This window comes from Stenotrophomonas sp. LMG 10879 (genome assembly GCF_002750935.1).
Taxonomy (GTDB): Bacteria; Pseudomonadota; Gammaproteobacteria; order Xanthomonadales; family Xanthomonadaceae; genus Stenotrophomonas; species Stenotrophomonas lactitubi_B.
Genome location: NZ_PEJT01000006.1, coordinates 115,344 through 168,674, shown reverse-complemented (window position 1 = coordinate 168,674; position 53,331 = coordinate 115,344). Strand labels below are relative to the sequence as shown.

The window sequence follows — 53,331 nt, the reverse complement described above, 5'->3', positions numbered from 1 at the left end:
TGCTTGGCCTGCTGCTGTCGCTGCCGATTCCGTTCACCAACTACCTGTTCGGTTTCCAGTTGCTGCTGTTCGCGCTGGCGCTGCTCGAGCGCGACGGTGCGCTGATGTTGTTCAACTGGGTGGCTGCAGTGGTGGCGATCGCGTTCTTTGGTTTCAGTTCCGGGCAACTGGTGGGTTACACCGTCGAACTGTTCCAGCGCTGGTTCTGAGCGCAGGCAATTACCGCGCGATTCCCATCCACGCATGGCGTGGATCTACTTCGAATCACCTGCATCCACGCATGGCGTGGATCTACTTTCGATCGCGCGCATCCACGACTGGCGCGGATCTACCTTGAACCCAGTAGATCCACGCCATGCGTGGATGCGGCACCTCAACGCAGGTCGATGAAGCCGTTGTCGCCCAACCGGGCCGGCTCATCCTGCACGGCCGACAACACGAAACTGAGGGCCGAGCCCAACAGCGTGCCCGGCCCGTCCCAGTACTCGGCGGTTTCTGCACGCACGTGGATCAGCCGCAGCTTCGGATCATCGGGGCCACCGGGAAAGAACAGCTTCATCGCCGGCGACCACAGCTCTTCGACCTTGGCACGGTCATCGACGATGCGCGCCACACCCGCCACCGAGACATACGTGTTCTTCGACGGTGAGGCATAGGCGACGTTGACCCGTGGGTCGAGCGCGATCTCCGCCACCTTGGGGCTGTCTGCAGCGGTGGCGAACCACAGGTCACCATCGAAGGCGACCTGCTGGGTGCCGAGCGGGCGGCTGTAGAGACGCCCGTCGACGCCGCGGGTGGTGAACATCGCCACCTCCACGTCCTTGATCAGTTCGGCCAGCTGGGCAATGTGTTCGGTGCGGGACTCGTCCATGGGGGACTCCAGAGAGGGGAACCCCATCAGACGCGTTCGCGCCGCAAATTGCCGTGACGCAATTGTTCAGCCCGCGTGGCGGGCGTGCCACGCGTGCATCGCCAGCTCGAACGAACGCAGGCGCGCGCGATGGTCGTACAGGTTGGCGGTAAGCATCAGTTCGTCGGGCTGGTGGCGTTCGACGAAGGCTGCGATGCCGTCGGCCACCTGCTGTGGATCACCCAGCACCGTGCACGCCAGCGCCCGCTCCACGCCCAGCTTCTCGTGCGGTTCCCAGAACGCTTCGATGTCGTCGATCGGCGCCGGGATCTTGCCCGGACGGCCACGACGCAGATTGACGAAGCTCTGCTGCTGGCTGGTGAACAGCCGGCGCGATTCGGCCTCGCTGTCACTGGCCACCACGTTCAATGCCAGCATCGCATGCGGTTGCTTGAGCGTGGCCGAAGGGCGGAATTCACGGCGGTACACCGCCAGCGCTTCATCCATGGAATCGGGCGCGAAGTGCGAGGCGAAGGCGTACGGCAGGCCCATAGAGGCGGCCATGCGCGCGCCGAACAGGCTGGAACCAAGGATCCAGGTCGGCACCCGCAGGCCGCCACCCGGTACCGCCTGCACCGCCTGGCCGGGCTGCACCGGTTCGAAGTAGTGCAGCAGTTCGCGCACGTCCTGCGGGAACTGGTCGGCGCTGTCGAAATAGCGGCGCAGGGCGCGCGCGGTCGGCTGGTCGGTACCCGGTGCGCGGCCCAGGCCCAGGTCGATACGGTCCGGGTACAGCGAGGCCAGCGTGCCGAACTGCTCAGCCACCTGCAGCGGTGCATGGTTGGGCAACATGATGCCGCCGGCGCCGACACGGATGCGTTGGGTGCCACCGGCCACATGGCCGATCAGCACCGCGGTGGCGGCACTGGCGATGCCAGGCATGTTGTGGTGTTCGGCCAGCCAGTAGCGGCGGTAGCCCAGCGCGTCAGCATGCTGGGCCAGTTCGAGCATGTTGGCGAAGGCAGCAGTGGTATCGCTGCCCTCGCAGACCGGGGCCAGGTCGAGGATCGACAACGGGATCATCAGGCGGTTTTCCGTTACAGGATCCCCTGTTGATGGGGTCGCCCTGCCCCCACGGCCAGTGCCGGTGGCGGGACGCTGATTCCTGTGGGACGGATTCAGCGCCACCGGCCTGTGTAGAGCCGAGCCCACGCTCGGCTGCATTTCCCCGGTGCACAGCAGCCGAGCGTGGGCTCGGCTCTACACAAGGCGGGTCAGAACGCGCTGGGGCGGGGTTCCGGCAACGGTTCGTCCACCAGCGGCTTCAGTTCGGCATCCAGCGCCACCCGTTCGTCGAACACGAAGCAGCGGCCTTCGTAGCCCTCGCCGCCCACGTCCTCGAAGTAACCGAGGATGCCGCCATCGAGCTGCAGCACGTTGTCCATGCCGTCGTTGAGCATCCACAGCGCCGCCTTCTCGCAGCGGATGCCGCCGGTGCAGAAACTGACCACGGTGCTGTCCTTCAGCGCTTCGCGATGGGGTGCCAGTGCTTCGGGCAGATCGGTGAACTTGTGGATGGGCAGTACCAGCGCGTCCTTGAAGGTGCCGTACTCGATTTCCTGCAGGTTGCGCGTATCGAGCATCACCACCGGCTTGCCGGCATCATCGTGCCCCTGCCGCAGCCAGCGCTGCACCGTGGCGGGATCGATCGCCGGCGCGCGCGGGTAGTCCAGCGGCTGGCCATCGTCCCGGCGGAAGCTGATGATCTCATCCTTGACCTTGGCCTTCAGCCGCGCGAACGGCTGGTGCTCGCTGAAGCTGGTCTTGACCCGCATGTCGGCGAAGCGCGCATCCGCACGCAGTTCCGCGTAGAAGCCATCGACAGCAGACGGTGCCCCCGCCAGGAACAGGTTCAGCCCCTCGCCCGCCACCAGGATCGTGCCCTGCAGGCCAGCCGCCTCGGCACGCGCCTGCAGCTGGTCGCACAGGGCCTGGGGAGCGTCGATGACGGCGAAATGATAGGCAGCGGTATTGGCGATCATCCCGCCATTTTACCGCCTGACCGCCCCCATCGACAGATTCACGGGTCGGAGCCCTCTGCGCAGCAGAGGGATCCGACCCCGCAGATCACGGGAACTGTCAGAGGCGGGGGCGGTGTGGGCAGGAGGGGGCGCAGAGCGCCATGGATGGCGCTCTACGAGGCACGCAGGAGCAGCTTTTGCCGTCCCCCGCCTGCCCACACCGCCCCGCCCTCCACGGAACGCCCGCTGTTGCTGTTGCTGTTGCCGTTGCTTCTGCGGGTGCCGGGTGCAACCCGGCCGAACCCCCTACCCCCGCAGCAGCATGAACGGCAGCAGCACCAGTGCCGCCGCCACCGCCATGCCCAGCAGCACCAGCACCACGAACGCAGGGCGGCGCCGGAACAGGCTGCCGAAGGTCTCGGCGGTGCCATCGCGCAGGGCCTGCTCGCGCTCGGCGCGCACCCGTACGCCGCGGGCCGCCTGGTACTCGGCCATCAGCGCCTTGGCTCGCGGCTGGTCGGCATCCTCGCGCAGCCACAGGCCGCCATTGGAGATGCCCCAGGGACTGGGTTCGGTGCGGTACCAGGCGATGCCGTGCTGGTCGAGCAGCGTGCAGACATCGGCATACTCGTCGTTGCCGACATTGCGCAGATTGAGCAGGAGTTTTGCCATGTGCCCATGATACCCGGCGCCGATGCGCTAACCTTGCCGCCCTTGACTCATCACCCACGGAGACGCCGATGCGCCGCCTGCTGCTTCCCCTGCTGCTGTCCCTCGCCGCCGTTGGTTGCTCGTCGGAGCCGCCTGGCCCGCCGCCGGGAGGCACCATCGCCGCTTTCGAGCGCATCGATACCCAGCCCGGCAGCGGCGCCGAGGCCGTGCCGGGCCAGAAGGTCAGCGTGCATTACACCGGCTGGATCTACGACGAGCGCGCCGACAACAAGCACGGCAAGACCTTCGACAGTTCGGTCGAACGCGGCGAGCCGTTCACCTTCACGCTGGGCGCCGGCCAGGTCATCCGTGGCTGGGATGAAGGCGTGGCCGGCATGAAGGTCGGCGGCAAGCGCACGCTGATGATTCCGCCGGAATTCGGCTATGGCGATCGCCAGGTCGGCCCGATCCCGGCAGGTTCGTCGCTGGTGTTCGATGTCGAGCTGCTCAATGTCCAACAGTGACGTACTCCCGCCGCGTCGCGTCGCCGTCATCGGCGGCGGCCCGGCGGGTCTGTTTGCCGCCGAACGGCTGCGCGCGGCCGGACTCGACGTTGATCTGTACGAGGCCAAGGGCTCGCCGGGCCGCAAGTTCCTGATTGCTGGCAAGGGTGGGCTCAACCTCACCCATTCCGACCCACGCCCGCTGTTCGACAGCCGCTACCGCGAGCAGGCCGCCAATGTTGGCCATTGGCTGGACGGCTTTGACGCACAGGCGCTGCGCGACTGGGCAGCGGGCTTGGGTGTGGAAACTTACGTCGGCAGTTCCGGCCGCGTGTTTCCGGTCGACCGCAAGGCCGCACCGCTGCTGCGCGGCTGGGTTCGCCGGCTGAAGGAACAGGGCGTGCGCCTGCACGTCAACCATCGCTGGCTGGGCTGGGGCGAAGACGGCGCACTGCGCTTTGCCACCGAAAACGGGGCATTGGACGTGCGCGCCGACGCGACCGTGTTGGCGCTGGGTGGCGGAAGCTGGCCGCAGCTCGGCAGCGACGGCGCATGGGTTCCGGCATTGCAGGCCCGCGCCGTGGATATCGCGCCGCTGCAATCGGCCAACTGCGGATTCGACGTTGCCTGGACACCGTTCTTCGCGCAGCGCCACGCGGGTGCACCACTGAAGCCGATCGTCGCGCATTGGCGTGACCTCGACGGTGAGCCCCGCTCGCTGCAGGGCGAATGCGTGGCCAGCGAGTACGGTATCGAAGGCAGCCTGATCTATGCCCTGTCGGCCGACCTGCGCGACACCATCAACCGCGACGGCCACGCCACGCTGTGGCTGGACCTGGTGCCGGGCCGCGACGAGGCGCGCCTGCAGGCAGATCTCTCGCAGCCGCGCAAGGGTCGCAGCTTCGGCGAACACCTGCGTCGCCAGGCGGGGCTGGACGCAGTAAAGACTGCACTGGTATTTGAAACACTGGGCAAGGATGCCGGCAATGATCTGGCCGCCGTGATCGCCACGCTGAAGCGCCTGCCGCTGCGCCTGCTGCGCCCGCGGCCGATGGCCGAGGTGATCAGCACGGCCGGTGGCGTGCGCCTGGGTGCGCTGGACGACGGCTTGATGCTGCGTGCCTTGCCGGGGGTGTTCTGCGCGGGAGAAATGCTGGACTGGGAAGCACCGACCGGTGGCTACCTGTTGACGGCGTGCTATGCCAGCGGACTGCGCGCGGCAGAGGGCGTGACGGCGTGGTTGGCCACGCGCTGATCCACCCGCAGTAGCGCCGGGGATATCAGGCCGGCCGGCGCATCTTCACCGACGCCAGCGCTACGCCACTCGGGTGCGGATACAGTTCCTCACGTTCGGCGACAAAGCCCTGCCGCTGGTAGAACGGCACGGCATTGAGCGAGGCCGACAACACCACCTCGCGTGTTGGATCGGCCATCGCCAGCAGCCGCTGCATCAGCGCCTGGCCAACCCCCTGCCCGCCCTGAGCCGGATCAACGAACAGCGCGTCGATCTCATTACCCTCGACATCGAGCACACCGAACCCCAGCACGTCGCCCCGATCATCCTCGGCGACGACACAGCCGCCCTGCCCCAGCAACCGCGAGTACTGCACCGGCGGTGGCGATGCCGACCACGGCGCGATCACCTCTGGCGGATAGTGGCTGCTGCACAGCTCGCGTACGCAACGCGTACGCAATGCCCACAGCGTGCTCACATCATCGTTGGTGCCGGTCCTGAACTGCATGCAATCTCCGTATGTTTCTGGCTTTCGTACAGCCGAGCACCGGCTCGGCTCTACTACGCGATCATCGCGATTTGCTGGCCCGCAGCGCCTGGATCTTCGGCGGCGGCTGGAAGGAATCACTGCGCGCATCGGCCCAGAACGAATGGAACACCGCGTGGTCGGGCACCTTGTGCAGCAGCTCGCCCGGCTCCAGGTAGCGGTACAACGAGGCCAGTGAACGGATCTCGACCGGCGACACCCGGCGCAGGATGTGTTCCGGGCCAAGCTCGGCCGGATCGTTCAAGCCCGCCGCACACAGCAGCTCCTTCAACGCATGCAGGGTGTGCTCGTGGAAGCTGTACACGCGCGTGGCCTTGTCCGGTGCATCCAGATGCTTCCAGCGCGCCGGATCCTGGGTAGCGATGCCGGTCGGGCACTTGTCGGTATGGCAGCTGAGCGACTGGATGCAGCCCAGCGCGAACATGAAACCGCGCCCGGCATTGCACCAGTCGGCGCCCATCGCAATGGTGCGGGCGATATCGAACGCGCTGGTGATCTTGCCGGCCGCGCCGATACGGATGTGCTCGCGCAGGTCCAGGCCCACCAGGGTGTTGTGCACCAGCAGCAACGCCTCGTGCATCGGCACACCCACGTGATCTACGAACTCGGCGGGTGCCGCACCGGTACCGCCTTCGGCGCCGTCGACGACGATGAAGTCAGGCAGCAGACCGGTCTCGTGCATCGCCTTGGCGATGCCGAACCATTCCCACGGGTGGCCGATGGCCAGCTTGAAGCCGACCGGCTTGCCACCGGACAGCTCGCGCAGGCGGGCGACGAACTGCAGCAGTTCAACCGGCGTGGAGAACGCCGAATGGCGCGAAGGTGACACACAGTCCACGCCCATCGGCACGCCACGGGTCACCGAGATCTCGGCCGTCACCTTCGGCGCCGGCAACACGCCGCCGTGGCCGGGCTTGGCACCCTGCGACAGCTTGATCTCGATCATCTTGACCTGATCGTGGTTGGCATTGGCAACGAAGCGTTCCTCGCTGAAGCCACCCTTGTCGTCGCGGCAGCCGAAGTAGCCCGAGCCGATCTCCCAGACCAGGTCGCCGCCCATCTCACGGTGATAGGGCGAAATCGAGCCTTCGCCGGTGTCGTGGTAGAAGCCACCCCGGCGCGCGCCTTCGTTCAATGCGCGGATCGCGTTGGCCGACAGCGAGCCGAAACTCATCGCCGAGATGTTGAACACGCTCGCCGAATAGGGTTTGGCACAGTTCGCACCGATCAGCACGCGGAAATCGTGCTTGGCGATGGTGGTCGGCGCCAGCGAATGGTTGATCCATTCGTAGTCCACCGCGTAGGTGCTGCGCAGGGTGCCGAAGGGCACCGTGTCCATCTGGTTCTTGGCACGCTGGTAGATCAGCGCGCGCTGCTGCCGCGAGAACGGCACATCTTCCAGATCGCTCTGCACGAAATACTGGCGGATCTCCGGACCGATGGATTCCAGGCCGTAGCGGAAGTGCGCCATCACCGGATAGTTGCGGCGCAGGGTGCTGCGCTTCTGCAGCAGGTCCCAGGTCCCCAGCGCCACCATCGCGGCTGTAAGGCCGACGCCCCAATACCAGGCCGGCCAGATCGTGGCCAGCCACAGGCAGATCGGAAACATCAGGATGGCGAGCAGGTAGACGATATACCGGTGCATGGCGTTCCTCGGTTGCAACTGCCCCCGAGTCTACCGCGCAAGCACCTACAGGCGATCGTCGACCACGCTGCGCGGCCAGGCAGACTTCACGTCGTAGACCAGTCCAGCGGGTGCCAGCAGACTGCGGATGTGGGCAATGTCCATCGCCTTGAAGCGCTCATGCGCCACCGCCAGCACCACCGCGTCGTAGCTGCCGGCCACCGGCTCGGCCAACCAGTTCACACCTTCGTCCGCCAGTGCGGCCGGCCCCACCCAGGGATCGCTGACGTCCACCTGCGCGCCACTGTCGGTCAGCCGTTGCGCCAGTTCCAGCGCGCGGCTGTTGCGCAGGTCCGGGCAATCCTCCTTGAAGGTCACGCCCAGCACCAGGATGCGCGATTGCGCCGGCGCACGACCTCGCTCGGCCAGCATCGCCAACACACGGGTAGCCACATGTTCGCCCACCCGGTTGTTGACCTGCCGCGCGGTATGGATCAGGTCAGGGTGGTAGCCCATGCTTTCGGACTTGTGCAGCAGGTAGTACGGGTCCACGCCGATGCAGTGGCCTCCCACCAGCCCCGGACGGAACGGCAGGAAATTCCATTTGCTGCCTGCGGCGTCGAGCACATCCTGGGTATCGATGCCGAGACGATCGAAGATCAGGGCCAGCTCGTTGACCAGCGCGATGTTGACGTCGCGCTGGATGTTCTCCACCACCTTGGCCGCTTCGGCGACCCGCATCGACGGCACCGGGAACGTACCGGCGGTGATGATCCGCTGGTACAGGCCATCGACCACCACCGCCACTTCCGGCGTTGAACCGGACGTGATCTTGCGGATGTCGGCCAGGCGCCGTTGGCGGTCGCCGGGGCTGACCCGCTCGGGACTGTAGCCGCAGTAGAAATCCTCGTTGAAGCGCAGGCCCGAGCCCTGCTCCAGCAACGGCACACAGACTTCTTCGGTGGTACCCGGGTAGACGGTGGATTCGTAGATCACCAGGTCACCGGCGCGAAGATGGCTGGCGATCAGTCGCGTCGCCGAGCGCAAGGGTTCCAGATCGGGCTGCTCGTAGGCATCGATCGGCGTGGGCACGGTGACGATGTAGATGTTGCAGGCGTCCAGCTGTGCCGGATCGCTGCTGTAGCGCAGCAGCGACGCGCTGGCCAGTTCGTCCGGCTCCATCTCCAGCGTGTGGTCCTGCCCGCCGGCCAGTTCGGCGATGCGTGCGGCATCGATGTCGTACCCCAGGGTGGGCAGTTGGCGGCCGAAGGCCACCGCCAACGGCAGCCCGACGTACCCCAGGCCGATGATGGCCGGAGACGGCATCTGGGCTGCGCCGATGGGCGCGCTCATGCGCGGCGTCCGGCAGCTGGCGACGGGGTCCACTGGGTCATGCGAGGGTCCGGGTGCAGGCAATCATGCCGACAAGGTTAACCGCGGCGGCGGCGGCAGACCACGCCCCGGATCAGGATCCGAGGCTGACGGCAGCCGGCTCGAGCTCGCCGTGGCCCCCGGTCCAGGCCCGCAGCAACAGGCAGAAACCGTGGTCCAGATGGTTCTGTTCCAGGCTGAAACCGTGCCACGGGGCCGCTACGATGCTGGCCAGCGTCGCCGGATCCACATGCCGGTTGGCCATCGTCCAGCGCGGGAACCAGCGGGTCGCGATCGGGCCTGCGGCAAGCTGGACGACGCTGCCGTGGCGCCGCGCGTTGCTGATGCGCGCGTGCACCGAGGCCAGACCATCCCGCGGACCTTCGATGTACTGCAGGAAACGGCTGCCATCGAACATCAGCACCCCGGTGACTCCGGCCATGCGATTGAAGGCGGTCGCATCGGCCAGCAGCGCATCGAGCTCGGGCACGTCCAGTCCCTCCCTGGCCGTGCTGACATAGGCATACGCATGCAACGGCATGTCCATCACTCCCCTCCTGAGTGCAGAGGAATATGACAGGAAGCACGAGGACTTCAAGCGTTGGTTATTCCGGCGGCGCCTCTACCTGGTAGCCGCGCTGCACCAGCGCGTCCAGATAGCCTTCGCCCAGCAGCAGGCTGACCGGCACCGTCGCGAAGGTGCCCGCATGATGGGCCAACGCCGCATCCACGCCCTGCAGCCAGCGCGTGCGCACCTGCTGCGGCATGTCGCTCCAGCCGCGCCTGCGCACGAAGGCCGAATCCTGCAGCAGTTCGCGGCAGGTCTGCGCCATCGCCGAAGCCGACAGCCGACGCAGTGCAGCGACATCGCCGAGTGCCCAGGCATTGGCCCGCTCACGCAACACCGGTGCCTGGAATTCCACGGTGTCGAGCGTGCGTTCGAAGCATGCGCGGTCATCGACTTCGGTGGCCTGCAGTTCCTTCAACGTGCCACGGATGTCGTCGACCTTCAGCTTCACCTGCACGTCTTCCGGCTTCAGGTCGCGGGCCTTGTAGGCGCGCCCGAGCGCTTCCTTCACCTGCTTGCCGTCGCGCAGGCCGTTGCGCTTGAGGAACGCCTGGTACAGGCGACCGGAGGCCACCAGCGGACGGTCCTTTTCCACGCCACGGTCATTGCCCAGGTAGGTCTGTTTCAGCCCCAGCCAGCGTGCGTACGTTGCCGCCGGCAGGATCTGATCCAGCGTGCGCCCCTGCGGATCGCGCGCGGTCTTCATCGCCAGCGGCAGCAGGGTCAGGCCCTTGAACACACCGATCTTCGCATCCAGGCTGAAACCGGGATCGCCCAGCACATGGTCGACACCGGCGATGGTCCGTTCGACTTCATCCGAGCGCCATTGCACGCCGCTTGGCAACGGCGAGACCGTCCCCAGGATCCACAGCACATGCCCCTGTGGAGCGGTGACCTTCCAGAGGCCGGGGCCGGGTTGTTCACCGGTGACCTGCACCGTGTCCATGTCCACCACCGGGCCCGTGGGCGCTGGTACCTGCTGCGCGGCGGCAGAGCCTATCGCCAGCATCAGCCCCAGCATGGCACTGCATCCGATCCATCGCCTGCCACCACGTGCACGCATATCGCCATTCCCGGAAACGTTGGCGGACTGTACCCAGCCCCGCGCCCGACTGCGTAAAAGCAGCGTTAGCCGGCGGCAGCGGCGGCGATTCCGTTACAATCGGCGCGCGCTGCAGGCCCGGATGGCGAAACTGGTAGACGCATCGGACTTAAAATCCGCCGGGGGCAACCCCATGCCGGTTCGATCCCGGCTCCGGGCACCACCCAATCACGCATCGATGCCCCCGCACCAGGCCCGCGCATCGCTGTTTTTACAGCAGCCCACCGAAAGGGATGCGACCATTCGGCTGCCGTCGCTGCGTTCGAGACGGCTTCAGGCCGGCATGGCAGAATCGGACGCGCCGCCCCGGCCGCCGAACGACGCATAAGGAGATCCCCCATGAAGTGGATATGGCTCGCATCATCGCTGGCGCTGGTCACGCTGCTCGCGCAGGCCACCGCGCCCGCATCGGCACAGAGCCGTTCGGACAGCCACCGCAACCTCGACGGAAGTCGGGATATCCGCAACAGCGACGGATCGTCCAGCCGCATCAAGCGCGATCTGTCCGGCCGCGAGATCGCCGAGCACAGCAACGGCAGCCGCTCGACCACCACCACCGATCTGAGTGGCCGCAAGCGCACCACCCACAGCGATGGCAGCTACTCCAACAGCAGCACCGACCTGAGCGGCAACATCCGCACCGAGTACAGCAACGGCGCCTACTCCGTCAGCAAGCGTGACCTGAGCGGCAGGTGGCGCACCGAATACAGCGATGGCTCCTACTCGACCAGCGTGCGCGATCTCAGCGGCAACTGGACCACCACCTCCAGCGGCGGCATGGCCGCGCGCCACCCCGAACGCGGCGTCGGCAAGCGCTGAGGCCTGCGCTCAGATCGCCCGCGAGTAGCGCGGCTGCTCCTGGGCGACACGCAGATAGGGATCGAAGCACATCGCCAGCAGGCGCAGCAGCGGCCGCCCCGGCTCGCTGGTGCGCACCACCCCATCGCGGTACTCGGCCAGGCCATCCTGCTGCAGGCGCTGCACGGCCTGCAGGTCTTCGGCGAAATAGGTTTCGAAGTCGACGCCATGGCGCTGGGCCAGTGACGTGCCATCCACTTCACCCTGGCACATCAACTGCTGTATCAACTCGGCGCGCAGCTCGTCGTCGGCACTGAGCGCGACGCCGCGCCAGACCGGCAACTGTCCCTGGTCCACCGCGTTTTCCCACGATGGCAGGTCGCGCGGATTCTGGCTGTAGGTGGCACCGATGTGGCTGATCGCACTTACGCCGAGGCCAAGCAGATCGGTGTCGGCGTGGGTGGTATAGCCCATGAAGTTGCGATGCAGCTGGCCGGCGCGCTGGGCACGCGACAGATCTTCTTCCGGCAATGCGAAGTGGTCCATGCCGATGTACTGGTAGCCGGCCGCGGACAGGCGCTCCACCGCCAGGCCGAGCAGCGCCAGCTTGTCTTCCGGCGACGGCATGCGGCTTTCGTCGATCTGCCGCTGCGCGCGGAACAGGTGTGGCAGGTGCGCGTAGCCGTACACCGCCAGTCGATCCGGGCGCAGCGCCAGCACCAGTTCCAGGGTGCGGCCGAAGCCCTCCAGGCTCTGGCCGGGCAGGCCGTAGATCAGATCGACATTGACCGAACGCATGCCGCTGTCGCGGCACGCGCGCAGGATGTCCAGCGTCTGCCGCACGCCCTGCACGCGATTGATCGATTCCTGCACCTGCGGATCGAAATCCTGCACACCCAGGCTGGCGCGGTTGAAGCCGAGCCGGGCCAGCATCGCCACGTCGCTGGTGTCGATGAAACGCGGGTCCAGTTCAATGGAAAAATCACGCTGCGAGGAATCGCTGAAATCGAAGCGCCGGCGCAGGCCTTCGACCAGCGCCGTCATCGCATCGGCATCCAGGAAATTCGGCGTGCCGCCGCCGAGGTGCAGCTGGATCACTTCACGGCCGTCGGCGAACTGCGGTGCCAGCAGGTCCGCCTCGGCCAGCACGCGTGACACGTAGCTGTGGCCACGTCCGCGGTCGCGGGTGATCACCCGGTTGCAGCCACAGTAGAAGCAGGGGCTGGAGCAGAACGGCACATGGACGTACAACGACAGCGCGCGCGCCAGCGGGTTGCTGTCGGCGATCGCCTGGCGCAGCGCCGGCGCATCGAAGCCGTCATGGAAGTGCGGCGCGGTGGGATAGGAGGTGTAGCGCGGGCCGGGCCGGTCATGCCGGCGCAGCAGATCGGGATCGAAGGTCCAGGCCAGGCCACCGGCAGCGGGAGAGAACGTGTCCATGGCGCCAGCATCGCGCCAAGCCAGGCGGTGCGCCTTGACCCAGATCAATCCTTGGCGGGGACGCCCAGCACCGGCAGCATGACCTGCGGCCAGCGCAGCATCTGGTAGCGGCGCCAGAAGGTCTCGGCGATGCGGGCGGCCACATCGTCGGCCAGCGCCTGCATCGGCGGGTTGTTGCATTCGGCGGTGGTGATGTGGAACAGCACCAGCCAGCGATCAAACAGATCCTTTTCCAGATCGATTGCCATGTGCTTGGACATCGGCGAGCCCTTGAACCTGCGCGTCCCGCGCAGCATCGCCGACCAGAAATCCACGAGCTGGGCGAGGTGTTCGGGCCAGTCTTTGACGTGGCCTTCGAACACCGGCCCCAGACGCTCCTCGTCACGCACGCGCGCGTAGAAATCGTGAACCAGCCGGGTCACTTCCTCCTCGCTGCACAGCTCTGGTGAAGCAACGGGAATATCGGTCTTGGGCGTTGCGTTCATCAGGGCACCAAATGCGGATCGGCAGTGTGCCGCAGGCCGCCACCACTACTGTTGATCCAGATCAATGTCAGCGCACTGCGGCGCACCTAGGCTGACACGCCTGCAGGAAGCATGCCCTGCGGATGCTGCGCCAACCACGGCGAAGTATACGCGCCGCCCTCTTCTTCGACCCGAACCCGCATGAACACACCGTCTTCCAGCCGCCAGCGGCTGATCCAGCATTGGGGCGCAGTCCTGTGGCCCAGCTTCATCGCCGCCGGCCTGGCCTGCGTGGTGTTCTTTGCGTTCGTCGATCCACTGCGGCTGCAGGCGATCAGCTTCCCGGGTACGGCCATCAGCCGTGAGCTGGGCTACACCGCAGGGTTCTTCATGTTCTGGGCCGTCACCGCACTTTCCAGCGCGGTGACCGGCTACCTGCTGCGGCCGATGCCGAACGACGAGGACGAGGAGATGCCGCTGGGATGAGCATCATCGCTTCGCCGCCACCGCGCCCGTGGCATTGGCGCCGCACCCTGGGCCTTGCGCTGCTGGTCCTGTTCCATGCGCTGCCGTGGCTGCAGTGGGATGGCCGGCAGGCCCTGCTGCTGGACCTCGACGCACGCCGCTTCGACCTGTTCGCGTGGACCCTGTGGCCGGATGACGTCGGCGTGCTGCTGGGCCTGCTGGCGGTGATGGCGGTGGGCCTGGCCCTGCTCACCCATCTGGCCGGCCGCGTGTGGTGCGGACATGCCTGCCCGCAGACGCTGTGGACACGGGCCTTCGACGGGATCGCGCAGGCACTGTCCCGCGCCCTGCCAGCGCAGCTGGCGCGACCGGCCACCCAGCTGGCCTGGCTGCTGCTGTCGCTGTGGACCGGGATCACCTTCGTGGGATTCTTCAGCCCGATCCGCGAACTGGTCGCCGGCGCGTTCGATGGCGGCTGGAGCGGCTGGGAGACCTTCTGGGTGCTGTTCTATGCCGCCGCCACCTGGGGCAACGCCGGGTTCCTGCGCGAACAGGTGTGCCGATCGCTCTGTCCATTCGCGCGCATGCAGCCGTTGCTGACCGACCCGCACACCCCGCGCATGCTGTATGACCCGCGCCGTGGTGAACCGCGCGGTGCGCGCCCGCCGGCATTGGGCGGCGTGCTCGGCCGCGGTCGTGGGCTGCTCGACCCGACCACCGCGCAGGACTACGTTTTCCGTGCCGCACATCCACTGCTGGCCGGACCGATGCCGACCTTCAGTGCAGATCGCCTGGGCGACTGCATCGATTGCATGGCCTGCGTAAGCGCCTGCCCGATGCAGCTGGACATCCGCCATGGCCCACAGGCCGACTGCCTGGCCTGTGGCGCCTGTCTGCAAGCATGCACCCGGCAACAGCAGCAGGCGGGCTTCGGGCCCGGCCTGATCAGCTATTGCAGCCCGCAGGTGATGGCCGGCCAGCCACGTAGGTGGTGGCGCCCCCGCACCACCGCCTTGGCATCGATGCTGCTGGCCCTGCTGGCCTGTGGCGCCTGGCGCCTGCTCTGAGTCAGCCCGGGTCGCCCGGGCGCGGCGGTACCAGCTGGGCACGACGGACGATGCCCAGTTGCTCGATGATCAGCGCCATTTCGTTGGTGACATCGGTCCGCCCGGTCCCCTGCGGAACCAGACGGTCAAGCACCTGCTGGTAGGTATCCCAGAACGCCGGACCGCATCCGTGTTTGTGATAACTGGCTTCCAGTTCGCGGCGTACCCGTTCAGCCAAGCCATGCATGCCGTATTCCATACGACCTCCGTTGGACTTGTTCTGCATCGTTGACGGTCGACCGATTCACTTGCGAGCTACTGAAAGACTCCCGGCCTTCACAACCGGTTGATGCCAATTAGTCATAGATTTCACGACACGTCAATTACAAGACGCGACTTTCGCGATTGAAATTATTAATCGTTCATGAAGGACGGTCACGAAGGAGATCGGGAATCTCCGTGCCGATGTCGACACCGCCCGCCAGCGAAGCCGGGTACCCATCACAGATCAGGCCGTCGCTGCGAGCGTGGCGATCGATTCTGCCTATCTTGCTAAGCATGCTTAGCACATTGATCTTAGCGGTCTGTCTGCGACAGGCCTAGACGCATCTCATGCCGTTTCATCGCTTGGCCCCTGATCCATCGGGAACAACGCAGGGTAACGCTGTTGCAGGATGTAGCGCCTCAGCGGCGGGATGGGAAAGCCTCTGGGCCATTGCGAGACAGCGGATCTGCTGATTCCAAAGAGCTTGGCGAGCTCTGCGTCGGTGGAAAAGCCCAGCCGCATGCGGACCTGCCGCTTGCTCCAGAATTCGTCCATTTTCGATCCCTTTCATCATCAAACTTATTCTTGCGCCAAGGCCTCTTTCGATTCCACGCGTTAAGCTGGCTTGCATAGATGAATACTCTTGGACAACGACTCGCGGTCGCCATGAAGGACGCCGGGCATGCACGCCCGGCCGACCTGGCGCGTGCCGCCGAAACGACGACGGCAACGGTCAGCAACTGGCTCAACGACCACGTCAAAGCCAACCACGTGAAAGCCGAACAGCTGTTCCGCATCGCCGATGCGGTGAAGCTGGACCCGCGCGAGCTGCTGTTCGGCCCGCTGGGACGGGGCGTCGGCGAACGCGGCACGGCCTACATGCACATGCCCAGCGAAGCCCATCTGGATGTCTGGCAAGCGGCCTATGAGCTGGTCGCCCACATCCTTGCCGAGCGAGGCCTGGAAGTCGGCTACCGCCGCGAGGCCACGCTGGGGCTGATGGCCCATGACCTGCTGATGGAGGGCGTCAGCCGCGGCAAGGTCGCACGCGTGGTGATGACGGCCCTGCCCTGACCCATCGCGGGCTGGTAGCATGGCCGTCGATGGGGATGGGGCTCCCCCGATAACCGCCTGAGATGGCTGATGGCTCCTGCTGCGACGAACCCGGCGTTCGTCGATGGCAGGTATTGCCCGCCATTGCGTACGCCGTCGAACCTGCGAACACGCACGCGAGGCAAGCAATGCAGACATTGAACAACTATGTGCTGGTATTCCTGGGCGGCGGTGTCGGCGCCTGCCTGCGCCACGCCTGCAACCTGATCGGCACCCGCGTCGCCGTCGGCAGTTCGTGGCCCTGGTCGACCTTTCTGGTCAACATCAGCGGCGCCTTGCTGATGGGTGTAGTGGTGGAGGCATTTGCCCTGCGCAACGGCGCCTCGCCACAACTGCGCCTGCTGCTGGCCACCGGCATTCTTGGCGGCTACACCACCTTCTCCACCTTCTCGCTGGAAACCGGCCTGCTGCTGCAGCGGGGCCAGCATGGGCTGGCCGCTCTCTACGCGGGGGGCTCGGTCGCCCTTGGCCTGGCCGGGCTGTTCGCCGGCATGAAGCTGACCCGGCTCGCGCTGGGGTGACACTCAGCTCGCGGCAACGCGCGCCTGCCCGCGCCACTGCCGTGGCGATTGCCCGGTGTGCGCCTTGAACGCGCGCGACAACGCCGCCTCGCTGCCATAGCCGACCTCGTCGGCGATCCGTTTCAACGGTCGCCCCTGGCGCAGCGCCTGCTGCGCCAGGCCTACCCGCCACCCCTGCAGGTAATGCCCGGGGGTGGTTCCCATGGCCTCGCGGAAACTGGCGGCGAACACGCTGCGCGACATGCCAGCAACGTCGGCCAGATCTTCCAGTGTCCACGCCTGCGCCGGTGCCTCATGCATCGCCACCAGCGCCAACCGCAGCCGCGGATGGCCAAGCCCGGCGAACAGGCCGCCGCGCATCTCGCCGCCCTCCATCAACTGCCGCAGCACCTGGATCATCACCACCTCGAACAGGCGGTTGACCATCACCGTGCGACCGCAGCGCTGCTCGAATGCCTCTTCGAACAGCAGCTCCAGCGCGGCATGGCCACCGTACAGTTCGGCCAACGGCAGGCAGATGAAGTCGGGCAGCGCCGCACTGATCGGGTTGAGCCTGCCGCCCTCGAAGTGGAGGTTGGCACAGGCCATGTCGGCGCCGAGCTGGGGATCGGTGTGGAAGCGATGCGGCAGCGGGCGCGGATACAGCAGCAGGCTGGGAACGTCGACCTGCATCGTCTGCGCCCCATGACTGACCTGCAACGGACCGCGCCGCACCAGATGCAACTGGCCGGCCTCGCCCTCTCCTTCGAGGCTGTTGATGCCACACAGCGCGCCGGCATGGAACACCGAGGCGGTGACCGCGAAGCGTTCGAGCAGGATGGCGAGACGATCGGCCATGGCGGGACTCCAGGTCAAACGAAGGGAGGCAGATACGCCAGATCGTATCGGATTCGACCTTGCTGCGCGCGGCACTGGCCGGCGTGCGGGAGCGACGCTATACAAGCGACACCTCCTGCCTATCGAGGCTGCAATGTCGCTCCGTCCCGCCTTGAGCCTGCTGCCGCTGCTATGCGTAGCGGCAAGCACATATGCTGCCGAGCTGCCGCAGCCGATCGAGCACCTGGCCTGGTTGGCCGGTTGCTGGCAGATTGACGGGCGGCCCGCTGGCGCCGGCGAACAGTGGTCCAGCCTGGCCGGCGGAACGATGTTGGGCAGCAGCCGCAGCCTGCGTGATGGGCGTACCGTCGGATTTGAATTCATGCAGCTGCGGCAGCATGACGATGGTCGTCTGGTGTTCACCGCCCTGCCCTCGGGCCGTGATGCAACCGACTTCACCACCACGCACATTGATGGCAACGAAGCCGTATTTGAAAACCGCCGCAATGATTTCCCGCAGCGGATCCGCTATCGCCGCGTCGATAGCCAGCGCCTGCACGCACGCATTTCGATCGCGCGGGACAACCCTGCCCAAGCGACGGATTTCCCGATGCATCGCATCCCCTGCGGTGCGACGGCGTCCAGGAAATGACACCACTACGCCATCACCGCGCGTGCCGCCTGCGGTTGGCGAGGGCCATTGTGGCTTTACCGATTCACAGGTAGTCGAGGCGCTCAAGGCAGCAGCGGTTGCCCGCTGAATGCCCAACCGGATCAGTGACCCAGCGTACCCATGGTGAAGGTATAGCCGGAGCGCATGAGGAAGTCGCGCATGCGCAGCTCTGCGCGGCGGGGCGACGGAAGATCCGGCGGACCGTACAGCGCATAGACCACGCCTGCGCCCTCGATGCGCTCGCGGCGCACGTCGCAATGACGGCTCTCCGAGGCGAGGACCCAGCCGTCCTTCAGTTGATCGGGGCCGATGGACTGCCCGTTCTTCAGCCGGAATGTAAGCCAGCGCACATCTGCGGTGGATCTGCTCATTGCCCGCCAGCTGCATCATGCATGCAGCCCCTCATGTCCTTGCCTGCCATTGCTGCTCCCGAAGACCAGAACTCGACCATACCCCGTCGCCATGTCGTGGCCGGCTGAGACTGACAGGGGCGCGTGGCGGGTCTCAGGCGCCCACGTCGAACAAGCTGCGGAACGCCGCCTGCCCGGCTGGCGTGATCCGCAGTTCGCGCCGCCCCTCGAGGCGGTGCAGCCAGCGGTTCAGCAGGAAACTCTGCAGCATGGCTTCGCCGACCATGCCGGCCATGTGCGGACGACGCTCGGTACAGTCCAGGCAGCCGCGGCAGTAGCGCTCGGGCCTCACCCGCGGTGATCGCGCGATCAGCTCTGCCAGCGGCTCGCCCACGGCGCGCAGGACGTCGGCGCCATGAGCCGTCAGCTGCCAGTGGTCTGCTGATGCGGTGATCGCCCCGGTACCCAGCAGATGGTCAGAGATGGCGACGGCGTATTCACCTGCCAGGTGCTGATAGCAGCTGCGTGCCCGACGGAAGCCGGCATCGACCCGGACGGCTCGCGGAGAGCGCTGTGGCAGTTGATCGCTGAAACGCAGGATGCCTTCCAGCATGTCGGCGACTTCGGTCGAGGCCAGACGGTGATAACGGTGACGTCCCTGCACAGCTACGGCCAGGATGCCGCCATCGAGCAACCGCCGTAGATGACTGCTTGCCGTCTGTGGCGAGATGCCGGCCACGCCAGCCAGCTCGGATGCCGTGTGTGCGCGGCCATCCATCAACGTCGACAGCATGGCCGCGCGTGCGTGGTCACCGACCAAGGTGCCGACATTGATGAAAGAGCGGGAGGTCTGGACCATGACCACAGTGTGGCATGCCGCCTGCTACTCATTGTTCGACCTGGATCGAAGCGTCCGCGCCCTTGCACAGGGCACAGTGATCGCCCGCAACCCACGAGTTCAAGCATGCCACCGGAAGAGATCCGACGTCGTTGCATCACCCCCTCCGTGCTCTATCCGGGAACGCCGGTGGTGCTGATGACCACGCTGAATGAAGACGGCAGTGCGAACATCAGCCCGCTTTCTTCATTCTGGGCGTTGGGCGACCGCGTGGTGCTCGGCATCGGCGAACAGGGCCAGGGTTGCAGCAATCTTCTGGCACGCGGCGAATGCGTGCTGAACTTCGCAGATGCCACGCAGGCGGCGCAGGTTGAAGCCATTGCCCGCGCCACCGCGCGCACTCCCGTGCCGGATTCGAAGCGTGATATGGGCTACGTGCATGTGCGTGACAAGTTCGCACTGGGCGGCTTCAGCCGCGTCGACTCGGTGCTGGTGGCACCGCCGGCGATCGCCGAATGCCCGCTGCAGGTGGAGGTGGTACTGCTTGCCTCACATCGGCCCAGCGGAACGCAGGATCAGGGCTTCATGATCGTCGAAGGACGGATCTGCCAAGTGCATGCACACGAGGCGATCACCGTTGCAGGTACCCAGCACATCGACGTGCAGCGCTGGGCACCGTTGATCTACCTGTTCCGCCACTATGTGGGCACGACGACGCCGGTGTCGCGCAACTTCCGCGCCGACGATCCGGCGCCAGCGGCGGCTTGAACATCTGGCCGCAGACTGCCAGCGCTTGCTGCAGGAAGCGCTTGGCTCAACCGCGGAATCGACGCGGCTCCAGCGCCGCGAGGGTGTACCAGCCGAACGCCGGCAGCAGCGCAAGGCGCTGGGTGAGGCCGCGATAGGGCTCCGGGTCGAAGCCGGACATCATCAGCCACAGATAGGCCATGCCCAGCAGCGAGCTGGCGCGCGAGAACCATGCCATCCGCGTTGACGCCTGCGGGCCCAGCTCTGCCAGGAACAGCAGCGGGGTGAGGATCGAGAAGATGCCGATGGCATGGAGGCCATGCATCGGGCTGCCGATGGTGAAGAGGCCGTTGCTGAGCATGGCCGCCCCGAACAGCGCGGAGGTGAGCGCAGTGAGCGCGAAACGGCGACTCTGCGCCAGCAACGCGAGGCTGAAGAGGAGGATGGCCGAGCCACTGACCATCGGGCCGACCTGCACCGCCTTGGCTGGCAGCCCCGGCATCAGGCCCATCTCGCTGAGGTGCTGCGAGACCGGGTGGTAGCCGGGCACGGTGAATGCAAAAGCGATCAGCGCCAGCATTGTGCCGAGGGGAACATACACGGCCTGCTGGATCGCCAGGTTTCGCACTGCGGTCACCACTGCTGAAGAGGAGTGCGGCGACGTTAGCAGCCGGCCCCGCCGGGTCGCATGTGCATTTTGGTACAGCCTTCCGACGCCGGACTGCGCGCAAAGAAAAAGCCCTGACCGTAGTCAGGGCTTTTAAATTGGAGGCCTCAAGCGGAATCGAACCGCTGTAAACGGATTTGCAATCCGGTGCATAGCCACTCTGCCATGAGGCCAACGTACTGCGATCAGGAACGACGCCCCTGACATGACAAAACCCCGCGATGGGGCCTGTCGGAACATGGAGCGGGAAACGAGACTCGAACTCGCGACCTCAACCTTGGCAAGGTTGCGCTCTACCAACTGAGCTATTCCCGCATAAGCCGTCATGATACCGGAAGCCCGGGTCACACACCAGCCATTTCACAACTGTTTTCACTTTTCTGACTGCGCGCAAAGCCTTGTGGCTCAACGTGCCCCGCCTTGCCGTGGCGGGAGAAAAACAAGGCCCCAACCGGGGCCCTGTGCAATCTGGAGCGGGAAACGAGACTCGAACTCGCGACCTCAACCTTGGCAAGGTTGCGCTCTACCAACTGAGCTATTCCCGCAGATTCTCCGACCTGCGTCGAAGGAGCGCTATTGTGTCGAAATTCCTTCACGCCGTCAACAGCCCGCCTACCCGATGAACCCGCCCACGAGACCTCGCTACGCTCGCCTGTTCTGGATCCTTGTCGCCCTCACCTGGTTGGCGGTGATCGCCGCATTGGTCAATGCCGGCTTCACGCCGGACTACTGGATGTTGCGGCACTTCGAAGGCGGAACCCTGCCCTACCCGACCAGCAGCGTTGTCGTGTTCGCGCTGTTGAGTACGGTCGAGCTGGTGATCGCTGCGCTGATCGTGCGCCCCTGGAAGTTCGGTCGCTTGTGGTTGCGACTGTTGATCGCCTGCGTGTTGCTGCTGGCGTGGACCTTCCCGTGGCTGGCATCGATGATGCACCAGCCACCGGTACAGGGAATGCACCTGCTGTGGCTGCTGCTTCTGGACGTGGGATTGCTGATGGCGCTGTGCGTGGTGTCGCTGGTCAGTGCGTGGCGAGCGTACGGGAGGCCAACAGCCAGCAAGCACGGAGGTTCGCGCTGAGTTGATGAGCGAAACGCTCCGATCGAGAAGGCGAACCGGTCATGGCAGTTTTTTCAGAATAGTTGCATGGCCCTATGGCGAATGAATAACGGACAGTATGCGACCCGAGCATCTGGCGTCGGCCATGTTCCTGTTGACCATGCCGCGCCCTGATCTCTTTCCGATCCAGGACCGTCCATGCAGCAGTCGAACAACCATGTCGCATCGATCTTACTCAACTGCGCGGAGATCGAAGCGCTTGATGAGGTACTGCCGACCACTCTCCGGAGCTTGCTGATCCGGCGTGGGCGATCCATCTTCAGAAATGGACGAATCCAGCTATGCCATCCCCAGGATCTCGCGATGGTGATGGACCAGATCCTCGCGCATGACGTTGATCTTGCTCCTTCCGACACGCATGCCTATGCGTACTCCGCGTTCGGTACCATCTACTTCGTCCATGGGCTGCACGGCGCAGGTCAGATCGACCTCTTGAACGGTACGATCCTTTGCAAACAGTTGACTGAGGGGCCATCCTCATCATGCGATACCGGACAAGGCGCGACCTCTCCGTTCCGACTCCCCGACGACATGCTGGACCTCATCAGCCATGACGGCCAGCCATTGTTCGACGCTGCCACTCTGAAGCATGGGCCCTTGGGCGTCGGGCAGTGCTTTGGTTTCTTTCCTGCACTGGGAATGGGCGGCATTGCGCACCTTGACTCTCTGCAGGCGGTGAACGCGCCGGTTCATTTTTCAATACTTGCCCAACTCGCCGACTTCCAACTCGTCCGCGAAGACCCGAATGGGGAACTCTCCCCGGTAACACGACGATCATCGGTACCGACTCCGCATCAGATCGCCACGCGGCTTTCTCCGGAATGCCCATTCCAGATTGTTCGCTACGCGGACATTGCTGATGAAATACCTGAGGACTCGAATTACCGCTGCGGGCGGCAACCTGCCGAGAAGCAGGATGAAGTGGTCCTCTTCGCCGATGGCGACCTGATACTCGACACGTTGGACCTGGACGACCCGCTGGCTCCATGGCGGAATGAAAACATTGGCGAGCATGTATGGTTCATCTTCGTTCGCGGCAACATGACGATAGCCCGACACGTTCATAGCCTGGAGACCGACGGCGCATGTGGACTGATTGTCTCGGGTGACCTGACGACCACCAATGCCATCGTCGGCGGACAGGAAATCCGAGTCGGCAGAAATCTCCGTGTCCATGAATTGTTCTGGGGCGACTACAACCACGGACGCCTGCATGTTGTAGGAAGTACCGAGGCCGCGCTATTCATCCAAACCGATTATTCCGTGGAGCTTGATGGCCCGATTCAGTTCCTGCGCAGGATCGACGATGTCGAAGCCATGGATGGCGATGAACTGGCGCAGCTCATCGAGGCGGACTGTCTGTTCAGAGAGGATCCTCATCCAGACAGTCGTTGGTCGCTGAGTGCGGAAGCGATACTCGAAAGGCTGGAATCAGGGAAAGGCGTCATCCGGAGGGAGGGCCTGTCAGTGGCAGATCCCCTGCTGTGCACACTCAACTTGTTCGGTGATGCCAATGTCAGCCCAGAGAACTTCCTGAGAGTGTGTGGCGAAGACATGCTGCCGATGGACACTCGTGACTATCAGTTCATTCGCAGCGGCATTTCACTTTACGTGCAGGCGGACACCGGGCATCCGGAAGCTGCTGCCTACATCGTGCAGATGGAGGATCTGCCACAGAGAATTGGCGCCCGCTTCGTAATGGAGCGCGTTGAGACCGACGTCGGAGTGATTGATCGCCTCATGGGCCGCCGACCTCGGGAGACCTGGGGCCTCTGGAAATACGTCTGCAACGATACGAGTCAGAACAAGGCGGAATGGAGGCAAGTCGAAGCGAATGAAATCCAACCATCCCATGTTGCGCTGATCCTCGAGGGCTGGCGATTCCTCCAGGAAGGAACGTCCAGTCGCCATTGGACAACGCAGATCATTTCGCCGGAGGAAATCCGCAATCTTCTCGCGCTGGCGATCTGCCGACCCTACGATGACTACGACGATGAGGATCGGTGCGGGTTCTGGGTCGGCCGCTGTCATGCTGCGTTTCGCCAGCAGAAGACTGCTCCAGTCATTGAAGAGCCGATACTTCGCCTGTCCCAGGAAATGCATCAGCCCAACGGGTCCCGCGTTTTCGAAAGCTATTACTACGACATTGAGACGTGCATGGACGGCAAGGAACGCGTCCGTATCCGCCACAAGGCCGACCAGGACGCGGATGAGGCGCCGGCCCAGATCGATCCTGTTGGCGGGCCTGGCTTGGCCGCCGCTTTGCGACTGTTCAAGCTAGGCGCTCGGGAAATGCGTCGCACCAACGCTACCCTGCTCGACGGTGAAGCGCCCTGCTTTGCGGATGAAGATGCCTTCGCGATGGACTATTGGACGCAACAGGGTTACCTGACCAGATAGATGAAGCCCTCTCTCCGCCAGCCCGCCCCGTACCGAACCTTCTGGCTGCTCGCATTTCTTGTGTGGCTGCTGCTCTTCTGCACGCTCATCCACGCCGGTTTCCAGCCAGACCACTGGCGGCTGCGTCACATCGAGTCCGGCACTCTGCCCTACCCCACAGCGTCAGTCATCACGTTCGCTCTGATCGTCCTTGTGGAGATCGCAGTGTTTGGGCTGATCGCAAAGCCATGGCGGTTCCACCGCCTGTGGCTGCGGATGCTGATCGGCGTCTTTCCGTGGTTGGGATGGACCGCTCTGTGGGGCATGGCCGCCATGCATCAATCCCCCGTGCGCGACGTGCACCTCAACTGGCTGCTGGCCGTTGCCGCCATTCACCTGCTGGCGCTGCTCGTGATTGTCCCGGCCTCGGTCTGGCCGCGCCTGCGAAGCTGGCTCAGCGGCTGAGCCGGCAGCCCTACTTCCGGAACTCCACCCGCACGTGCTGGCCGACGCGCGCCTTTGCCGCGCTCTCGAATTCCAGCACGCACTCCACCACCTTGGCCACGCCCCGCCCTGCGTCTTCGGGCAGCCGCGCCGGCGCGAACACCGGGCTGATGCGGACCACGCGTGCCACCGGCAGCGGCTTGCCCTCGGTGCCATCGCTATCGATCACCACCGTCGCGCGCATGCCCACCTGCACTGCATCGACATAGGCCGCGCTCAGTTCGGCGCGCACCTGCAGGGGCCGCGCCGGCAGCAATGACATCGCCGGCTTGCCGGCCTGCACGAACGCACCCACGCCCGGCACCTGGCCGATCACGGTGCCGGCATCCGGCGCAGTCAGCGACATCTGCCGCAGCTTGAGCCTGGCGTGCTCCAGTTTGTGCTGGGCCATCTCGACCTGCGCGCCCGCCACATCGACATCAGCGCGAACGCCAGCCAGCTGCTGCCTGGCCGCGTCGGCCTGCTGGTTGGAAGACACGCCCTCGCTGGCGCCAGTGGCCAAGCGGGTAGCGTTGCGCTCCAACTCGCGCAGTTGCGCCTGAGTGCCCTTCAGCCGGTCGGTAGCCAGCGCGAGATCGGCGTTGGCCATGCCCACTTCCTGTTCAAGCAGCGCGCCGTCCAAGGTGAGCAGGACATCACCCTTGCGGACCGCCGCCCCTTCCTTCACCGGCGCGGTGCTGACCGAACCATCCATCGCTGGAACCAGTGCAATCAGCCCGCCTTCCACATCGATGATGCCGCGGGCGACGGCTACCTTGTCCGCCGTAGCGGGCGTGGTCGCCGCCGGCCGCACGGGCGCAGGTGCGTCCCTGCTGCAGGCGCCCAGCAGCAATGCCGCGCCCAAGGAGATGCTGAGGGAAAACAACGGCGGCAATCTGGTCATCGGCTGGGCTCTACGGTTTCGTTCTGGCGGCGGTCATCGCGGACCGTGCCGTCTTCCATGGCGATCACGCGGTCCGCATGGCGGATCAGGCGTGGATCGTGGCTTACGCACAGCACCGTGGCCTGATGTGCGCGTGCATAACGGTGCAGGATGTCGATCACGCGCTGGCCGTTCTCGGCATCCAATGCGCTGGTGGGCTCATCGGCGAAGATCAGCGTGGGTGACTTGGCGAACGCACGGGCAACCGCTACGCGCTGCTTCTCACCGCCAGACAACTGCGCCGGGCGCATGTGGCTGCGGTGCGAGAGGCCGACCTCGTCCAGCGCCTGCCGTGCCAAAGGCTCGCTGTCACGGTTGCGCATGCCGCGATAGCCCAACGGCAGCTGCACCTGCTCCAACGCGGTCAGCGCCGGAAACAGGTTGAAGCCCTGGAACACGAAACCGACGTGATGCAGGCGGAAGCGCTCCACCTCGCTTCGCGTCATGTGGCTGACGTCCTGTCCCAGCGCATGCACGCGGCCACCATCCGGTGTCGACAGGCCGGACATCAGCGACAGCAGCGTGCTCTTGCCGCAGCCGGAGGGACCCGACACCAGGGTCAGTTCGCCGGGATAGATGTCCAGTGACAGGCCACGCAGCACGGGAACGTGCACATCGCCGGACACGAAGCCCTTTTCCAGTGCGTCGGCACGCAGCGTCGGGGAAGTGATGGAGGTGTTCGTCATCGGTCGCCCTTCAACGCAACAGCAACGATGGGTCGGAGCGGACGACGCTGCGCACCGCCATGATGCTCGACAGCATGGCCATCACCGCGACCAGCGCCACGCAGCCGAGGACCACCATCGGCGTGAGCTGTACCGGCACGCGCTGGGTCTGCGCCGCCAGCAGCACCACCGTGCTGAAGGCGGCGGCCAGCAGCATGCCGACGCCGCCGATCAGCACGGCCTGTTCGAACACCACCCGGGCCAGCGCATAGCGGCCTGCGCCGAGCGCATTGAGGGTGGCGTACTCGCGGACGGACCCGGCCACCACCGCGGCAAACGATTGGTTGGTGATCACCGCACCGACGAAGCAGACGATGACCGCCATGAACAGCACCGCGATACCGGCACCGGTGTCGAACAGCCAGTACTGCTGCGAGCGGCTGGCGAACTCCGGTGCTGTCCAGAATTCGACAGTCGTGGCGCGGCCTGTCGAAGCACTGAGGCGATCGCGCACGCGACCGGCCAGCTCCGGTGATCGCGTGCCCGCCACGAAATAGGTACTGCCTTCATGCGGGTCGGTTCCGGCGATGGCACGCGCGGTATCCAGTGATGCCAGCACGTTGACGCCACCTAGACCACGCAGGCCGGGTTGTGCGGCGACCACACGCACCGCCTTGCCGTTGATCCACGCCCGGTTGCTGCGCAGATCAACGCCCAGCGTGTCCAGGTCGGCGCTGTCGACGATCACCGCGCCGGGCTCACGCAACTGCGCACGCAACTCAGGCGGCAGGATGCGCGAGAACATCATCGCGTCATTCGCCGTGGAGATGCCGGACAGATACACCGACACGTTGCCGGTGCCCTGCGCGCTGGAGCGCCACTCGCCATCGACCCATTCGTAGGGCTCGACGCGGGTGACATCCGGGTCCATGCGCAGCCGGCTCTCGACATCCGCGCTGATCGCATGGCCGTAGTTCACGCTCTGCGTGCCGGCAAAGCCAGCCCAGACATCGGCGGTCGATGCCTTCACGTAGATCGCAGCGGTGCCGAAGATGCCCAGCACCAGTGCTGCCTGCACGATCAGCAGGACACCGGCGAAACACATGGCCAGCACCACCGGCAGGAATCGACGCCACTCGTAAACCAGCGTCTTGCGGGCAAGCGCGATCATTGCGCGTCGCCTTCAGGCTCGACCGGCAAGGGTGCGCCGCCCACTGCCCGGTAGAGCGATGCGAAGGCGAGCACGCGAGCGCCCTGCGCGCCGATCAGATCGGCGTGCGCGGACAACGCCGCACGCTGGCTTTCCAGCCCGTCGAACTCACTGGAGAGGCCAAGCTGCACCTGCCGGGCCTGTCGCGCGACCTGCTGCCGGGCAGCGTCGTCGGCCACCTGCAGCGACTGGATGCTGCTGTCCTGGCGGGCCAGGCTGCCCAATGCGCCTTCCACTTCAGCCACGCCTTGCAGCACGGCCTTGCGATAGCCCAGCAATGCCGAATCCAGTTGCTTGTCGTCGGACTGGTAGCGCGCGCGCCGCTGGCCCCAATCCCACAGCGGAATGTCGATGTAGGGACCGATCGACGGGCTGGAATCGGAGTTGGAGCGTGCGTTCTGGGTGAGGTTGTAGGCGTACAGGATGGAACCGCCCAGGCTCAGTTTCGGGAACATCGCCGCGCGTGCGCTGCCCTTTTCGGCGGTGGCCTGCAGTACATCGGCCTCGGCCAGCAGGATCTGCGGGCGATGGCGTAGCAGATCGGCCGGGACCTGCTGCAGGGTGAAGGCGCTCAACTGCGGCGGCGTGCGGTAGGCATTCCAGGCCGGATCCGGCCCATCGCGCCCCAACAGCAGCGCCAGCGCACGCGCGGCGTTGCCTGCATTTTCATCCGCCTGTGCAATGGCAGCGCGTGTGGCCGCCTGCCGCGCACGCAGGCGATCCAGTTCGCCAGGCTCGTCCAGATGCAGGCGCTGCCGCACCAGCCCCAGTTGCTCGCCGCGTGCGTCAACGGCCTGTTGCTTGCGCAACAGATCCGCCTGCGCCTGCGCGACGGAAAGATCCAGATAGCTGCGCACCACGTCAGCGATGACCGCCACCTGCGCGGCATCGCGCAGTGCTTCAGCATTTTCGTTGGCCGCCTGCGCGCTCAGCCGGGCACTTTCCGCTGCGCCAAACAGGCCAAGATCCCAGATCGCTTCCACACCGGCGTGGAAGTAGGTGTCGACCGCGGCGGCGTCCTGTACCTGCTTGGCACTGGCCGTTATCTCCGGACGGAAGCGCGCATCGGCGGTGCCAGACACAAGCCGTACCGCCTGCAGCCGCAGGGTGGCCTGCTGCAGGTCCAGATTGCCGGCGATGGCCTCTTCCACCAGTGCGTTCAAGCGCGCATCGGCCAACACCTTCCACCACTGCCGCGCATCGACCGCCACGCCCTGCCCAGGGGCCGGTTGATTCCAGACCGTTGGAGTGCGATCGGGCAGATCCGGAACCGGCACCGACATACAGCCTGCCAGCATCACGCTGACCAGCAGCACCCCGCTACCCAGCACGATGCGCGGCACGGCGACATGCCTTTGAGCGGACACTGCAGGGGAAGTGAAACGATTGGCCACCCGCCCACCTTCGTGGAGAGAGAAGCCGGGGAGGCTACGCCGCGATTGTGGAGTGGACATGGAGAATCAGTCGGAGCTGCGTTACAGCGCGTATGCGGTGCCTGCATTGCGAACCCTCGGCCTTTCCCCAGCCTTTCATGAGCGCCGCCAAGCTGAACGCTGGACTGTTCGCGGGCGCTGCGGCACATTGGCCTGAACGCTCCCACCGGCAGGCAATACGCTTGAAATCCAGCTCCCGCCGCGCGCTCGGCATCTTCATGGCCGTGCTTACCGTGGGCGCGATGGCGATCTGCCTGGCCACGCCGCTGGCATCGAACGCGGCCATGCTGCTGATGGACCGCAGCAACTTCATTCCCGCGCAGTCGTCGATCTTTTCTTTCGAGCCCTACGTGATCAACAACGGCTCGTCGAACTACTGGCTGTATGGCCAGGACCGGACCTACTACTACCACTTCACCTACCAGGTCGACGCGCCTTACCTGTACATCCCGCGCAAGAACGCCTGCGTCGGCTTCGACCGTGCGGACGTGCGTACCTGGTGCAGCGCTAACCGGGGCATTCCGCGCTAGCAGGCTGCACCTGCAGCGCGGCGCGCAAACGAAAAACGCCCCCTTGCGGGAGCGTTCTTCTTGAATCTGGAGCGGGAAACGAGACTCGAACTCGCGACCTCAACCTTGGCAAGGTTGCGCTCTACCAACTGAGCTATTCCCGCAGATTCCGTTCGACCTGCGTCGAAGGAGCGCTATTGTGTCGATATTGCTGCACGGCGTCAACAGGATTCTGCAGCCCTTTTACCGGCCAGCGTTCAGCTTCCGGATCACGCCCGAACGCCCCGTCGGTGGAAGTAGATCTGTTCGGCCAGCCGGCGCACCGGGCCGGTGCGCAGCAGGGCGTCGACCGGCCAGTCCCGCTGCAGGTGGTCCATGGCCCAGCGCAGCACGCGCTTGCGGTGAAAAGTGGGCGCCGCCTGCCGTGCCACCTGCTCGGCGGCGGGTCCCTTCCCACGCCGGTGCAGGCCGATGGCATCGCCGACCGCCCAGCCGTGCCGCCATGACGAGTGGATGCCGCCGGCCGACAGCGGCGAAACGACACCCGCCGCATCACCGGTAAGGATCACGCCGGGCGCGGTGATCGGGCCATCCGGAAACCCGCACGGCACCAGCCCCGCGCGGGTGCCGGCAGCCTCGGCCGCGCGCGGAAGACCCACCACGTCGCGCACATGTTCAAGGAAACCCTCGATATCCGGCGGGCGGGCATGGGCGGGATCGTGGCGCAGGGCCAGCCCCACCTGCACACCGGTGGGATTCTGCGCGGCCCAGCCGATGTAGCCGGGTGCGAAGCGGCGGCTGACAAAGCAGTGCAAGGCGTCGCCTTCCGGCAGCTGCACGCCGGCAAACTCGCGCTCGACGCCGTACAGGTTGTCGCGCACCTGGCCCAGGCCGGTGCGCAGCGCGACGCGTGAACGCGCGCCGTCAGCGCCGACCAGATAGCCGGTGCGCCCCACCCCTTCAACCTGCCATGCGTCGCCGTCGCGGCAGGCCCCGGTGAACGACTGCTGCAGCCGCAGGTCCACGCCACTGGCACGCAGCTCGCTGGCCAGCCAGCGCATCAGGTTCGGTGTATCGGTGGTGAGGAAGTAGTAGCCCGGTGCGGCCAACAACACGTTGCGCAGGTTCGGTGCGTACAGGCGCACGCGCGCCACGCGCTGCACCAGCTGCTCGGGCATGCGACCAAGCCAGGTCTGTTCCATCGCTTCCTTCACCACGATGCCGGTGGTATGCAGGCGCTCGCCGGGGTCGGCCTTGCGTTCGAGCACGCAGACGCGAAGGCCGTACTGGGCGGCGGCGAGTGCACAGGCAGCACCTGCAAAACTGGCGCCGACGATGATCACGTCGTAGTCGTTGGCGGTGGGAGTGTGAGGCATCGCGGCATCACCACTTGAGAAGGGAGATGCAGCATCGAGCTTCCGCGTGGTGAGGCGATGGAGTGGCGGTGAAGTGGAAATGAAGCGCTCGCTCACCCGATCGGCTTCATTTCGGAATACTTGTATGGACTGCCCCCGGACGACGATCAATAGTTCTTGGTCCAGTGCCATCACCAATGCAGTAGCGACAATCGCCAACCGCTCCGACACCCTGCGTCGGGATCACGTTGAGAACGGCGCCCCGCAGTTGAGCATGTACAAGAGCGCGAGTCTCGGCATTCGTTGGCAGTGGACTAATCAATCCGAGCAACAGTCGCTCTCAATGAACACCACAACACGGCCAGGCTCCCAGACCACCACATTCGAGAATCGATATGGATCACTTCGCCCACCTTGGCTACCACTACGGCGAGCGAGAAATTGAGTCGTTGCTGAAAGAGCTTGGCATCGTCGACGTTCCCGCCTTGGAGCGGCATTGGACTGATGCTTACTTGTCCAACGCATCACTCGGCGTCGAACTGACCTTTTCAGATTCTGAGTCCTTGGCTTCTCCTAGCCGCGACTATCCGGCTGGCGCGCTCGTGCTATCCAATTTCCGCTACTACGGACGGGAAATTGGCGACTTCTCCGTTTACCGAGGTGCCCTGCCCCACGGACTCACTTTCGGCCAAGGCAGGAACGACGTCGTGTCAATGTTTGGTGAACCGGAATGGAAGAATCCAGAAAGCAACCGCATGCGATGGATATCCGGCAGCTCCAGAATACATGTGACATTCGACAAGAGCGGAAAGCTGGCGATTGTCTCCGGAGGGTTGCCTATCTAAAAGCACAACTCTGCGCACCGTTCTGTTGGCACTCAAGTCATGATGCCTGCCGACATCGAGCCATTCCCAGACCACACCGTCGAGATCGCCCTACCTCGCGAAAGCTCATAACGAAAAACGCCCCCTTGCGGGAGCGTTCTTCTTGAATCTGGAGCGGGAAACGAGACTCGAACTCGCGACCTCAACCTTGGCAAGGTTGCGCTCTACCAACTGAGCTATTCCCGCTTGGGAGGCGAAATTCTACCTGTTCTGGAAATGGCGTCAAGCGCTTTTTTCGGGGTCAGCGAGGCGCCTTGGACCGCGTATCCACGCATGGCGTGGATCTACTCCAACACCCCCACAAAACGGTAGATCTGCGCGTGGATGGACGCTTCAGTAGATCCACGCCATGCGTGGATGCGGGCGGCTATGGGGTCAGAGCCCTTTCCTGCGGAAAGGGATCCGACCCCGGTGCTCAGTTACCCAGCTTCTTCTGCCGCGCACGCTCGCGCGCAGCGCGCTCGTCGTCACGCAGGCTGGGCCAGGCGGCGTGCAGGTACTGCAGGCCCGACCACAGGGTCAGCACGGCGGCGATGGCCAGGGTCCAGTCGCCGATATGGAACACCGGCGGGCCCATCCAGATGTCGTTGACCGGCACGTTGGGCGCCACCGAGTACAGCAGGCACAGCAGCGCGACCATCTGCGCGGTGGTCTTGACCTTGCCGATCATCGCCACGCGTACCTTGGCACGCTGGCCGAGTTCGGCCATCCACTCGCGCAGTGCCGACACCGCGATCTCGCGGCCGACGATCACCGCCGCCCAGAACGCCATCCACGGTGTCGGATGACCCTGCACGATCAGGAACAACGCCACCGCCACCATCAGTTTGTCCGCGACCGGGTCGAGGAAGGCGCCGAACGCCGATTCCAGGCCGTAGCGACGCGCGATCCAGCCATCAAGCCAGTCGGTGATCGCGGCCAGGCCGAAGATCGCCGCCGATGCGAAGTTGGTCCAGGTGTAGGGCAGGTAGAACACCAGCACCAGCACCGGGATCATCACGATCCGCAACAGGGTCAGCCAGGTGGGCAGGGTCAACGTCATGCTGCTTTATTCTCTCTCTACTCGGCCGGATCAGGCGCGGCCAACCCGTGCAGGTTAGCGTAGATGCGCGCTGCGAGGGCGTCATTGATGCCTTCCACCTTGGCGATTTCCGCTTCTCCGGCCGCCTTCAGGCCAACCAGGCCGCCGAAATGCTTCAGCAGGCTGGCGCGCCGGCGCGGCCCGATGCCGGGAATATCTTCCAGTTTGCTGGTCATCCGCGCCTTCTGCCGGCGTCCGCGATGGCCGGTGATGGCAAAGCGGTGCGCTTCATCGCGCACCTGCTGGATGAACTGCAGGGCGGGATCGGCCGCACCCGGGCGCAGTTCGCGGCCATCGGGCATCACCAGGGCTTCGTGGCCGGCACGGCGTTCCACGCCCTTGGCCACACCCACCAGCAGCACGCCTTCCACGCCCAGATCGGCCAGCGCCGCCTGTGCCTGTGCCAGCTGGCCGGCGCCACCGTCGATCAGCAGCACGTCAGGCAGCACGCCCTGCTCTTCCACCGCGCGGCGGAAGCGGCGGTCGATGGCCTGGCGCATCGCCGCGTAATCATCGCCCGGCTCGATGCCACTGATGTTGAAACGGCGGTACTGCGCGCGCACCGGGCCGGCAGCATCGAACACCACGCACGAGGCCACGGTGGCTTCGCCCATGGTGTGGCTGATGTCGAAGCACTCCACCCGCTTCACCGGCTCGGCCAGCCCCAGCATCACCCGCAGCGCCTCGCTGCGCGCGTGCTGCGCGGTGCGGCTGTTGATCTCGGTCGCCAGGGTCAACTGCGCGTTGCGGCTGGCGAGTTCCAGGTAGCCGGCGCGCTCGCCACGGACGTTCCACTTCAGCTGCACCTTGCGCTCGGCCGAGGCCGACAGCGCCGAACCGATCAGATCGGCATCGGGAATTTCGCGGTCGAGCAGGATCTCGCGCGGTGGCTCGAATTCGATGTAGTATTGCGAGACAAAGGCCGCCAGCACTTCGTCCGCGCTTTCCTCGCCGTTGGTGCGGGGAAAGAACGGTCGCGTGCCCAGGTTGCGGCCGTCACGGAAGGCCAGCAGCATCACGCAGGCCTGCGAGCCCTGCATGGCCACCGCCAGCACGTCCAGGTCGGCCGCGCGGCCGTCCACGTACTGGCGGGTCTGCATGCTGCGCAACGAGGTGATCAGATCGCGCAGGCGCGCGGCCTGCTCGAATTCCAGCGCCTCGCTGGCGGCCTGCATCTGCTGACCCAGCTCGCGGGTCAGCTCATCGCTCTTGCCTTCCAGGAACATCGCCGCGCGGCGCACCGACTCGGCGTAGTCCCCCGCTGGCACCAGCTCCACGCACGGCGCGCTGCAGCGCCCGATCTGATACTGCAGGCAGGGCCGCGAGCGGTTGCGGAACACGCTGTCTTCGCAGCTGCGCAGCTTGAACAGCTTGTGCATCAGGTTCAGCGTTTCGCGCACCGCGGTGACGCCGGGATACGGCCCGAAATAGCGTCCAGGAATGGCGCGCGGGCCACGATGCAGGGCGATGCGCGGCCAGTCCTCGCGGGTCAGCAGCACATGCGGATAGGTCTTGTCGTCGCGCAGGGACACGTTGTAGCGCGGCGACAGTGATTTGATCAGCTGGTTTTCCAGCAGCAGCGCTTCGGCTTCCGAGCGCGTCACGGTCACGTCCATGCGCACGATCTGCGAGAGCATCGACATGATGCGCGCGTTCTTCGGACTGCCGTTGAAGTAACTGCCCACGCGGTTGCGCAGCGCACGGGCCTTGCCGACGTACAACAGCGTGTCGTCGGCCGCATACATCCGGTACACGCCCGGGGCGGTACTCAGCTGGGCCGCGAATGCCTTGCCATCGAAGGACGGGACGGGAACAACGGTCATTCGCTGATCGGCACTTCGCTGAGTACGCCGCTGTCAGGGTCCAGACGCAGTACGGTGTGGGAATCTGTCTCGGCGATCCATACGGCACCGGCACCGACGGCCAGGCCGGCCGGGCCGTGCAGGCGCCGCGGCAACGGCTGGGTGGCCAGTTCGCCGCCGCCCAGGCGCAGCGTGCGCAGGCGGCCATTGCCGGTATCGGCGATCCACAGCAACGGCGCATCCGGGCTCAGCGCGATCGCCTGCGGGAACTGCAGGCTGGCCTGCGCGCGCGGGCCATCGTCTTCGCCAAAGCGCCATGTGCCCTGCCCGACCAGGGTCTGCACCAGATCGCCGCGCAGCTGCAGCGAACGGATCGATGAACCCAGGGCGTCGGCGACGTACAGCACCTGCTGGACCACGGCCACGGCGGTGGGCTGGGCAAACGCGGCCAGGTGGCCACTGCCGTCGCGCTCGTCGATGGCGCCGCTGCCGGCGCGCCACTGCAGGCTGCGCTGGCCGAGGTGGTAGCTCCAGATGCGGTTGTCGCCGGCCATGGCGATGTGCAGCTGGTTTTCGGCGATGGCCAGGCCGACCGGATGATCCAGCGACACCTGTCGTGGCTGCGCCACCGGCCCTTCCTCGGGAGCGCCCGGACGACCGTTGCCGCACAGCGTGTCGACCAGGCCGGTCAGCAGGTTGATGCGGCGCACGGCGTGGTTGCCGGTGTCGGCCACGTACAGCGACTCGCGCTCCAGCGCCAGCGCCTGCGGCCGGTGGAAAGCAGCTTCGGCGAGGTTGCCGTCCATGAAGTCGGCGGTGCCCAGGCCGAACTGGCGCAGCACGCGGCCGCCGTGACTGCATTCCAGGATGCGGTGATGGCCGCTGTCGGCGATGTACAGCCGTTCCTGGTTCACTGCCAGACCCATGGGGAATCGCAGCGACTGGCGCGGCTCGGGGTGCAGTTCGCTACCGCCACGCGAAGGGGCCGACGGCGCACCCTCGCACAGGGCATTCAGGGCCCGCTCCAGCTCGCCGGGCACGCCTTGGCCGATCAAGCGCTGCTGTTCGCGACCCTGCGCATCCAGCAACACCATGGTCGGCCACGCGGTGACGCCGAAGCGGCGCCAGCCATCCCAATCGGCATCGAGCAGCACCGGCATGGTCAAGCCCTGGCGGCGCAGCAGCTTCAATGCAGCCGTGGCATCACGCTCGAAATCGAAACGCGGTACCTGCAGCACCAGGGGTTGCAGCTTACCGGGGTGGCGTGACAGCCACTGGCTGAACTCGGCCAGCCGTTGCGCGCTCCACGCGGAAGCCGCGTTGACGAACAACAGCGCGACCGGCCGGCCACGCAGTTCGGTCAGGGTGCAGGGCGCGGCGTTGAGCCAGGCGGCGAACTCGGGCAGGTCCGGGACGGGCTGGATGTTCATGGCCCGATTATGCCGGAGTCGGCGTGATGCAACAGGCGTGCCACGGTACGTTCGGCAGCAGCGTCGACCAGCGACCAGACCTGTTCGAAATGATCGCTGCCACCGGTATAGGGATCGGGAATCGCGCGTTCGCCCTGCCCGCCCGACCACGGCAGGTACAGCGCCAGGCGCTCGCGCTGGTCGGCGGTGGCAAGGCGCGCGGCATCACGCAGATTGGCCTCGTCGGCGCACAGTATCCAGTCGAAGGTGTCGAAGTCCTGCGGCCGCAGCTGCCGCGCGCGCAGGCTGCCCAGGTCCACGCCATGCCCGGCCGCGCACGCAATGGCTCGCCGGTCGGGTGGCTGGCCCACATGCCAGTCGCCGGTACCGGCCGAGTCGACCTGCACCCGTCCCGCCAGCGCCGAGGCATCCAGGCGGGCGCGCAGCGCGCCTTCGGCCATCGGCGAGCGGCAGATGTTGCCGAGGCAGACGACCAGCAGCTTCATCGCGCGGCCATCGCCTGCAGCAGCGTTTCGGCGCGCTGCAGGTCTTCAGGGGTGTCGATGCCCGGCGGGAAAGGTTCGGGCGAGATCGCCACGGTGATCGGATAGCCCGCTTCCAGCACGCGCAGCTGCTCCAGCGATTCCACCTGTTCCAACGTGCCCGGGGGCATCGAGGCGAACTGCTGCAGGAAGCCGGCACGGTAGCCATAGATGCCGATGTGGCGCAGCCACTGGTGGTCCTCGGGCAAGATCTCGCGACTGCGGGCGAAGCCGTCGCGATGCCAGGCGATCGGCGCACGGCTGAAGTACATGGCCTCGTTGCGCACGTTGCGCACCAGCTTGACCACGTTGGGGTCAAACAGCGTGTGTGCATCCTCGACCGGCGTGGCCAGGGTCGACATCGGCGCGCTGCCTTCCACCAGTGCCGCGGCGACGGCGCGGATGCCGGCAGCCGGTGCGAACGGTTCATCGCCCTGCAGGTTGACCACCACGGTGTCATCCGCCCAGCCAGCGATGCGCGCGCATTCGGCCAGTCGATCGGTGCCGGAGGCATGCGACGCCGCGGTCATCGCCACCTTCACTTCCTCCAGGCCGGACAAGGCGTCGGCAATGCGCTGGTCGTCAGTGGCGACCCAGACCTCACCCGCGCCGGCCTGCAGCGCGCGGCGGGCCACATGCAGCACCATGGGCTCTCCGCCCAGCAGGCGCAGCGGCTTGCCCGGCAGCCGCGAAGCGGCATAGCGGGCCGGGATGGCAACAACGAAGTCGGTCATGCGGGCGGTACTCGGCAGGCGCGATACAGCAGGAATGCGGCCGGCGGCGTGCATTTGCAAGCGCCGCACGGCCCCTCAGTTCGGTCGCAGCTTGTCCAGGCGATCGGTCAGCGCGATCCAGAATGCAGCGGGCAGCTCGGCGCGCAGCGGCACGGCGTACTGCCAGTCGTTGGCGAACGCACGGCACTTCACGGCATCCTTTTCGGTCATCAGCACCGGCAACTGGCTGCCAAAGGACAGATCCTGCGGCTGGTAGGCGTGATGGTCGGCGAAGGCGTGCGGCACCACGCCGATCGCACGCGCGCGCAGCATGTCGAAGAAGCGTTGCGGATGGGCGATGCCGGCCACGGCATGCACGCGTTGGCCCGCGAAGTACGAGAGCGGACGCGCCCGTCCACCGGCCAGTGGTTGTGCACTGTCGATGTGCAGGGCCATCGGCCATTGGCCGAAGCCGCAGGCCTGGGCAGCCGTCGCTGCATCCGCCTGGCCCAGGTTGACCACACGGAAATCGCATTCGGCGGCGCGGCTGACCGGCTCGCGCAGCGGGCCGGCGGGGATCATCCGGCCATTGCCATAGCGACGCTGGGCATCGACCACCTCGATCTCGATGTCGCGCGCCAGCCGGTAGTGCTGCAGGCCGTCATCGCAGACGATCACGTCGCAGCCGGCGGCGATCAACGCCTTGCCCGCTGCCACGCGATCACTGTCCACGCGTACCGGCACGCCGGTTTTCCAGGCGATCAGCACCGGCTCGTCGCCACCGAGGGCGGTCGGTGTATCGGCTTCCACCCAACGTGCCTTGTCCGCTTGCTCCCGGCCGTAGCCGCGGCTGGCGACGCCGGGCTTCCAGCCCGCTGCGCGCAGGCGCTCGACCAGGGCGATGGTCAGCGGCGTCTTGCCGGTGCCGCCAGCGGTGATGTTGCCGACCACGATGACCGGCACCGCCAGCGCATGGCGCTTGCGCCAGCCACGGCGGTACAGGCGCCGGCGCAGCGCGGTGACGCCCGCGTACAGCGGTGCCAGCAATCGCATCGGCCACGGCACCGGGCTGCCGTCATACCAGTACGGCGGGGTCTGGGTACCTTTGCCCGCCATCAGTCCTGCCTTTCGCGGAACTGCATGTTGTGCAGGTGCTGGTACAGGCCACCCATCGACAGCAGTTCCTGGTGGGTGCCGCGCTCAACGATGCGGCCATGGTCCATCACCAGCACCTGGTCGGCATGCTCGATGGTCGACAGGCGGTGCGCGATCACCAGCGTGGTGCGCTCGGGCATCAGGCGCTGCAGCGCGTCCTGCACCAGGCGCTCGGATTCGTTGTCCAGCGCCGCGGTGGCCTCGTCCAGGATCAGGATCGGCGCATCGCGCAGGATCGCGCGGGCGATCGCCAGGCGCTGGCGCTGGCCGCCGGACAGCAGCGCGCCATTCTCCCCCACCGGCGTCTGCAGCTGCTGCGGCATGCGTGCGATGAACTCCCAGGCATTGGCCGCTTCGGCCGCCGCGCGGATCTGCTCGTCGGTTGCATCCATGCCGTAGGCGATGTTGGCCGCGATGGTGTCGTCGAACAGCATGACCTTCTGGCCGACGATGGCCACCTGCCTGCGCAGATCGGCCAACGGGTAGTCATCCAGGGCAACGCCGTCGAGCAGGATGCGGCCGCCGTTGGGTTCGTAGAAGCGCGGCACCAGCCGGATCAGGCTGGTCTTGCCGCTGCCGGAACGACCGACGATGGCGGTGACCGTACCCGGCCTGGCAACGAAGCTGATGTCGTCCAGGGCGATGCCACTGTCTTCGCGGTAACGCAGCATGACGTGTTCGAAGGCCAGTTCGCCGCGAACGCGCTGCACCGTGTGCTTGCCCTCGTCGCGCTCGACCGGCATGTCGATGATGCCGAACAGGCGCTCGGCAGCGGCCACGCCGCGCGAGATCGAGGTCTGCACGCTGGTCAGCCGGCGCAGCGACGGAATGATGGCCATCATCGAGGTCATCAGGCCCATGAACTGGCCCGCATTGAGCTTGCCGGCCAGCGCTTCGCGGGTGGACACCCATACGATCACCGCCAGCGCCAGCGCCGCCAGGAACTGGACCACGCTGGAGGCCGCCGCGCGGGTCACTTCCACCTTCATGTTCAGCGCCAGCATGCGGTTGGCCAGGCGCGAGTAGCGCGAGATCTCGTGCTGCTGGGTGCCGTGCACCTTCACTTCCTGCTGCGCGGCCAGCGACTGCTCGGCGGTCTGCGCCATGGTGCCCATGCCGTCCTGGATGCCGCGGCTGATGCGCCGGTAGCGCTTGCCCACGTAGGAGACGATCACGCCGATCAGCGGCACCACCACCAGCATCGCCAAGGTCACTTTGACGCTCATCTGCAGCATCACCGCCAGCATGGCGATGATGGTCAGGGTGTCGGCCACCACGGTCTTGAGCGCATCGGCGCTGGCCTGGGTGACCTGTTCGGTATCGAAGTTCAGGCGGCTGACCATCACCGGCGTCGCTTCGGCGTCGAAGTGCGAGGACGGCAGGTGCAGGTACTTCTGCAGCACCTGTTCGCGCAGGTCGCGGACCACGCTGCGGCCGGTCTTGGCCAGCGTGTAGTCGCTGACCCAGGTGGCCACGCTGCGCATCAGGAACAGGCCAAGGATGGTCAGCGGCAGGATCACCGCCATGCGCGGCTCAGGGTTGACGAAGCCGCGGTTGACCAGCGGTTCCATCAGCTTGGTGAAGTGATAGCCGGCCAGGGCTTCGACCACCATCGCGATGACCGCGCCGATCATGAACACCCAGTAGGTGCGGGTATAGCCCAGCAGACGTTTGTAGATCGGCCACACTGGCGCGTGATGGGAACTCATGGACGCACCTCTGGCGCTGTTGCAATGGCGATACGACGGAAGCCGAGCTGGCCCAGCGCATCCTGCGCGGTGACCACGGCCTGGTAGGGAGTGCGCGCGTCGGCACGCAGCAGCACGGTCTGTTCACGGTCGCTGCCGGCGACGGCGGCGATCGTCTGCTTGACCGATTCGACGTCGCTGCGCAGCACTTCCTGATCGTTGACGAAGTAGCGGCCGTCCGCGTTGATCAACACGCTGAGCGAGCGCGGCGGCTCGTTGGTCTGCTGCTGGCTGGCGGTCGGCAGCTGCACCTGCAGGGTCGAACGCGCATCGAAGGTGGTGGTGACCACGAAGAAAATGATCAGCACCAGGATGACGTCGATCAGCGGCACCAGGTCGATATGCGGTTCATCCTGGGACCGGTCGTTGCCGATACGCATCGATCAGGCCTTTGCCGTGGCGGCGGAGGACGCGCGCGCGGCGGGAGCTGGGGTCATCACCCCGGGTCGACCATCCAGCGTATCCAGCAATGCACTGGCTTCCTGCTCCATCTCCACCACGTAGCCGTGGATGCGGCCCTTGAAGAAGCGGTGGAACATCAGCGCCGGGATCGCCACGATCATCCCGGTGGCGGTGCACACCAGCGCCTTGCCGATACCGCCGGCAAGCTGGTTCACATCCCCCACGCCGTGGTCGAGGATGCCCAGGAACATCTGGATCATGCCGACCACGGTGCCGAGCAGGCCCAGCAGCGGGCCGGCCGAGGCGATGGTGCCCAGCGCGTTGAGGAAACGCTCCATGCGGTGCACCAGGTGGCGACCGGTGTCTTCGATGCGCTCGCGGATCTGGTCGCGCGGGCGGTTGCGCGCTTCCAGTGCGGCGGCCAGCAGGGCGCCCAGCGGTGAGTTGGCACGCAGGGTCTGCAGGTGCGCCGGGTCGAGCTTGCCGCGCGCGGCCCAGTTGCGCACTTCCTGGCCCAGGCCAGGTGGCAGCACCTCGTTACGCCGCAGGGACCAGAAACGCTCCAGGACGATTGCCAAAGCCAGTACGCCCAACAGCAGCAGCGGCACCATCGGCCAGCCACCGGCCTTGACCAGTTCCCACACGTTTCAACCCTCCGGCCCAACGGCCGCTTGTTCGATCGGCGATAGGATAGCAGCCGACCGTGCCCGCCCAGCGGCATCCCACCACCGGGCTGCGTGGATACGCTGTTCACGCAGCTGCAGGCCTTGTGCGCCAAGCCATACGCGGATCGCGCCGGACTCGGCGGTGGACAGCACTTCGGCGCCGGCCGCCTGCCAGCGCTGCACCACGTCACGCTTCGGGTGGCCAAAGCGGTTCTGGTGCCCGGCCGAGACCAGCGCCAGCTGCGGCGCCACCGCCTTCACCCAGCCCGCAGTGGAGCTGCCCCCGCTGCCGTGATGGGGCACCAGCACCACGTCCGCACGCAGCGCGCCAGCAGCGCCCGCCAGCAGCGCCTGCTCGCCTGGCCGGCCGATGTCGCCGGGCAGCAGCACCACCCCATGGGCGCCGGCAACCCGCAGCACGCAACTGGCCTCGTTGTCGGCGCCCTTCATGCCAGCGGCCGGGACAGCGTCAGGTGGGTGCAGCACCTGGAAATCGACCCCGTCCCATTGCCAGCGCAGTCCCTGTTGGCAGGTGCCGGCAGTGGCAATCGCACTGCCCCGTGGCGCCAGTATCTCCAACTCCGGCAGTTGCCGGCGCAGCGCAGCAAGGTTGCCGCTGTGGTCAAGGTGGTCGTGACTGATCATCACCCGCGCCGGAGGCGCCTGCCCCAACGCGCGCAACGTCGGCAGCAGCATCCGCTCCTCTCCCTCGCTGCCTGCGGGCGGACCGACGTCGTACCAGAGTGCGTGGTGGGCGGTCCGCAACAGCACCGCCGTGCCCTGGCCGACATCGTGCACCACCAGTTCCAGCTCTCCCCGCTGTGGCGCCGACCGTGCCGGCCACAGCAGGGGCAGGCACAGCAATGACCCGGCAAGCACCGCACCCGCACCGCGTGGCAACAGCCACCAGAACACCCCCAGCAAGGCCGCCGGCAACGCCCAGGCAGGCCCCTGCGCCAGCCACCACATTGCCTGCGGGTGCTCGGCCAACGGCCGCATCAGCTGCCAACTGGCATCAAACACCCAGGCTGCCGCGCGCCAGGGCCACTGCCCTGTCCCGCTGCGCAGGGCCTCCAAAGCGGTTCCCAGCAAAGCCAAAGGCACTACCAGCAGGCTCCACAGCGGAATGACCGGCAGGTTCACCAGCGGCCCCAGCCGTGCGGTGCCGCCAAACAGCGCCACTGCCAGCGGCAGCAGAACGACGCTGGCCACCCCCTGTCCTGCGACAGCGCCGCGCAGCATCGCGGAGAACCCCTTCGGCCGCCCCTGCGGCAGGCACCACAACAACCACAGGACGCCGCCGAAACTGAGCCAGAAGCCCGCAGACAGCACCGACAGCGGTGCCGGCAGCAGCATCGCCAGCGCGGCCAGCGCCAGGCCCTGTGCCACCGTCACCGGACGGCGGACGACGCGCGCCAACGCCACCACCGCGATCATCAACGCGGTGCGCACGGTCGGCAGCTCGCTGCCTGCAACAACGGCATAGCCGGCCGCCGCCACCGCAGCGGCACAGGCCGCTGCCTGCGGTCGTGGCCGGAACCCGGCAAGCCCTGGCCAGGACCGCCAGAGAACAGAACACAGCAAGGCGGCGAAGCCCGCCACCAGACCGACATGGAAGCCGGAGATGGCGATCAGGTGGGTCAGGCCCAGCGCGCGCAGCTGCGCCCAGTCGATATCGGACAGGCCACGCGTATCGCCCAGCGCCAGGGCCTGGATGAACCGCGCCGAGGGGTGTGCGATCTGCGTGGCGATGGCCGCACTGGTGCGCTCGCGCCAGGCCGGCAGGCCATGTGCGGGGCGCAGCTGCCGCGTAGCGCCGGCGTCACGCACGTTGCCACTCGCGGCCAATCCGTGCAGCAGCGCGTGCCGCTCGCCATCGAAGCCGCCCGGGTTGATGCGCGAGCGTGGCGGCCGCACGCGCAGCGACAACTGCCAGTCCGCGCCAGCGTGAAGGCGATGTCTCTGATCTGTCCCGGCGTCGACCGGCCCGCGCCGGGGCGCGTGCCAGAACACCTGCAGCCGCTTTCCGCGCAGCATCGGGGTCGCATCGGACGCATCGACCCGGAACTCGAACCGGGTGTATCCAGGCGCTTGCTTTGGCAGATCGACGACCTGACCCCGGACGATTACATCCTGCGCGGCAGCACCGGCCGGCAGCTGCGCCTGCAGTGCCCAGTATCCATGGCAGGACGTCCAGGCCAGGCCGAACAGCAACGCAGCCGCCGCGCGCCCGCGCCAGCGCAATACCCAGCCCAACGCCGCGAACGCGGCTGCCGGAACAGACGCCCATAGCGGTGGCAACACAGGCAACAGCACGCAGGCCAACGCGCCGGTGACCACGCCGGCTGCGCACGCGGGGCCCAGCAACGGCGACACGGTCCGATCGGCAGCCATCGACACAGCGTGCCGTGGTACGGCCTCACGCAACCATCAGGCAACGCCGTGCGGTGCTGTCAGCGCCCCACTAACGACGCACGCTGCCGCGGTGGAAGTTGACCCGGAAACTGGCGCCGCCGCCGACCGCCTCGCCCACGCTGACCGTGCCACCGTGGTGCTGCACGATCTCCTTGACCAGATGCAGGCCCAGGCCGCTGCCGCTGCCAGCGGCACGCAGGCGGTGGAACGGCTCGAAGATCGCCTCGCGGTCACCGACCGGCACACCGGCGCCCTGGTCGCTGACTTCCAGCAGGCCCTGCCGGTCCAGACGCACGCAGATGGTGCCGCGCCCGCCGCCGTGGACAATGGCGTTGTGCACCAGGTTGGCGATCACCCGGCCCAGGGCCAGGCCATCACCATGGATCCAGACCGGCGTCTCCGGCGCATCCACTTCGAAGCCATAACCGGCGCCAACGACCAGCGGAGCGAGGTCGGCGGCCGCTTCGCGCACGACATGCGCCAGGTCCAGCCGCTGCAACGCGGCGATGTTGCGGTCCAGGCGCTGCAGGTCGAGCAGGTGCTCGGCGACGTTGCCGAGGCGGGCGACATCGGTCAGCAACTGCGATTTCAACTCCCCCTGCGGCAACTGCGACAAGCGCGCCTGCACCACCGCAATCGGCACCCGCAGTTCATGCGCGGCATCGGCCAGGAACTTGTCGCGTGCTGCGTAGCCCTGCTGCACCTTGTCGATCGCATCGTTGAACGCTTCGACCAGAGGCGCCACCTCGGTCGACACCAGCTGCGCGTCCAGGCGCGCGCCGGTCTGGCCGATATCCAGCTCCTTGGCCTGCTGCGCCGACCGGCGCACGCCACGCATGGCGCGATGGATCACCGTCGGCATCACCAGCAGCGTGACCACGATCAACGGCAGGAAGAACCACAGGCCGATCAACCGCAGCACCATCAACGCGCCATCCAGCAGGCCGCCCTTCGGCGCCCCGCCCACCATCACCGTGATGCGGCGGCCGTCCTCGTTGCGGATCATCACCCGGGCCACGTCCAGGTACGGCGGTACCAGCGATCCCAGCTCGGTGGCACCCAGTGTCGGCAGGCGGGCCAGCAGCGGCGCGTGAATGGCAGGCAGCGTGCCGCGCTGCAGCCATGCGCCGCGATCGTCGACCGCCGCGAACCACAGGTTGCCACCGGCACGCGCATCGAGCTTCTGCCAGCGTGCTTCATCCAGCACCAGCCGGCCGCCTTCGCTGTGCACGGCGTTGGCCGCGCTCTCGGCCATGAACATGTCCATGCCCCAGGTGTCCTTGTCGCCCCACGTCAGGATCAACGCAACCACGGCGAACAACACCGTGAAGGCCTGCGCCAGGAACAACCGCCATGCCAGACCCAGCGTGATCGAACGGATCGGTCGTGCCATCTCAGGCCTCCGCCAGCAGGTAGCCGACGCCACGGATCACGTGGATCTCCACGCCTGCCCCGGCCTGCTGCAGCGCCTTGCGCAGCTTGGAGATATGCGCGTCGAGCGCATTGGACTGGATCTCATCATCAAACCCGTACACCGCCGCTTCCAGCGCACTGCGGGTGACCGTACGACCCTGCCGCATCGCCAGCGCCTGCAGCACCAGCACCTGCCGCCGTGGCAGTGCCACCGGCTGTCCATCCACCTGCGCCTGCAGCGATTCGAAATCAAACTCCAGCCGGCCCAGCCGCAACCGGGGGGTCACCATCGCCGACGGTCGACGCGATACGGCGCGGATCCGCGCCATCAGCTCTTCGATCGCTACCGGCTTGACCAGGTAGTCATCGGCGCCGACATCCAGCCCCTCCACCTTGTCTGACAGCCCCCCCTTGGCGGTGAGCATGATCACCGCCAGATTCGGCCGCAGGGCACGGGCGGTCGCCACGAAACCCACGCCATCACCGTCCGGCAGCTGCCGATCAAGCAGCATCAGCTGGTGCACCGGCTCACGCAGGGCGAGCGCCGCCTCGGCCAGGCTGCCAACCACGTCGGCGACCACACCCTGGCGCTCAAGCCCGGACTGCAGGGCTCGCGAGAGATCGGGATCATCTTCGACCAGGAGAATGCGCATCGGGGGCTCGGCAACCGGAAACGGAGCCGATCATAGTGCCTTCGGCGTGCAAGTGGCGCCGATGCAGCAGATTGCGCCCGCGCAATGTTCCGACAATGTTGTGCGCGCAGCATGCACCGCCATCCCCGCAAAGTAGTACGTTGATGACCTCGCTGCCCCCCGCCCTGCTGCGCCCCCTGCTGTGCACCGTCGCTCTCTCCACGCCGCTGCTGGCAAACGCGCAGGAACAGGCTCCGGGCGTACAGGCCGGCATCACCTTCGGCGCGACCACCGGCGCCTACGCGCACTATGACGACAAGCCGCTGGTGCTGCCGGCGCTGTCCTGGCAGGGCAAGCGCTTCTTCGCCAGCCCTGGCTCACTCGGCATGAATCTCTACAACGCCGATGGCCTGCGTGTGTCGGCCGTGGCTACGCCCTACACGTTGCGCTTCAAGACCGACGACGTGAACGATCCGCAGCTGCGCCGCCTGCACAGCCGGCAGATGTCGGCGATGGTCGGGATCAACGCCGACTACAGTGCGGACTGGGGCGCGGTGGCGGCCAGCGTGAAGCGCGAAGTGAGCGGGCATGGCGGCGGTGTTGAATCAAGCCTGCACTACAGCTATCCGATCCAGGCCGGTCGCTTCACCTGGGTGCCGCGCGTGGGCGTGGTGCATTCCAGCGCGCGCCTGCTCGACTACTACTACGGCATCAGCGACGAGGAGGCCCTGCGCTCCGGGCTAGCAGCCTACAAACCCGGCAGTGCCACCTCGCCGAGCCTGCAGATCGCGGTCAGCACGCCACTGGGTACGAAATGGCGCGCGACCGGCGTGGTCGCCAACCAGTGGTTCGGTGATGCCGTCAAGGACAGCCCGATGGCACGACGCAGCAGCCAGACATCCGCTTTCATCTCGCTGATGCGCGCGTTCTGACCGAACCCGCTTCCAATCCACCAACAAGCAAGGATCCAGCATGGCCGCCGTCACCCCCACCGCCGATGCCAACGCGATCCTGCGCGCGCCGGATCTGGACAGCGCCGAGCGCGCCTACCTGGGCCTGCTGCCGGACATGGATCATGTGGACGCACTGACCCGACGTGCACTTGGCCTGTCGCGCGCTGCAGATGCGGCGCGCGGCTATGCGCTGTCGATGACACTGGTCGGCCTGCGACTGCAGGAACTGGAGATGGGCGAGCCGTGTGCGGCCCAGTATCGGCAGGCAACGCTGCGCAGCCTGCGGCAGGCCTTCACTGCTGCCTGAGCATTCCGTCAGCGGAAGGTTGTCCAGGCCAGGACTGCAGACAGCAGTGCGACCCAGATCACGGCCTTGAAGGTGCCTTCCAGCATGTTGCCGCCGAACAGCAGCTCGACGATCGGGTTCGGCCGGGAAACGGGAGCATGGTCACTCATGGTGGCGTCCTGTGGTTTGGGAACTGCGTCACCGATGATACAAAAGCTTGACAATCCTGTTGCGGTTTCCGGTATGGTCGATGCAACGCGGCGTTCAAGGATGATCGATGCTCAAGCGTGCACTGTTTCCCGTATTCGCTCTGCTGCTGGCCGCACTGGTCATCATGCTCTCCTGGCAGAACCGCCAGTTGCGGCAGGTCAACGAACAGATGGCGGCGCAGCTGCAGCAGACCCAGCTGGATGCACATGGTCTGGCAATCGGCACCCGGCCTGAACTGTTGACGCTGCGGACGACGCAGCAGGCCCATGTCGATATCGGTGGCGCCCGCGCCGTTCCGCAGATCCTCTACTTCTTCTCTACCGCCTGCCGCTACTGCCTGGCTTCGGTGCCGCAACTGCAGCAGATCGCGGCGGCGCGTGGCAGCGCCGAACTGATCGGTGTCGGCTTGCCCCCCTACGATCAGCTTGCTGCGTACGCCGGCAAACACGCGCTGGCGTTTCCGATCGCTGTTGACGATCAGGGCGAGGTCTCCAAGCGCTACCGCGCCACGCTGACACCGATGCTGATGGTGCTCGCCGCAGATGGCAGCGTTGCCTACAAGCATGTCGGCCAGCTAGACACAGAGACGGTACAGGCCGTCGCCAACGCAATGAATCCGGGAAGCCACACCAACTGAAGGAGATACACATGATCGGGAAGAAAACGCTGTTCTCGTCCGTCGCCGGTATCGTCATCGTTGCTGCAATGTCATTCGGGGCCGCACAGGCCTTCGCCACGCCGGTGAAGACCGGCTTTGCACCGGGTTGCGTGGATACCCCCGGGTGCATGTTCGGCGGCAATGGCCGCGCCGGCGGCACACGCATCTGCTGCGTCGCCAACTGATTCCGCTTCGACACCGCCCCGCAAGCGGTGACCTCATGTTCCATCGCCACTGCAAGGAGATACACATGATCGGAAAGAAGAAGCTGTTCTCGTCCATTGCCGGCATCGTCGTGGTTGCCGCGATGTCGTTCGGTGCTGCGCAGGCCTTCGCCACGCCGGTCAAGACCGGCTTCGCACCGGGCTGCAAGGAACATCCCAGCTGCCCATACGGCAACGCCGGCTCCCACGGCCTGCTGGTCTGCTGCGATCCCATGTGATCCACCTCGACGCTCTGCAAAGGAGATACAGATGATCGGAAAGAAGAAGCTGTTCTCGTCCATTGCCGGCATCGTCGTGGTTGCCGCCATGTCGTTCGGCGCCGCGCAGGCGTTCGCCACGCCGGCCAAGGCCGGATTCGCCCCGGGTTGCGAGTTCACCCCGGGTTGCCCGTATGGCGGTTCAGGCCATTGGTCCGGCCCTCGCCTGTGCTGCGATCCGCTCTGAGCCTGCTTGAAGGTTCCAGCCATGTCGTGACCTGAGCCCAGGCTTCCCGGCCAACGGGGTCACTTCCGGGCACACAGGCCGGACTGCCTTCACAGGTGGCCCGGCCTTTTTCATGGCAATGACCTGCAGCTGCCCCGACCCAGCCCGGATTCATCCTTGCTGGCTCTCGTTGGCACGCACTTTTCCCGCCTTCGTCGGATACTGGTTTCACACCGCAGGCCACAGTGCAACGCTGGACTCCCTTCTCCGGAGCACCGTGCCATGCCGATGCTTGCCTTGCTGCTGTTGATGGCCGGTCTATGCAACCGAGACGCCGGCACCGGAAGCGATTCGCTGCGGATGCAGATCCTGCAGGCCGATGCCCAGCGTGCCGCCAGCGAGCCAGCCACGCATCGCCAGACGGACAGCCAGAGCGTGCAGATCCTGCGCTTGAGTGCAGACCGCGTACTGCAGGTGGCTCATGGTCGCGTGCACGCTGAAGCGCCTGCGGGACAGCGCGGGCAAGCGCACTCCCGGGGCCTCATGCAGCTGTGGCAACGCGTGGATGGTCATTGGCAGCTGCAGCGCAGCGCCAGTGTCGAGCAACGCGGTTGACGATGACAGCAACCGGCCAGGCGCAGACGAGCGCGAATCGCAGGCACAAAAAAACCGGCCCTAGGCCGGCTTCATCGTGTCCACCGCTGCCCCGGCGATGCCGGGAACCGGTGGTGGGCGGTACAGGGTTCGAACCTGTGACCCCTACCATGTCAAGGTAGTGCTCTACCACTGAGCTAACCGCCCAAAAATTCCGTACAGCCCGCAGGCTGGTGCTTCTACGTAAAAACCCGGCGCCAGGGCCGGGCTTTTCATCCTCACGACAGCCCCCTGGGGGACTTCGTGGTGGGCGGTACAGGGTTCGAACCTGTGACCCCTACCATGTCAAGGTAGTGCTCTACCGCTGAGCTAACCGCCCGTTTGTTGCTTCTGCAGCGCCGCGATTGCGTCGGTGCAGGCCGCGTATATTACGGACGACGGCCGGCAAGCGCAATACTTTTGTGAAGAAAAGCCGCGTTATCGCGTTCAGCCCAGGCTGGCTTCCTTCAGCTGCCGGATCTGGTCGCGTACCCGGGCGGCATCCTCGAATTCCAGGTCCTTGGCATGCTGGTACATCCGCTGCTCCAGGGCCTTGAGACGGGCGGCCAACTGCGCCGGACTGAGCGAACGGTAGTCGGCCGCCTCCTCTGCCACCCCGGAACGGCCTTTGCCCTTGCCCTTGCGGGACTCCTTCTCGGCGGCGTCCGAGCGCGCGCCCTCCAGCACGTCGACGATCGGCCGCAGGACCGAGCGCGGAATGATGCCGTGCTCCTGGTTGTACTCGACCTGCTTGCTGCGACGACGGTCGGTCTCGTCAATCGCTGCCTGCATCGAACGGGTGATCCTGTCCGCATACAGGATCGCCTTGCCGCGCACGTTGCGGGCTGCACGGCCGATGGTCTGGATCAACGAACCGGTCGAGCGCAGGAAACCCTCCTTGTCCGCATCCAGGATCGCCACCAGCGAGACCTCGGGCATGTCCAACCCCTCGCGCAGCAGGTTGATGCCGACCAGCACATCGAACTTGCCCAGGCGCAGGTCGCGGATGATCTCCACGCGCTCGACGGTATCGATGTCCGAGTGCAGGTAGCGCACGCGGATGCCGTGCTCGGTCAGATACTCGGTGAGGTTCTCGGCCATGCGCTTGGTCAGGGTGGTGACCAGCACGCGATCACCGGCCTTGATGCGCTCGTTGGCCTCGCTCATCAGGTCATCGACCTGGGTGCCGACCGGACGGATCTCCACCACCGGATCGATCAGGCCGGTCGGGCGAACCACCAGCTCGGCCATGTCCTCACCGGCCTCACGGAATTCGTAAGGGCCCGGCGTCGCCGACACATAGATGCTGCGCGGGCAGCGCGCCTCCCATTCCTCGAAACGCAGCGGACGGTTGTCCAGCGCCGACGGCAGCCGGAAGCCGAACTCGACCAGGGTTTCCTTGCGCGAACGGTCGCCCTTGAACATGGCGCCGATCTGCGGAATGGTCACGTGCGATTCGTCGATCACCAGCAACGCATCGGCCGGCAGGTAATCGAACAGGGTCGGTGGCGGCTCGCCCGCGTTCTTGCCGGTCAAGTGCCGCGAGTAGTTCTCGATGCCATTGCAGAAGCCCACTTCGGCCATCATTTCGAGGTCGAACTGGGTACGCTGGGCCAGGCGCTGCGCCTCGACCAGCTTGTTCTGCGCATACAGCTGCTCCAACCGTTCCTTCAGCTCGACCTTGATGGTTTCCACCGCCGCCAGCACCCGTTCGCGCGTGGTCGCATAGTGGGTCTTCGGGTAAACCGTGAAGCGCATCAGGTTGCGCATGGTCTCGCCGGTGAGCGGATCGAACATCGTGATCTTTTCCACCTCGCCATCGAACAGTTCGATGCGCAGGGCCTCACTGTCCGATTCTGCCGGGAATACATCGATCACTTCACCCCGCACGCGGAAAGTACCGCGCTGCAGCTCGTACTCATTGCGGGTGTACTGCAGCTGGGTCAGGTGATTGATCAGGTCGCGCTGGTCGATGCGCTCGCCCTTGGACAGGATCAGGCGCAGCGACAGATAGTCTTCCGGCGCGCCCAGCCCGTAGATGGCCGACACAGTCGCCACCACGATCGCATCCGGCCGCGACAGCAGGGTTTTGGTCGCCGCCAGCCGCATCTGCTCGATGTGCTCGTTGATCGAACTGTCCTTCTCGATGAAGGTGTCCGACGACGGCACGTAGGCTTCCGGCTGGTAGTAGTCGTAATAGCTGACGAAATACTCCACCGCGTTGTGCGGGAAGAACGCCTTGAACTCGCCGTACAGCTGCGCGGCCAGGGTCTTGTTCGGCGCCATGATCAGCGTCGGCTTCTGGATCTGCTGGATGACGTTGGCGATGGTGTAGGTCTTGCCCGAGCCGGTCACGCCCAACAGGGTCTGCTTGGCCACGCCAGCCTCGAAATTGCTGGTCAGCTTGGCGATGGCATCGGGTTGGTCGCCCGCCGGCGAATACGGCGAGACAAGCTGAAAACTGTCGCTCATGGTGTTGCCAGGTCCCGGGGAAGGTAAGTATAGAGGGCGTCCGGTGACGGTCGGCTGAGGGGAAGCCGGGGAGACCGGCAGGGGGATGCCTGATGGCGGCCGCGCAGTCGGGCGCGGAGGCTGGATGCATGCACCCGCCCCCTACCCGCTGCCCCCTCGGCCCTCGCTCTGCGCGGGGCGTGCACCTGACCGAACTGCTGGTGGTCATCGCCGTGCTGGCGGTGCTGCTGGCCGCATCCTGGCCTGCGCTGCAGCCCCTGCTGCTACGGCAACGCGCCGATGCACTGCAACTGACCCTGCACGCCAGCCTGTCCGGCGCGCGCAGTGAGGCACTGCGCAGACGGGAGCTGATCGGTCTCTGCGCCAGTGTCGACGGCCTGCGCTGCAGCGACGACTGGAGCGCTGGCTGGATCATCTACCGCAGTGGCGATCAGCGCCGGGAGCCGGAGTCGCCGGAGGCGATCCTGAGCAACCACACCGGGCGTTCGGACATATCAATCCTGGCCCGGGCCAGCAGCGGGCGGCCACGGCTGTTCTTCCAGGCAGATGGACGCAGTCCAGGGGCCAACCTGACCCTGCGCATCTGCGCAGGCAGACAACTGCACGGCAAGCTGGTGGTCAACAATGGCGGCCGCACCCGCAGCGAACGCAGCAACCGCAATCTGCCGTGCTGAACAGGGTCAAGAAAAGCAAAAAGCCGCGATTTCTCGCGGCTTCTGCAGTATCTGGCGCCCGAAGTTGGACTCGAACCAACGACCCCCTGATTAACAGTCAAGTGCTCTAACCGGCTGAGCTATTCGGGCGGGGAGGCGCATTGTACTGGTCGAATCCTGGAAGATCAACACCCCTACCAACAATCGGAAACCGCTCCTTCCGACGTTTTCCGGTTGGCCTGGTCGAGGGTCATCTTGCCGCAGCTGTCCTTGACCTGCGTACCCGCGGGAGATGCCGTGATCGTGAACGTGGAACCATCTCCCTTATAGCTCAGGTTGTATCGCGTCGCTCCGCCTTCGCGCGGCGAGACCTTGCTGGGCAGGGTGTAGCCCGAGTAGGAATTGTTGCTGGAGTGATAGCGCTCCGCACGTTGCGCGTACTCGGCCAAGTCCGCTTTGGCTACTGCACGGTGTGATCGAAGTACGTACTGCTGGTACGAAGGAACGGCGATGGCCGCCAGGATGCCGATGACGATCACCACGATCATCAATTCGATCAAAGTGAAGCCCGCTGTGCGATGAGGCGTATGAAAATGCTGCATGGACGTGGTTCCTCGCACCGGAGTCACTGGAGCTGCCGCCAGGATTGGCGACCGCAGGGATAAGGCAGGTACAGCGACTGGCTGCCAGCGGCACCCACTACCATCCAGCACGAGCTGCCCCCAGGCGGACCTTCCTTGCCACTACCGAGTCGCGGTATGACCGACAGGGACACATCCTTGATCGGGGCGGTGCCCTCGGTCTTCAGCGACAGGCCCGCCGTACCGGCTGCCGGCTTGACGCCCGTGGGTGAGCCGCTCCGGACGTTCTCCAGGGCGGGCGCACCGGTCAATGAAGAAAGACCGAACAGCCAGTTCGAGCCACTCGTCGAGCAACCCGCCGTTTCCAGATTGGGGACATAGGTCGGCATGAACATGATGCCGCTGACAAGCAGTGGATTACCAACAAACCGCTCGCCGTTGGCGGCGGGAAGATTGATCATCCATCCCTGCGCACTGGCCGGTGCAGTTCCTGCGACGATCCTGCGTGCCTCGGCGCCAGTCGCCGGAACATCCGCCGTATAGGGCGCCAGATTGGCGGACGTCAGTGTCGATGTGACCCTTTTTCCGCCAAGGTCATTGACCGCATAC

General features: G+C 65.9%; 61 protein-coding genes, 9 tRNA genes and 1 riboswitch (2 of these 71 running past the window's edge). Of the genes, 24 read left to right on the top strand and 46 right to left on the bottom strand.

Features of this window, described 5'->3' with window-relative positions:
* Positions 1-209, top strand: the 3' end of a protein-coding gene (locus CR919_RS11190) for an exopolysaccharide biosynthesis protein (protein ID WP_099820082.1). It extends 445 nt beyond the left edge of the window; only the last 209 of its 654 coding nucleotides appear in the window; the start codon falls outside the window, past its left edge; its stop codon occupies positions 207-209.
* Between the two features lie 164 nt (positions 210-373).
* Here the strand turns inward: CR919_RS11190 and CR919_RS11185 are convergent, their stop codons facing one another.
* From CR919_RS11185 to CR919_RS11170, 4 genes are all read right to left on the bottom strand, one after another.
* Positions 374-871 carry a pyridoxamine 5'-phosphate oxidase family protein gene (locus tag CR919_RS11185; protein WP_099820081.1) on the bottom strand — a complete coding sequence of 166 codons (498 nt, stop codon included), beginning with the start codon at positions 869-871 and terminating at the stop codon, positions 374-376.
* Positions 872-937: 66 nt separating this feature from the next.
* Positions 938-1,933, bottom strand: a complete 996-nt coding sequence (locus CR919_RS11180) for an LLM class flavin-dependent oxidoreductase (protein WP_032976501.1) — start codon at positions 1,931-1,933, stop codon at positions 938-940.
* A gap of 191 nt (positions 1,934-2,124) precedes the next feature.
* Positions 2,125-2,892 carry a sulfurtransferase gene (locus tag CR919_RS11175; RefSeq protein WP_099820080.1) on the bottom strand — a complete coding sequence of 256 codons (768 nt, stop codon included), beginning with the start codon at positions 2,890-2,892 and terminating at the stop codon, positions 2,125-2,127.
* Positions 2,893-3,177: 285 nt separating this feature from the next.
* A complete protein-coding gene (locus CR919_RS11170; protein ID WP_099820079.1) occupies positions 3,178-3,543 on the bottom strand; it encodes a DUF6164 family protein in 366 nt (121 codons plus the stop codon).
* A gap of 68 nt (positions 3,544-3,611) precedes the next feature.
* Between CR919_RS11170 and CR919_RS11165 the strand changes: the two genes are divergently transcribed.
* Together CR919_RS11165 and CR919_RS11160 are read left to right on the top strand one after the other, a co-directional pair.
* Positions 3,612-4,046: an FKBP-type peptidyl-prolyl cis-trans isomerase gene (locus tag CR919_RS11165; protein WP_099820078.1), complete on the top strand. Its 435-nt coding sequence runs from the start codon at positions 3,612-3,614 to the stop codon at positions 4,044-4,046.
* Positions 4,033-5,280 (top strand): TIGR03862 family flavoprotein, encoded by a 1,248-nt coding sequence (locus tag CR919_RS11160; RefSeq protein WP_099820077.1) that lies wholly within the window; start codon positions 4,033-4,035, stop codon positions 5,278-5,280. The genes CR919_RS11165 and CR919_RS11160 overlap by 14 nt, the downstream gene beginning before the upstream one ends.
* A gap of 25 nt (positions 5,281-5,305) precedes the next feature.
* Here CR919_RS11160 and CR919_RS11155 read toward each other — a convergent pair whose 3' ends face one another.
* The 5 genes from CR919_RS11155 to CR919_RS11135 form a co-directional block, all read right to left on the bottom strand.
* Positions 5,306-5,767, bottom strand: coding sequence for a GNAT family N-acetyltransferase (locus CR919_RS11155; protein ID WP_099820076.1), 462 nt, complete (start codon positions 5,765-5,767; stop codon positions 5,306-5,308).
* A gap of 61 nt (positions 5,768-5,828) precedes the next feature.
* On the bottom strand, positions 5,829-7,451 hold the full coding sequence (locus CR919_RS11150) for an FMN-binding glutamate synthase family protein (protein WP_099820075.1): 1,623 nt from the start codon (positions 7,449-7,451) through the stop codon (positions 5,829-5,831).
* A 45-nt stretch (positions 7,452-7,496) separates the two neighbouring features.
* Entirely contained in the window at positions 7,497-8,783 is a 1,287-nt protein-coding gene (locus CR919_RS11145; RefSeq protein ID WP_099820074.1) for a nucleotide sugar dehydrogenase, read from the bottom strand.
* A gap of 112 nt (positions 8,784-8,895) precedes the next feature.
* A complete protein-coding gene (locus CR919_RS11140; protein WP_240196353.1) occupies positions 8,896-9,348 on the bottom strand; it encodes a BLUF domain-containing protein in 453 nt (150 codons plus the stop codon).
* 58 nt (positions 9,349-9,406) lie between these two features.
* Entirely contained in the window at positions 9,407-10,390 is a 984-nt protein-coding gene (locus CR919_RS11135; RefSeq protein WP_165787266.1) for a TraB/GumN family protein, read from the bottom strand.
* Between the two features lie 157 nt (positions 10,391-10,547).
* Here CR919_RS11135 and CR919_RS11130 point away from each other — a divergent pair.
* Positions 10,548-10,634, top strand: a tRNA-Leu gene (locus CR919_RS11130).
* A 176-nt stretch (positions 10,635-10,810) separates the two neighbouring features.
* On the top strand, positions 10,811-11,290 hold the full coding sequence (locus CR919_RS11125; protein WP_099820072.1) for a hypothetical protein: 480 nt from the start codon (positions 10,811-10,813) through the stop codon (positions 11,288-11,290).
* A gap of 9 nt (positions 11,291-11,299) precedes the next feature.
* On the opposite strand, the gene hemN is transcribed toward CR919_RS11125, so the two are convergent.
* Positions 11,300-12,709 carry an oxygen-independent coproporphyrinogen III oxidase gene (gene hemN / locus CR919_RS11120; protein WP_099820210.1) on the bottom strand — a complete coding sequence of 470 codons (1,410 nt, stop codon included), beginning with the start codon at positions 12,707-12,709 and terminating at the stop codon, positions 11,300-11,302.
* A 44-nt stretch (positions 12,710-12,753) separates the two neighbouring features.
* Positions 12,754-13,194: a group III truncated hemoglobin gene (locus CR919_RS11115; protein WP_099820071.1), complete on the bottom strand. Its 441-nt coding sequence runs from the start codon at positions 13,192-13,194 to the stop codon at positions 12,754-12,756.
* A 180-nt stretch (positions 13,195-13,374) separates the two neighbouring features.
* Here CR919_RS11115 and CR919_RS11110 point away from each other — a divergent pair, with 180 nt between their 5' ends.
* Both CR919_RS11110 and CR919_RS11105 read left to right on the top strand, forming a co-directional pair.
* The gene (locus CR919_RS11110; RefSeq protein WP_099820070.1) at positions 13,375-13,659 is read left to right on the top strand and encodes a hypothetical protein; all 285 of its coding nucleotides are present in this window, start codon (positions 13,375-13,377) and stop codon (positions 13,657-13,659) included.
* Positions 13,656-14,705, top strand: coding sequence for a 4Fe-4S dicluster domain-containing protein (locus tag CR919_RS11105; protein WP_099820069.1), 1,050 nt, complete (start codon positions 13,656-13,658; stop codon positions 14,703-14,705). The genes CR919_RS11110 and CR919_RS11105 overlap by 4 nt, the downstream gene beginning before the upstream one ends.
* A gap of 1 nt (position 14,706) precedes the next feature.
* Here CR919_RS11105 and CR919_RS11100 read toward each other — a convergent pair whose 3' ends face one another.
* Together CR919_RS11100 and CR919_RS11095 are read right to left on the bottom strand one after the other, a co-directional pair.
* Positions 14,707-14,943 (bottom strand): hypothetical protein, encoded by a 237-nt coding sequence (locus tag CR919_RS11100; RefSeq protein WP_025875165.1) that lies wholly within the window; start codon positions 14,941-14,943, stop codon positions 14,707-14,709.
* Positions 14,944-15,294: 351 nt separating this feature from the next.
* On the bottom strand, positions 15,295-15,504 hold the full coding sequence (locus CR919_RS11095) for a hypothetical protein (RefSeq protein WP_099820068.1): 210 nt from the start codon (positions 15,502-15,504) through the stop codon (positions 15,295-15,297).
* A gap of 78 nt (positions 15,505-15,582) precedes the next feature.
* On the opposite strand from CR919_RS11095, the gene CR919_RS11090 reads away from it, so the two are divergent.
* Together CR919_RS11090 and crcB are read left to right on the top strand one after the other, a co-directional pair.
* Entirely contained in the window at positions 15,583-16,023 is a 441-nt protein-coding gene (locus CR919_RS11090) for a helix-turn-helix domain-containing protein (protein WP_223880016.1), read from the top strand.
* A gap of 22 nt (positions 16,024-16,045) precedes the next feature.
* A riboswitch (Fluoride riboswitch) is annotated at positions 16,046-16,109 on the top strand.
* A gap of 81 nt (positions 16,110-16,190) precedes the next feature.
* Positions 16,191-16,583, top strand: a complete 393-nt coding sequence (crcB, locus tag CR919_RS11085) for a fluoride efflux transporter CrcB (RefSeq protein WP_099820067.1) — start codon at positions 16,191-16,193, stop codon at positions 16,581-16,583.
* Positions 16,584-16,586: 3 nt separating this feature from the next.
* On the opposite strand, the gene CR919_RS11080 is transcribed toward crcB, so the two are convergent.
* Positions 16,587-17,420, bottom strand: a complete 834-nt coding sequence (locus tag CR919_RS11080; RefSeq protein WP_099820066.1) for an AraC family transcriptional regulator — start codon at positions 17,418-17,420, stop codon at positions 16,587-16,589.
* On the opposite strand from CR919_RS11080, the gene CR919_RS11075 reads away from it, so the two are divergent.
* Entirely contained in the window at positions 17,419-18,051 is a 633-nt protein-coding gene (locus CR919_RS11075) for a DUF6265 family protein (RefSeq protein WP_243380087.1), read from the top strand. The genes CR919_RS11080 and CR919_RS11075 overlap by 2 nt on opposite strands.
* Positions 18,052-18,173: 122 nt before the next feature.
* On the opposite strand, the gene CR919_RS11070 is transcribed toward CR919_RS11075, so the two are convergent.
* Together CR919_RS11070 and CR919_RS11065 are read right to left on the bottom strand one after the other, a co-directional pair.
* On the bottom strand, positions 18,174-18,443 hold the full coding sequence (locus CR919_RS11070; protein WP_089240177.1) for a hypothetical protein: 270 nt from the start codon (positions 18,441-18,443) through the stop codon (positions 18,174-18,176).
* A 133-nt stretch (positions 18,444-18,576) separates the two neighbouring features.
* Complete coding sequence (locus tag CR919_RS11065) at positions 18,577-19,281, bottom strand: winged helix-turn-helix domain-containing protein (protein ID WP_099820064.1); 705 nt, start codon at positions 19,279-19,281, stop codon at positions 18,577-18,579.
* A gap of 177 nt (positions 19,282-19,458) precedes the next feature.
* Here CR919_RS11065 and CR919_RS11060 point away from each other — a divergent pair, with 177 nt between their 5' ends.
* A complete protein-coding gene (locus tag CR919_RS11060) occupies positions 19,459-20,028 on the top strand; it encodes a flavin reductase (protein ID WP_099820209.1) in 570 nt (189 codons plus the stop codon).
* 46 nt (positions 20,029-20,074) lie between these two features.
* On the opposite strand, the gene CR919_RS11055 is transcribed toward CR919_RS11060, so the two are convergent.
* The 4 genes from CR919_RS11055 to CR919_RS11040 form a co-directional block, all read right to left on the bottom strand.
* Entirely contained in the window at positions 20,075-20,644 is a 570-nt protein-coding gene (locus CR919_RS11055; protein ID WP_133119607.1) for a DUF998 domain-containing protein, read from the bottom strand.
* A 129-nt stretch (positions 20,645-20,773) separates the two neighbouring features.
* Positions 20,774-20,847, bottom strand: a tRNA-Cys gene (locus CR919_RS11050).
* 66 nt (positions 20,848-20,913) lie between these two features.
* Positions 20,914-20,989: transfer RNA gene (locus tag CR919_RS11045), tRNA-Gly, on the bottom strand.
* Positions 20,990-21,143: 154 nt separating this feature from the next.
* Positions 21,144-21,219, bottom strand: a tRNA-Gly gene (locus CR919_RS11040).
* Between the two features lie 74 nt (positions 21,220-21,293).
* On the opposite strand from CR919_RS11040, the gene CR919_RS11035 reads away from it, so the two are divergent.
* The 3 genes from CR919_RS11035 to CR919_RS11025 all read left to right on the top strand — a co-directional run bounded on the left by CR919_RS11035 (position 21,294) and on the right by CR919_RS11025 (position 24,635).
* Positions 21,294-21,752 carry a hypothetical protein gene (locus CR919_RS11035; protein WP_133119606.1) on the top strand — a complete coding sequence of 153 codons (459 nt, stop codon included), beginning with the start codon at positions 21,294-21,296 and terminating at the stop codon, positions 21,750-21,752.
* Positions 21,753-21,929: 177 nt separating this feature from the next.
* Positions 21,930-24,191 carry a T6SS immunity protein Tdi1 domain-containing protein gene (locus CR919_RS11030; RefSeq protein ID WP_099820061.1) on the top strand — a complete coding sequence of 754 codons (2,262 nt, stop codon included), beginning with the start codon at positions 21,930-21,932 and terminating at the stop codon, positions 24,189-24,191.
* Entirely contained in the window at positions 24,192-24,635 is a 444-nt protein-coding gene (locus CR919_RS11025; protein ID WP_099820060.1) for a hypothetical protein, read from the top strand. It begins immediately after the preceding gene.
* Between the two features lie 10 nt (positions 24,636-24,645).
* On the opposite strand, the gene CR919_RS11020 is transcribed toward CR919_RS11025, so the two are convergent.
* The 4 genes from CR919_RS11020 to CR919_RS11005 are packed head-to-tail and all read right to left on the bottom strand — an operon-like array spanning position 24,646 to position 28,925.
* On the bottom strand, positions 24,646-25,557 hold the full coding sequence (locus tag CR919_RS11020) for an HlyD family efflux transporter periplasmic adaptor subunit (protein ID WP_099820059.1): 912 nt from the start codon (positions 25,555-25,557) through the stop codon (positions 24,646-24,648).
* Positions 25,554-26,282 (bottom strand): ABC transporter ATP-binding protein, encoded by a 729-nt coding sequence (locus tag CR919_RS11015; protein WP_099820058.1) that lies wholly within the window; start codon positions 26,280-26,282, stop codon positions 25,554-25,556. The genes CR919_RS11020 and CR919_RS11015 overlap by 4 nt, the downstream gene beginning before the upstream one ends.
* 10 nt (positions 26,283-26,292) lie before the next feature.
* A complete protein-coding gene (locus CR919_RS11010) occupies positions 26,293-27,432 on the bottom strand; it encodes an ABC transporter permease (protein WP_099820057.1) in 1,140 nt (379 codons plus the stop codon).
* A complete protein-coding gene (locus CR919_RS11005; RefSeq protein ID WP_099820056.1) occupies positions 27,429-28,925 on the bottom strand; it encodes an efflux transporter outer membrane subunit in 1,497 nt (498 codons plus the stop codon). The genes CR919_RS11010 and CR919_RS11005 overlap by 4 nt, the downstream gene beginning before the upstream one ends.
* A 161-nt stretch (positions 28,926-29,086) precedes the next feature.
* Between CR919_RS11005 and CR919_RS11000 the strand changes: the two genes are divergently transcribed.
* Positions 29,087-29,434, top strand: coding sequence for a hypothetical protein (locus CR919_RS11000; RefSeq protein WP_243380084.1), 348 nt, complete (start codon positions 29,087-29,089; stop codon positions 29,432-29,434).
* Between the two features lie 67 nt (positions 29,435-29,501).
* Here CR919_RS11000 and CR919_RS10995 read toward each other — a convergent pair.
* Positions 29,502-29,577 (bottom strand) — tRNA-Gly (locus CR919_RS10995).
* Positions 29,578-29,682: 105 nt separating this feature from the next.
* Positions 29,683-30,789 (bottom strand): NAD(P)/FAD-dependent oxidoreductase, encoded by a 1,107-nt coding sequence (locus tag CR919_RS10990; protein ID WP_099820055.1) that lies wholly within the window; start codon positions 30,787-30,789, stop codon positions 29,683-29,685.
* Positions 30,790-31,163: 374 nt separating this feature from the next.
* On the opposite strand from CR919_RS10990, the gene CR919_RS10985 reads away from it, so the two are divergent.
* Positions 31,164-31,613, top strand: a complete 450-nt coding sequence (locus CR919_RS10985) for a hypothetical protein (protein WP_099820054.1) — start codon at positions 31,164-31,166, stop codon at positions 31,611-31,613.
* Positions 31,614-31,762: 149 nt separating this feature from the next.
* Here the strand turns inward: CR919_RS10985 and CR919_RS10980 are convergent.
* The 13 genes from CR919_RS10980 to CR919_RS10920 all read right to left on the bottom strand — a co-directional run bounded on the left by CR919_RS10980 (position 31,763) and on the right by CR919_RS10920 (position 45,650).
* Positions 31,763-31,838, bottom strand: a tRNA-Gly gene (locus CR919_RS10980).
* A gap of 229 nt (positions 31,839-32,067) precedes the next feature.
* Positions 32,068-32,694, bottom strand: coding sequence for a CDP-diacylglycerol--glycerol-3-phosphate 3-phosphatidyltransferase (pgsA, locus tag CR919_RS10975; RefSeq protein WP_099820053.1), 627 nt, complete (start codon positions 32,692-32,694; stop codon positions 32,068-32,070).
* A gap of 17 nt (positions 32,695-32,711) precedes the next feature.
* On the bottom strand, positions 32,712-34,556 hold the full coding sequence (gene uvrC / locus CR919_RS10970; protein ID WP_099820052.1) for an excinuclease ABC subunit UvrC: 1,845 nt from the start codon (positions 34,554-34,556) through the stop codon (positions 32,712-32,714).
* On the bottom strand, positions 34,553-35,965 hold the full coding sequence (locus CR919_RS10965) for a hypothetical protein (RefSeq protein ID WP_099820051.1): 1,413 nt from the start codon (positions 35,963-35,965) through the stop codon (positions 34,553-34,555). The genes uvrC and CR919_RS10965 overlap by 4 nt, the downstream gene beginning before the upstream one ends.
* Entirely contained in the window at positions 35,962-36,450 is a 489-nt protein-coding gene (locus tag CR919_RS10960; RefSeq protein WP_099820050.1) for a low molecular weight protein-tyrosine-phosphatase, read from the bottom strand. The genes CR919_RS10965 and CR919_RS10960 overlap by 4 nt, the downstream gene beginning before the upstream one ends.
* Positions 36,447-37,220 (bottom strand): 3-deoxy-manno-octulosonate cytidylyltransferase, encoded by a 774-nt coding sequence (gene kdsB, locus CR919_RS10955; protein ID WP_099820207.1) that lies wholly within the window; start codon positions 37,218-37,220, stop codon positions 36,447-36,449. Before kdsB ends, CR919_RS10960 begins: the two co-directional genes overlap by 4 nt.
* Before the next feature lie 75 nt (positions 37,221-37,295).
* Complete coding sequence (gene lpxK, locus CR919_RS10950; RefSeq protein ID WP_099820049.1) at positions 37,296-38,315, bottom strand: tetraacyldisaccharide 4'-kinase; 1,020 nt, start codon at positions 38,313-38,315, stop codon at positions 37,296-37,298.
* On the bottom strand, positions 38,315-40,063 hold the full coding sequence (gene msbA, locus CR919_RS10945) for a lipid A export permease/ATP-binding protein MsbA (protein ID WP_099820048.1): 1,749 nt from the start codon (positions 40,061-40,063) through the stop codon (positions 38,315-38,317). Before msbA ends, lpxK begins: the two co-directional genes overlap by 1 nt.
* Entirely contained in the window at positions 40,060-40,482 is a 423-nt protein-coding gene (locus tag CR919_RS10940) for a biopolymer transporter ExbD (RefSeq protein ID WP_025875217.1), read from the bottom strand. Before CR919_RS10940 ends, msbA begins: the two co-directional genes overlap by 4 nt.
* Before the next feature lie 3 nt (positions 40,483-40,485).
* On the bottom strand, positions 40,486-41,148 hold the full coding sequence (locus CR919_RS10935) for a MotA/TolQ/ExbB proton channel family protein (protein WP_025875219.1): 663 nt from the start codon (positions 41,146-41,148) through the stop codon (positions 40,486-40,488).
* A 3-nt stretch (positions 41,149-41,151) separates the two neighbouring features.
* The gene (locus CR919_RS10930) at positions 41,152-43,563 is read right to left on the bottom strand and encodes a DNA internalization-related competence protein ComEC/Rec2 (RefSeq protein WP_099820047.1); all 2,412 of its coding nucleotides are present in this window, start codon (positions 43,561-43,563) and stop codon (positions 41,152-41,154) included.
* A 70-nt stretch (positions 43,564-43,633) separates the two neighbouring features.
* Positions 43,634-44,977, bottom strand: coding sequence for a HAMP domain-containing sensor histidine kinase (locus CR919_RS10925; RefSeq protein WP_099820046.1), 1,344 nt, complete (start codon positions 44,975-44,977; stop codon positions 43,634-43,636).
* Position 44,978: 1 nt separating this feature from the next.
* Entirely contained in the window at positions 44,979-45,650 is a 672-nt protein-coding gene (locus CR919_RS10920; RefSeq protein WP_025875225.1) for a response regulator transcription factor, read from the bottom strand.
* Positions 45,651-45,793: 143 nt separating this feature from the next.
* Between CR919_RS10920 and CR919_RS10915 the strand changes: the two genes are divergently transcribed.
* Together CR919_RS10915 and CR919_RS10910 are read left to right on the top strand one after the other, a co-directional pair.
* Positions 45,794-46,561 (top strand): MipA/OmpV family protein, encoded by a 768-nt coding sequence (locus tag CR919_RS10915; RefSeq protein WP_099820045.1) that lies wholly within the window; start codon positions 45,794-45,796, stop codon positions 46,559-46,561.
* A 40-nt stretch (positions 46,562-46,601) separates the two neighbouring features.
* Positions 46,602-46,889, top strand: coding sequence for a hypothetical protein (locus CR919_RS10910; protein WP_089240061.1), 288 nt, complete (start codon positions 46,602-46,604; stop codon positions 46,887-46,889).
* Positions 46,890-46,897: 8 nt separating this feature from the next.
* On the opposite strand, the gene CR919_RS21210 is transcribed toward CR919_RS10910, so the two are convergent.
* Positions 46,898-47,038, bottom strand: coding sequence for a hypothetical protein (locus CR919_RS21210; protein WP_165787265.1), 141 nt, complete (start codon positions 47,036-47,038; stop codon positions 46,898-46,900).
* A gap of 107 nt (positions 47,039-47,145) precedes the next feature.
* Between CR919_RS21210 and CR919_RS10905 the strand changes: the two genes are divergently transcribed.
* The 5 genes from CR919_RS10905 (at position 47,146) to CR919_RS10885 (ending at position 48,998) form a co-directional block, all read left to right on the top strand.
* Positions 47,146-47,715 (top strand): TlpA disulfide reductase family protein, encoded by a 570-nt coding sequence (locus tag CR919_RS10905; protein ID WP_099820044.1) that lies wholly within the window; start codon positions 47,146-47,148, stop codon positions 47,713-47,715.
* 11 nt (positions 47,716-47,726) lie between these two features.
* Positions 47,727-47,921 (top strand): hypothetical protein, encoded by a 195-nt coding sequence (locus CR919_RS10900; protein WP_025875233.1) that lies wholly within the window; start codon positions 47,727-47,729, stop codon positions 47,919-47,921.
* Between the two features lie 65 nt (positions 47,922-47,986).
* Positions 47,987-48,178, top strand: coding sequence for a hypothetical protein (locus CR919_RS10895; protein ID WP_032975717.1), 192 nt, complete (start codon positions 47,987-47,989; stop codon positions 48,176-48,178).
* Positions 48,179-48,209: 31 nt separating this feature from the next.
* Positions 48,210-48,404 (top strand): hypothetical protein, encoded by a 195-nt coding sequence (locus CR919_RS10890; RefSeq protein WP_099820043.1) that lies wholly within the window; start codon positions 48,210-48,212, stop codon positions 48,402-48,404.
* 261 nt (positions 48,405-48,665) lie between these two features.
* Entirely contained in the window at positions 48,666-48,998 is a 333-nt protein-coding gene (locus tag CR919_RS10885) for a hypothetical protein (protein ID WP_099820042.1), read from the top strand.
* 111 nt (positions 48,999-49,109) lie between these two features.
* On the opposite strand, the gene CR919_RS10880 is transcribed toward CR919_RS10885, so the two are convergent.
* The 3 genes from CR919_RS10880 to uvrB all read right to left on the bottom strand — a co-directional run bounded on the left by CR919_RS10880 (position 49,110) and on the right by uvrB (position 51,488).
* A tRNA-Val gene (locus CR919_RS10880) sits at positions 49,110-49,184 on the bottom strand.
* Between the two features lie 97 nt (positions 49,185-49,281).
* A tRNA-Val gene (locus tag CR919_RS10875) sits at positions 49,282-49,356 on the bottom strand.
* 107 nt (positions 49,357-49,463) lie between these two features.
* Positions 49,464-51,488, bottom strand: coding sequence for an excinuclease ABC subunit UvrB (uvrB, locus tag CR919_RS10870; RefSeq protein ID WP_099820041.1), 2,025 nt, complete (start codon positions 51,486-51,488; stop codon positions 49,464-49,466).
* A 128-nt stretch (positions 51,489-51,616) separates the two neighbouring features.
* On the opposite strand from uvrB, the gene CR919_RS10865 reads away from it, so the two are divergent.
* Entirely contained in the window at positions 51,617-52,162 is a 546-nt protein-coding gene (locus tag CR919_RS10865; protein WP_099820040.1) for a GspH/FimT family pseudopilin, read from the top strand.
* 52 nt (positions 52,163-52,214) lie between these two features.
* On the opposite strand, the gene CR919_RS10860 is transcribed toward CR919_RS10865, so the two are convergent.
* The 3 genes from CR919_RS10860 to CR919_RS10850 all read right to left on the bottom strand — a co-directional run.
* Positions 52,215-52,291: transfer RNA gene (locus CR919_RS10860), tRNA-Asn, on the bottom strand.
* A 44-nt stretch (positions 52,292-52,335) separates the two neighbouring features.
* Positions 52,336-52,743, bottom strand: a complete 408-nt coding sequence (locus tag CR919_RS10855) for a type IV pilin protein (protein ID WP_099820039.1) — start codon at positions 52,741-52,743, stop codon at positions 52,336-52,338.
* Positions 52,744-52,766: 23 nt separating this feature from the next.
* Positions 52,767-53,331: the end of a PilC/PilY family type IV pilus protein gene (locus CR919_RS10850; protein WP_099820038.1), read on the bottom strand. The gene runs 3,197 nt beyond the window's last position; 565 of the gene's 3,762 nt are visible here — the last part of the coding sequence; its start codon lies beyond the right edge, outside the window; it ends in the stop codon at positions 52,767-52,769.

Bases quoted from the DNA above. Each gene is read 5' to 3' on its own strand.
- CR919_RS10890 (WP_099820043.1), top strand. From the start codon at position 48,210: ATGATCGGAAAGAAGAAGCTGTTCTCGTCCATTGCCGGCATCGTCGTG.
- CR919_RS10895 (WP_032975717.1), top strand. From the start codon at position 47,987: ATGATCGGAAAGAAGAAGCTGTTCTCGTCCATTGCCGGCATCGTCGTG.
- CR919_RS11135 (WP_165787266.1), bottom strand. From the start codon at position 10,390: ATGCTGGGGCTGATGCTGGCGATAGGCTCTGCCGCCGCGCAGCAGGTA.
- CR919_RS11005 (WP_099820056.1), bottom strand. From the start codon at position 28,925: ATGTCCACTCCACAATCGCGGCGTAGCCTCCCCGGCTTCTCTCTCCAC.
- hemN (WP_099820210.1), bottom strand. From the start codon at position 12,709: ATGGACACGTTCTCTCCCGCTGCCGGTGGCCTGGCCTGGACCTTCGAT.
- CR919_RS11105 (WP_099820069.1), top strand. From the start codon at position 13,656: ATGAGCATCATCGCTTCGCCGCCACCGCGCCCGTGGCATTGGCGCCGC.
- crcB (WP_099820067.1), top strand. From the start codon at position 16,191: ATGCAGACATTGAACAACTATGTGCTGGTATTCCTGGGCGGCGGTGTC.
- CR919_RS11060 (WP_099820209.1), top strand. From the start codon at position 19,459: ATGACCACGCTGAATGAAGACGGCAGTGCGAACATCAGCCCGCTTTCT.
- CR919_RS10930 (WP_099820047.1), bottom strand. From the start codon at position 43,563: ATGGCTGCCGATCGGACCGTGTCGCCGTTGCTGGGCCCCGCGTGCGCA.
- CR919_RS10940 (WP_025875217.1), bottom strand. From the start codon at position 40,482: ATGCGTATCGGCAACGACCGGTCCCAGGATGAACCGCATATCGACCTG.
- CR919_RS21210 (WP_165787265.1), bottom strand. From the start codon at position 47,038: ATGAGTGACCATGCTCCCGTTTCCCGGCCGAACCCGATCGTCGAGCTG.
- kdsB (WP_099820207.1), bottom strand. From the start codon at position 37,220: ATGACCGACTTCGTTGTTGCCATCCCGGCCCGCTATGCCGCTTCGCGG.
- CR919_RS11020 (WP_099820059.1), bottom strand. From the start codon at position 25,557: ATGACCAGATTGCCGCCGTTGTTTTCCCTCAGCATCTCCTTGGGCGCG.
- CR919_RS11070 (WP_089240177.1), bottom strand. From the start codon at position 18,443: ATGAGCAGATCCACCGCAGATGTGCGCTGGCTTACATTCCGGCTGAAG.
- CR919_RS11185 (WP_099820081.1), bottom strand. From the start codon at position 871: ATGGACGAGTCCCGCACCGAACACATTGCCCAGCTGGCCGAACTGATC.
- CR919_RS10910 (WP_089240061.1), top strand. From the start codon at position 46,602: ATGGCCGCCGTCACCCCCACCGCCGATGCCAACGCGATCCTGCGCGCG.
- CR919_RS11175 (WP_099820080.1), bottom strand. From the start codon at position 2,892: ATGATCGCCAATACCGCTGCCTATCATTTCGCCGTCATCGACGCTCCC.
- CR919_RS10865 (WP_099820040.1), top strand. From the start codon at position 51,617: ATGCACCCGCCCCCTACCCGCTGCCCCCTCGGCCCTCGCTCTGCGCGG.
- CR919_RS11010 (WP_099820057.1), bottom strand. From the start codon at position 27,432: ATGATCGCGCTTGCCCGCAAGACGCTGGTTTACGAGTGGCGTCGATTC.
- CR919_RS11030 (WP_099820061.1), top strand. From the start codon at position 21,930: ATGCAGCAGTCGAACAACCATGTCGCATCGATCTTACTCAACTGCGCG.
- CR919_RS11115 (WP_099820071.1), bottom strand. From the start codon at position 13,194: ATGAACGCAACGCCCAAGACCGATATTCCCGTTGCTTCACCAGAGCTG.
- CR919_RS10925 (WP_099820046.1), bottom strand. From the start codon at position 44,977: ATGGCACGACCGATCCGTTCGATCACGCTGGGTCTGGCATGGCGGTTG.
- CR919_RS10990 (WP_099820055.1), bottom strand. From the start codon at position 30,789: ATGCCTCACACTCCCACCGCCAACGACTACGACGTGATCATCGTCGGC.
- CR919_RS11080 (WP_099820066.1), bottom strand. From the start codon at position 17,420: ATGGCCGATCGTCTCGCCATCCTGCTCGAACGCTTCGCGGTCACCGCC.
- CR919_RS11165 (WP_099820078.1), top strand. From the start codon at position 3,612: ATGCGCCGCCTGCTGCTTCCCCTGCTGCTGTCCCTCGCCGCCGTTGGT.
- CR919_RS11100 (WP_025875165.1), bottom strand. From the start codon at position 14,943: ATGGAATACGGCATGCATGGCTTGGCTGAACGGGTACGCCGCGAACTG.
- msbA (WP_099820048.1), bottom strand. From the start codon at position 40,063: ATGAGTTCCCATCACGCGCCAGTGTGGCCGATCTACAAACGTCTGCTG.
- CR919_RS11095 (WP_099820068.1), bottom strand. From the start codon at position 15,504: ATGGACGAATTCTGGAGCAAGCGGCAGGTCCGCATGCGGCTGGGCTTT.
- CR919_RS11075 (WP_243380087.1), top strand. From the start codon at position 17,419: ATGGCGGGACTCCAGGTCAAACGAAGGGAGGCAGATACGCCAGATCGT.
- CR919_RS11015 (WP_099820058.1), bottom strand. From the start codon at position 26,282: ATGACGAACACCTCCATCACTTCCCCGACGCTGCGTGCCGACGCACTG.
- CR919_RS10855 (WP_099820039.1), bottom strand. From the start codon at position 52,743: ATGCAGCATTTTCATACGCCTCATCGCACAGCGGGCTTCACTTTGATC.
- CR919_RS11180 (WP_032976501.1), bottom strand. From the start codon at position 1,933: ATGATCCCGTTGTCGATCCTCGACCTGGCCCCGGTCTGCGAGGGCAGC.
- CR919_RS10965 (WP_099820051.1), bottom strand. From the start codon at position 35,965: ATGAACATCCAGCCCGTCCCGGACCTGCCCGAGTTCGCCGCCTGGCTC.
- CR919_RS10900 (WP_025875233.1), top strand. From the start codon at position 47,727: ATGATCGGGAAGAAAACGCTGTTCTCGTCCGTCGCCGGTATCGTCATC.
- CR919_RS11160 (WP_099820077.1), top strand. From the start codon at position 4,033: ATGTCCAACAGTGACGTACTCCCGCCGCGTCGCGTCGCCGTCATCGGC.
- CR919_RS11090 (WP_223880016.1), top strand. From the start codon at position 15,583: ATGAATACTCTTGGACAACGACTCGCGGTCGCCATGAAGGACGCCGGG.
- CR919_RS10905 (WP_099820044.1), top strand. From the start codon at position 47,146: ATGCTCAAGCGTGCACTGTTTCCCGTATTCGCTCTGCTGCTGGCCGCA.
- CR919_RS11110 (WP_099820070.1), top strand. From the start codon at position 13,375: ATGAACACACCGTCTTCCAGCCGCCAGCGGCTGATCCAGCATTGGGGC.
- CR919_RS11025 (WP_099820060.1), top strand. From the start codon at position 24,192: ATGAAGCCCTCTCTCCGCCAGCCCGCCCCGTACCGAACCTTCTGGCTG.
- CR919_RS10985 (WP_099820054.1), top strand. From the start codon at position 31,164: ATGGATCACTTCGCCCACCTTGGCTACCACTACGGCGAGCGAGAAATT.
- CR919_RS10915 (WP_099820045.1), top strand. From the start codon at position 45,794: ATGACCTCGCTGCCCCCCGCCCTGCTGCGCCCCCTGCTGTGCACCGTC.
- CR919_RS11155 (WP_099820076.1), bottom strand. From the start codon at position 5,767: ATGCAGTTCAGGACCGGCACCAACGATGATGTGAGCACGCTGTGGGCA.
- CR919_RS10920 (WP_025875225.1), bottom strand. From the start codon at position 45,650: ATGCGCATTCTCCTGGTCGAAGATGATCCCGATCTCTCGCGAGCCCTG.
- CR919_RS10885 (WP_099820042.1), top strand. From the start codon at position 48,666: ATGCCGATGCTTGCCTTGCTGCTGTTGATGGCCGGTCTATGCAACCGA.
- CR919_RS11150 (WP_099820075.1), bottom strand. From the start codon at position 7,451: ATGCACCGGTATATCGTCTACCTGCTCGCCATCCTGATGTTTCCGATC.
- CR919_RS11145 (WP_099820074.1), bottom strand. From the start codon at position 8,783: ATGAGCGCGCCCATCGGCGCAGCCCAGATGCCGTCTCCGGCCATCATC.
- CR919_RS11170 (WP_099820079.1), bottom strand. From the start codon at position 3,543: ATGGCAAAACTCCTGCTCAATCTGCGCAATGTCGGCAACGACGAGTAT.
- CR919_RS11125 (WP_099820072.1), top strand. From the start codon at position 10,811: ATGAAGTGGATATGGCTCGCATCATCGCTGGCGCTGGTCACGCTGCTC.
- CR919_RS11140 (WP_240196353.1), bottom strand. From the start codon at position 9,348: ATGGACATGCCGTTGCATGCGTATGCCTATGTCAGCACGGCCAGGGAG.
- lpxK (WP_099820049.1), bottom strand. From the start codon at position 38,315: ATGGCGGGCAAAGGTACCCAGACCCCGCCGTACTGGTATGACGGCAGC.
- uvrB (WP_099820041.1), bottom strand. From the start codon at position 51,488: ATGAGCGACAGTTTTCAGCTTGTCTCGCCGTATTCGCCGGCGGGCGAC.
- CR919_RS11065 (WP_099820064.1), bottom strand. From the start codon at position 19,281: ATGGTCCAGACCTCCCGCTCTTTCATCAATGTCGGCACCTTGGTCGGT.
- CR919_RS10960 (WP_099820050.1), bottom strand. From the start codon at position 36,450: ATGAAGCTGCTGGTCGTCTGCCTCGGCAACATCTGCCGCTCGCCGATG.
- uvrC (WP_099820052.1), bottom strand. From the start codon at position 34,556: ATGACCGTTGTTCCCGTCCCGTCCTTCGATGGCAAGGCATTCGCGGCC.
- pgsA (WP_099820053.1), bottom strand. From the start codon at position 32,694: ATGACGTTGACCCTGCCCACCTGGCTGACCCTGTTGCGGATCGTGATG.
- CR919_RS11035 (WP_133119606.1), top strand. From the start codon at position 21,294: ATGAACCCGCCCACGAGACCTCGCTACGCTCGCCTGTTCTGGATCCTT.